The organism is Lentisalinibacter salinarum, assembly GCF_040706555.1.
Lineage (GTDB): Bacteria > Pseudomonadota > Gammaproteobacteria > Steroidobacterales > Woeseiaceae > Lentisalinibacter > Lentisalinibacter salinarum.
Map to the genome: position 1 here is coordinate 1,190,054 of NZ_JAPDRH010000002.1, position 57,318 is coordinate 1,247,371.

The window sequence follows — 57,318 nt, forward strand, 5'->3', positions numbered from 1 at the left end:
TGGGCGACGCCGGCGCACGCCAGGCCGGCGAGCTGGTGCGCAGTATCGGGCTCTGGGGCCGACAGGTGGCCGACACCCTGACCCGCAACGTCTCCGAGTACGTAACCGAGGAACGGGGCGACCTGCCCTCCCGGGGCGAGGTCGAGGCCTTCTACGCAGAGGTCGACCGGCTGCGCGACGACGTGGCGCGGCTCGACGCCCGCATCCGGGCACTTTCCGCAGACGATCGCCGATGATGCGGCCCCGACTGCTGCTTCGCCTGGTCGCCATCCAGCGGGTGCTGGTGCGCTACGGCCTGGACGAGCTGATCGTCGCCACTCACCTGCTGCGCCCCATGCGCTTCGTGTTCCGGCTGCTGCCGGGCCGGGCGGTCGTGGACGAACCGCTGGGCGTGCGCATCCGCCTGGCGCTGCAGGAGCTGGGGCCCATCTTCGTGAAGTTCGGACAGGCCATCTCCACCCGGCGGGACCTGCTGCCGGTGGAGGTCGCCGACGAGCTCGCCAAGCTGCAGGACCAGGTACCTCCCTTCTCCTCCGAGCTTGCGCTGGAGATCGTCGAGAAGGCCTACGGCAAGCCCGCCCTGGAGGTCTTCGGCAGCTTCGAGGAGCAGGCGCTCGCGGCCGCCTCCATCGCCCAGGTGCACGCCGCGACGCTGAAGGACGGCACCGAGGTGGTGGTGAAGATGCTGCGCCCGGACATGCGCGAGGTGATCGAGCGCGACCTGGAGGTGATGTACTTCATGGCCGGCCTCGCGCACCGCTATTGGCGGGAGGCGCGGCGCCTGCGCCCGGTGGAAGTGGTGCGCGAGTACGAGAAGACCATCATCGACGAGCTGGACCTCATGCGCGAGGCCGCCAACGCGGCCCAGCTGAAGCGCAACTTCGCCGGCTCGGACCTGCTGCATGTGCCGGAGATCTACTTCGACTACTGCCACGTCAACGTCATCGTGATGGAGCGCATCTACGGCATCCCCATCAGCAACATGCGGGCACTCAGGGAGGCCGGGGCGGACATCAAGCGGCTGGCCGAGAAGGGCGTGGAGATCTTCTTTACCCAGGTGTTCCGGCACAACTTTTTCCACGCCGACATGCACCCGGGCAACATCTTCATCCAGGTGCACGACCCGAAGGACCCGCAGTACGCCGCCGTCGACTTCGGCATCGTCGGCACCCTGAACCCGGTCGACCAGCGCTACCTCGCCGAGAACTTCCTCGCCTTCTTCGAGCAGGACTACCACAAGGTGGCGAGGCTGCACATCGACTCGGGCTGGGTGCCGCCGGACACCCGGGTGGACGAACTGGAATCCGCCGTGCGAACGGTCTGCGAGCCCATTTTCAGCAAGCCGCTGGACGAGATATCCTTCGCGCAGGTGCTGATGCGGCTGTTCGAGACGGCGCGGCGCTTCGACATGCAGGTGCAGCCGCAGCTGATCCTGTTGCAGAAGACGTTGCTGAACATCGAGGGGCTGGGGCGCGAACTCTACCCCCAGCTGGACCTGTGGGAGACCGCCTATCCCATCATGCGCCAGTGGATGACGGACCGGCTGGGCGGCCGCGCGATGCTGGACGATATACGCGACCATCTGCCGGAGCTGCGCGAGACGCTTCGGGAGCTGCCGCACTGGCTCAGGACCATCGCCGAACAGTCCGCCTCCGGCGATCTGCGCGTGCGCTTCGACGCGCCGGAACTGCGCGATCTGCGCGACTCGATGGCGCGCCAGCAGCGCCAGCGCTTCGCGCTGGCCGTAGCCGCGGCTGCCTTCATCGGCGGCATCGTGCTGCTGACGACGGGTCAGGCCCCGTGGCTCGGCTGGAGCGCCCTCGGCGCTGCCGCACTGGCCGGCCTGGCCGGGCGGCCGGGCGCGGGCTAGCGCGCGGCCCGATCAGTACGCGCTGGCGGCGCGGGCCTCATAGTCCTCGAGGCGGGAGCGCGCCACCGCCGCGTCCCGATGCAGCGAGGCGATCTCGGACTCCAGCTCGCCCTCGCGTCGGGACATCTCCTTGGTCTCCATCAGTAACCGCACCCGTTCCTCGGCCGTGGCCTCGCCGGCGATCAGGCGGGCGGAGTTCGCCGCCATGTCGGCCCGCAGCTCCTCCAGCTCGTTCCCGCGGGCATCGATGCGGCTCTCGATACGCGATACCTCGGAGCGCAGCTCGTAGAGTTCGCGCCCCTCGACGTAACCGGCCATAAAGTCGGGCTCGAGGTCGGGCGGGCACACGCCGCCGTAACCGCCGCCGGAGGCGCCCACCCGGTAGCCGACGCCCGGCCGGCAGTATTCGAGCAGGCCGGCCTGGCGACCGCGTTCGTAATCGTGGAAGTCCGGCGTGATGCCGGCGCTGGCGCAGGCCTTGCGGTGACGGCCGATGGTGTCGGCCGGGGCACCCCGGGCGCCGTCCTCGTAGCCGATGGCTTCCCAGTCGGCGACGAGGCATTCCTCGGCGCTCATGCTCGCGCAGCCGGCGAGCGCGATGGCGGCCGCCGCCAAGATCAGCCGTTTCAGTCCCATGATGCGTCCCTTCCCCGGTGGCAGGAAAGGTGACGGTACCGCCGCCGGAAGGGCCCGCGCCCGGACCCGGTTCACAGAACGGGGCAGTCGCAGAACCTTCTGTTTTTACATAAGATTCAGGGCTCGGCCGGATCCCGGTCCTGTGGTCGGCCACAGCTCCAGCAGACGGCAAACTGGTACTCGTTCTCCTCGCCGCAGCGGCGGCAGCGCCAGCGGGGGCCGTCGTCCGCCTCGGCCCGGCGGGCCTCGCGGATGATCTCCTCCGCCCGCGCGGCCTCGAAGTCGTTGCGCACCCAGAGTTCCGGCCAGATCTCCGCATAGGGGATCTCGCCCATGACCGAGCCCATGTTCTCGTTCTTCAGGAAGCAGTCGATGCCCTCGCCCTCGAGCAGGTTGCGGTAGTGAGCGACGGTCACCAGGGATTCGGCCGCGTAGACCTTCTTCACCGGCTCACCCGGGGCCGGCCCTCAGCGATTCCAGGAACGCCGCTGGGTCGTCGTCCCGCTCCAGCACCTCCACCAGTGCGGAGCCGACGATGACACCGTCGGCATGCCGGCCGACTTCGGCCACCTGCTCCGCCGTGCGGATGCCGAAGCCGGCGCAAACGGGCAGGTCCGAGGCGTCACGCACCCGGTCCAGGTAGGCGCTGGTGTCCGCGGGCAGGGCGGCACCGCCGCCGGTGATCCCGCGCATGGTCACGGCATAGACGAATCCCCGGCTCGCGTCGCACAGCCGGGCCAGCCTGGCCTCCGGCGTCGCCGGCGTGACCAGTTGCACCAGCGCAAGGCCCGACTCGTCCAGCGGCGCCCCGAACTCCCGGCTCTCCTCCCAGGGCAGGTCCGGCACGATGAAGCCGGCCACCCCGGCTTCGATCGAACGGCTGGCGACGCGCTCGTAGCCGTAGGCCAGCAGCGGGTTCAAGTAGGACATGAGGATGACCGGCGCATCGATGCGGTCCCTGGCCTCCTCCAGGCGGTCGAAGATCCAGGTGAGGCTGACGCCCTGTTCCAGCGCACCGCGGCTGGAGCGCTGGATGGTCATGCCGTCGGCCATCGGGTCGGAGAAGGGCACGCCCACCTCCACGACATCGCCGACGGCAGCGATCGTGGCGAGATCATCCGCGAACCGGTCGGCTTTCGGGTAGCCCGCGGTCAGGAACGGGACCAGTCCGACGCGCCCTGCCGCGGTCGCCTCCCGGAGCGCCCGGGTAATGGTCTCATGAGGCTGCATCGCGGCTTCCTCCGATCGGATACTGGGTGAGCGTGGGCATGTCCTTGTCTCCCCGACCGGAATTGCCGATCAGGATGCGGGCGCCGGGATGGCTTGCCGCCCACTTGCGGGCCGCGGCAAAGGCGTGGGCAGTCTCGAGCGCCGTGAGGATGCCTTCCGCGGCACAGAGTTCGGCCAGCGCATCCAGCGCCTCGTCGTCGCTGGCGTTTTCATATTCCACCCGGCCGATCGCCTGCAGGAAGGCGTGCTCGGGCCCCACGCCGGAGTAGTCGAGGCCCGCGGACACCGAGTGGGTCTCCTGCACCTGGCCGTTCTCGTCCTGCAGGATCATCGTGTAGCAGCCCTGCAGCACGCCGGGCCGTCCCGTGGACAGGGTGGCCGAGTTCTCGCCCAGTCCGGTGCCCTTGCCGCCGGCCTCTACGCCGATCAGCCGCACGTCCTCATCGCCGATGAAGGGATGGAACAGGCCGATGGCGTTGGAGCCGCCGCCGACGCAGGCGAAGACAGCGTCGGGGAGCCCGCCGATCTCGATCATCTGCCGGCGCGCCTCCTGGCCGATGACCGCCTGCAGCTCGCGCACCAGGTAGGGGTAAGGATGCGGCCCCACCGCGGAGCCGAGCAGGTAGTAGATGCCCTCCGGATCCGACACCCAGTGCCTGAGCGCCTCGTCGATGGCGGCGCGCAGCGTCTGGTCGCCGCTCTCCACCGGGCACACCTCGGCGCCGAGCCGGCGCATGCGATCCACATTGGGGGCCTGGCGCACGATGTCCACGGCGCCCATGTAGACGCGGCAGGGCAGCCCCACCCGGGCGCAGGCGGCGGCCGAGGCCACGCCGTGCTGCCCGGCACCGGTCTCGGCGATCACCCGTTTGGCGCCGAGGCGCTTCGCCAGCAGCGCCTGGCCGATGGCGTTGTTGATCTTGTGCGCGCCCGTGTGCGCCAGGTCTTCCCGCTTCAGCCAGACCTCGGCGCCCCAGGCCTCGCCGAGCCGGCGCGCGCCGGTCAGCGCCGTCGGCCGTCCCACCCACTCCCGCAGTTCCCGCGCGTAGTCGGCCTGGAAGTCTTCCCGGGGCAGGATATCGCGGACGCCCTGCTCCAGCCGCTCCAGCGCCGGGACGAGGGTCTCCGGCACGTATCGGCCGCCAAATGGCCCGAAACGGCCGCGATCGTCGGGTAACTCTCTGTCGAGGAGTTTCCGCAGCAGGGCGGGTGCCTCGCTCGCTGCGATCAATTCGTTCGTGGCTTCGCTCATGTGGCCTCACTCATCCTGTGTCCTCATTCTCTACCCCGGTACCCGCTGATCCCACCGACGGACACGTTCCACGAAGGCGGCGATCCGCACCGGATTCTTATACCCCGGCGCCCGCTCCACGCCGCTGGACACGTCCACGCCCCAGGGCGCGACGGCGGCCAGCGCCTCCTCCACGTTGTCCGGCGACAGCCCGCCGGCCAGCACCAGCTCGGCCCGGGCGGCCAGCGCCGCGGCCACCGACCAGTCGGCCCGCTCCCCGGTGCCGCTGCGCGCGCCCTCGAAGAGGAAACGTGTGGGCATCTTCGCCGAACCGGACGCCAGGTCCTGGTCATCGTCCCTGTACACCGGCAAACGGGCGCAGGCATCGGGCAGCTCCAGCGCGGCGAAATCCCCCGCATCGGTCTGGAGCCAGTCGGGGGCGAAGCCGTCCCGCACCGCGGCCCACTCCTCGGGACCGGGATGTCGCATCACGGCCACCCGGATCACCCGCCGGTCCAGCCCCTCGCAGAGCCGCCGGGCCTCGCCGGGCAGCACCCGCCGTGGCGATTCGGCGAACACGAAACCCACCGCGTCGGCGCCCGCCTCGGCGGCCGCCTGCACGGCCTCGCGGCTGGTCAGTCCGCAGATCTTCACCCAGGTACTCACGCTCACTCGCCCAGCGCCGCCCGCCCGGCGTCGCGCATCGTGCGTACCAGCTGGCCGGGCCGCCGGTCCTGCATGAGCGCGGTACCCACCAGCGCGAGTCGGTAGCCGGCCGTCGCCAGCCGCACCGCATCGGCCGGCACCTGCAAACCGCTCTCGGCCACCGCCGGCGCCGCGTGGGGCAGCAGAGGTGCCAGTGCTTCCAGCCGGCTGTCGTCCACCTCCAGGGTGCGCAGGTCACGGCTGTTCACGCCGATGAGCAGGCGTCCGTCGTTGCCGCGCTCGTGAAAGCGGGGCTCGTCCAGCAGTCTGCCGCAGCGCTCCAGCTCGCCGGCATCGAAGCATTCCAGCAGCACGAACAGCTGCAGGTCCTCCGCCAGGTCGAGCATGTCGGCGAGCGCCTCGTCGTCGAGCAGTGCGGCGATCAGCAGCACGCCGCCCGCACCGGCCGCCCGGGCCTCCAGCAACTGGTAGGAATCCACCAGGAAATCCTTGCGCATGGCCGGGATGCCCCGCGGCGTCAGGGCGGCGGCCACCCGCTCCAGGTGGCCGAGATCACCGCCGAAGCGGGACGGCTCCGTCAGCACGGAGACCGCCGCGGCACCGCCCTCGGCGTAGATCTCCGCGCGGGCGACGTCGTCGTGGACGGCGCCTGCCAGGTCGACACCCACATTGACACCGAGGGCGCCGTCCCGGGGCGAGCGGTGCTTGATCTCGGCGATGATGTCGAAACGGTCCAGCACCAGGCCCGGGGGCGGTTCCCCGTCGGCGATGCGCTTGCGGAGCTCGTCGGCTGGAACCTCCCGCCGCGCCGCCTCGCAGCGCAGGCGGCTCGCCGCCGCCATCTCACGCAGGAAATCTGCCATGGCTCAGCCCCCGAAGCCCCGCAGACCGCTCAGTACCCGCGCCGCGCGGCCGTCATCGAGGGCGGCGGCGGCCATGGCCACGCCCTCCTCCGGCCCGGCGGCCTCGCCCGTCACCTCCAGCACCAGCGAGGCACCGAGCAGCAGCGCGTCCCGGTGGGGACCGCGGTCCTCGCCGGAAAACACGTCGCGGATGGCGGCGGCGTTCGTTTCGGCATCGCCGCCGGCCAGGTCTTCGGGGGCACAGCGTGGGAGGCCATAGTCCTCGGGCTGCCGGCGGGTCTCGGCGATGCGGCCTGGCGTGACGTCCAGCAGCAGAAACTCCCCGCAGGGGGTGGCCTCGTCCCAGCCGGGCTCGCCATGCACCACGAAGGCGCGCTCGATCTCCATGCCGGCCAGCGTCGCAGCCATGAGCTGCGCCGCCTCCTCGCTGAAGGCGCCTATGAGGTGGTAGGGCGGGGCAGCCGGGTTGGCCAGCGGCCCGAGCAGGTTGAACACCGTGCGCACGCCCATGGCGCCGCGGATGGGGGCGATGGCCTTCATGGCCGGATGGTAGTAGGGGGCGAACAGGAAGGTGAAGCCTGTCGCCTCCAGGCACTCCACCGCGGCGGCTTCGTCCAGCGGCAGCGTGAGGCCCAGAGTCTCCAGCACGTCGGCGCTGCCGCAGCGCGAGGACACCGAGCGATTGCCGTGCTTCACCACCCGGGCGCCGCAGGCGGCGGCGAGCAGGCCGGTGCCGGTGGACAGGTTCAGGCTGCCGGAGCCGTCACCGCCGGTGCCCACCGTGTCTACGGTGGGCGCGCCGGGCGGGATGCCCGGATCCCGGGCGAGTTCGCGCATGGCGGCAGCGAAGCCCCGGATCTCCTCCGCGGTCTCGCCCTTCGCGCGCAGCCCGGCCAGCAGGGCGCCGGCGAGCGCCTGGGGATAAGCATCCTCCGCCAGCGCGTGCATCAGCCCGTGCGCCTCCTGCTCCGAGAGGTGCTCGCCTTCGAGCAGGCGCTCCAGCAATCGGCTGCCCTCGCTCAACGCTCCGCTCCCGGCCGCCGTTCGATGAAATTGCGCATGAGGTGGTCGCCCTCCGGTGTCAGCACGCTCTCGGGATGGAACTGCACGCCCTCCAGCGGCAGCTCCCGGTGGCGCACGCCCATGATCTCGTCCTGCTCGGTGCGCGCCGTCACGATCAACGCGTCGGGAACGGTCTCCGCTTCGGCGCACAGGGAATGATAGCGGCCGGCCTCGAACGGCTGGGAGAGGCCGCGGTAGACGCCCTGGCCGTCGTGGCTGACCGCCGAGGTCTTGCCGTGCATCAGACGACCCGCGCGTACGATGCGGCCGCCGAAATGCTGCACCAGGCACTGATGGCCCAGACACACGCCGAGCACGGGCACGCGGCGCTCGAAGGCGGCGATCATGGCCAGCGAGACGCCGGCATCCTCCGGTCGGCCCGGCCCCGGGGAGATCACCAGGTGAGTCGGCTCGAGCGCCAGCCCTTCCTCCACGGTGATGCAGTCGTTGCGATAGACGTGCACGTCGGCGCCCAACGCCGCGAAGGCCTGCACCAGGTTGTAGGTGAAGGAATCGTAGTTGTCTATGAGCAGGATCCTCGCCGCGGCCTGCCCGCGACTGCCGTCGGCTATGCCCCTGACCAGCATGACTAGAGCCCCTCCTTCGCCATGTCCAGTGCCCGGCGGAGGATGGCGCTCTTCGCCATCACCTCCTCGTACTCGCGCGCCGGCACGCTGTCGGCCACCAGGCCCGCGCCGGCCTGGAAGCGGTACTGGCCGTCGCGGAACACCATCGTGCGGATCGTGATGGCCTGGTCCATGTCGCCGCCGTGGCCGAAATAGCCCACCGTGCCTGCGTACAGGCCGCGGCCCACCGGCTCCATGGCGTCGATGATCTCCATGGCCCGGACCTTCGGCGCACCCACCAGCGTGCCTGCCGGGAAAGCGGCGGCGAACAGATCGAACGCATCCCGGTCCTCCGCCAGCGTTCCCTGCACGCCGCTCACGATGTGCATGACGTGGCTGTAGCGCTCGATGGAGAGGTACGGATCCACGTGTACACTGCCGGCCTCGGCGACGCGGCCGAGATCGTTACGGGCGAGGTCCACCAGCATCACGTGTTCGGCGATCTCCTTGGGGTCGGCCAGCAGCCGCTGCTCGTTGGCCCGGTCTTCGGCCGTGGTCGCTCCGCGCGGCAGGGTGCCGGCGATGGGTCGGAGAGAGGCCCGCCGCCCGTTCAGCCGCACCAGCGCCTCCGGCGAGGAGCCCACCACCTGCAGGTCGCCGAGATCCACGAAGAAGAGATAGGGAGAGGGGTTCAGCAGCCGCAGCGCGCGGTAGGCCTCGAAGGGCGAGACCGTGCTGGCGCCCGAGAAGCACACCGACAGGACGATCTGGTAGATATCGCCGGCCGCAATGTGCTCCTTGGCCTGCTCCACCGCCGCCATGTAATCCTCCGGCGAGACGCTGGCGGTGGCATCCTCCACCCGGCCGCCGGCCTCCTGGGCGTCCTGCGGCACGGCACCCCGCAGCCGGCCGATCACCTCCGTGCGCAGCGCCCGCCGCTCGGACTCGGAGCCCGCGTGCAACAGGGCGGCCCGACGGGTGAGGTGATCGAACACCAGCAGGGACTCCGGCGCCACGTAGGCGGCCAGCGGCATGCCCTCCTGGACCGGCGGACCGTCCGGCAGACGCTCGAACCAGCGCACCAGGTCGTAGCCGGAGACGCCGACCAGTCCGCCGGTGAACGGCAGCTCTTCGGCCTCCGGCGCAAGCCGGGGCACGCCGGCCAGCGCCTGGCGCAGGCCGTCGAGCAGTTCATCCCGGCCCCGGGGCAGCGGCCGCGACTCGCCGTCCACCCGGAAACCGTCGGCATCCAGCCGCACCTCGCGGCCCGGCCCGAAACCGAGGAAGGAATAGCGCGCCAGACGCTCTCCGCCCTCCACGCTCTCGAGCAGGAAACGCGGGCCGAGATCCGCCAGCTTCAGCCAGGCCGATACCGGCGTGTCCAGATCGGCGGTTATGTCGAAGGGGCCCTGCATGTCTGTCCCGGTCTCCCTTGGATTGGTCTCGTGTCAAAAAAAAACCCATCCCCACGGTGCTGCGGAGATGGGTTTTCGGTTGTCCTGTCTGGTGAACGCTAGCCGGCTACCCTCTCCCGGAGAGGCCGCCACCACCAGATGCCGATTGCGTTCGGAGCGTTCATGACCGTCGGGAGTATCCACGGCCCCCGGCGGAGGGTCAAGCGCCACGGGCTCCGCACTGGCCTCACAGGCCGTAGAGCAGCGGCAGCACCAGGGAGAAGCCGAGCCACATGATCAGCGTCAGCGGGATGCCCACCCGCAGGAAATCCGAGAACTTGTAGCCGCCGGCACTCAGGATCAGCAGGTTGGTCTGGTAGCCGATCGGCGTGGCATAGCTCATGTTGGCACCGAACAGCACCGCAAGCACGAAAGGCAGCGGATCCGCGTTCAGCTGCTGGGCGATGCTGATGGCGATGGGCGTGCCGATCACCGCCGCGGCATTGTTGCTGACCACGTTGGTCAGCACGGTCATGATCAGCATGAACGCGCTCAGGATGAACGGTATCGGCATGGCGTCGGTGATGTCCACGAACTCGTGGGCGAGGTAATAGGCCATGCCGGTCTGCATCAGCGCGCCGCCGAGCCCGAGGCTCGCGACGATGATCAGGACGACCGGGCGGCTCAGCGCATCGCTGGTGTCGCGCCAGGTGAGGCAGTTCGAGGCCAGCATCAGGCCGACGCCCGCCAGCGCGCTCACCGAGATCGGCAGCAGCCCGAACGCGGCGGTCAGTACCACGAAGGCCATGATGGCGAGCGCCCGCTTGGCCCGATGGGTGTGCGGCAGCGAGGTGGTGCCGTCCAGCACGAGCATGCTGCCGCTCGCTTTCAGCGTCTCGATCGCCTTGCGCGGGCCCTGCACCAGCAGCACGTCGCCGGCGCGCAGGCGCACCGAGCCGATGTCGGAGGTCAGCCGCGAAGCCGGCATGCGCGCCCGGTGCAGCGCCAGCGGCAGCAGGCCGCTGGACTGGGCGAAACGCGAATCCGCCAGCGTGCGGTGATGCAGCGGCGAGCCGCGGGTGACCACCACCTCGGCCAGCTGTTGTCCCTTCGAGTCGTCTCCCGTCTGCTCCTTGCCGCCCATCCCGTGCAGGGTGGCCCCCAGCTCCCGCTCGTACTCCTTCAGGTTGTCCGGCGTGTCCTTCACGAACAGCCGGTCGCCGGGCTGCAGCTTCACCGAGGGCAGCTTGGCGACGAACAGGGACTCGCTGCGCCGGATGCGGTCGACCCGCATGCGCCCGCCTGTGCGCGCCAGCACCTCCGAGAGGGTCTTGCCGGCGGCGAAGCTGTCCTCGTCCACGTGCAGCTGGGCGCTGAAGACCCGCGGCGACGTGTCCTCCAGGGGCGGCACGCGCTCCGGCACGAGCCGCGGGCCCGCCAGCCACAGGAACAGGATGCCGACGGCGCCGACGATGGCCACCGGCAGCGCGAAATCGAACATGTCCAGCCGGGCCTGGCCCAGATCGGCGGCAATGCCGACCACCAGCAGGTTGGTCGAGGTGCCGATGGTCGTGGACATGCCGCCGAGGATGGTGGCGAAGCCCATCGGCATCAGCACGCCGGACACCGGCACCTTCGAGCGCAGCGAGGCCGCCACCAGGATGGGGAGCAGCAGCACGACGATGGGCGTGTTGTTCAGGAAGGCGCTCAGCACGGCACCGGCCACCAGGGTGAGCAGCAGCGCGATCATCGGCCGGGCCTTCCAGGCCGCGGCTATCGCGCTCGCCAGCGGCTGCAGCGCGCCCGTGGTCTCCAGGCCCTTGCCCACGATCATGAGGGCGCACACCGCCACCAGCGCCTCGTTGCCGAAGGCGCCGAAGAAATCCGCCGGACCGAGCAGCCGCTCGCCGTCGGACGTGTACGGGAAGATCTGGAACAGCAGTATGAGCGCGACCAGGATGCCGAGGCTCGAGCTCTCCAGAGGAATGTTGTCGCGCGTGAACAGGATCAGCGCGATCACGGTCAGTACGAGGACCGCTATGCCGTGGGCATCGGGCGTGAGTGTTTCCAAACCGTCCTCGCAACGTCAACCAGCAATGCGGCCGCCCCGTCGGGGGATCGCCGAGTATACGGGACCGCCCCCACGGCCGGACCGGGGAGTTTCTCACATCCGCTCCGCGGGCAGGACCACCCCGCGGACGGAAGCTGACACGCGGCAGCATGGCGGCGCCGGCGGGATTTGGGCCTCGATCGGGTTTCTGCTATGGTCGCGGCGAGTCCGCCGCGGCGCATCACCGCTGCCCGGCCGGCGCCTGGCCACCCTTGCAGGGCCACCCTTGTGGCCGCCCCTTCAGGAGTCCGCCCATGAGCTTCAAGCAGCTGCTGGAAACCTGGCAGAAGACGCCCCGTGTCATCCGGACCGAGAAGGAGTATGCGGTCCGCCTGCCGCTGGAGGACGCGGCCCGGCTGCACGCCCTGGAGGAGTTGTTCGGGGGCCCCGAACTGGAGCAGATCATCACCGACCTGCTGGGTGCGGCCCTCGACGAGCTGGAGGCCGCGATGCCCTACGAGCCCGGCGAACGCGTCATCCGCGAGGACGAGCAGGGCGACCCCATCTACGAGGACGCCGGCCTGACGCCGCGCTTCATCGAACTCGCCCGCAAGCATCTGCGCGCCCTGGAGAGCGCCGGCAGCGACTGAGCCGAACGGCTCGCCCGCACCCATGTCCCGCAGCACCGACGACGCCTGGGGCGCTCCCGGCGTCGGCGTATTCCGTTACAGCCGCCGGGCGATCGAACTCGTCTGGAGCACCTCCCGCCCGCTGACCGTCTGGCTGGGGCTGGCCACCGTGGCGGCCGGCCTGCTGCCGGCGGCGGTCGCCTGGGTGGGCCAGCAGATCGTGGACTCCGTGGTGGCGGCGATGCAGTCCGGTGGCGGCTACCGCGAGGCGCTCACCTGGGTGGCAGTGGAAGGCGGGCTGCTGGTGCTCACGGCCGCCAGCCAGCGCTCCATCTCGCTCTGCCAGTCCCTGCTGCGCGCCCGACTGGCGCAGCGGGTGAACACCATGATCCTGGAGAAGGCCCTGACGCTGTCGCTGGACCAGTTCGAGGATTCCGAGTTCTACGACAAGCTCACCCGGGCCCGGCGCGAGGCCTCCAGCCGGCCGCTGAGCCTCGTGAACCGCACGTTCTCGCTGGCGCAGAACGGCATCTCCCTGGTCAGCTACGCCGTGCTGCTGGTCCAGTTCTCGCCCTGGGCGGTGTTGCTCCTGGTGCTGGCCGGACTGCCGGCGTTTGTGGCCGAGACCAAGTTCTCCGGCGACGCATTCCGCCTGTTCCGCTGGCGCTCGCCGGAGTCGCGCATGCAGATGTACCTGGAGACCGTGCTGGCCCGGGAGGACCACGCCAAGGAGGTGAAGCTGTTCCGCCTGGGCCCGCTGCTGCTCGATCGCTACCGGGACATCTTCCGGCGCTTGTACCGCGAGGACCGGCGCCTCACCATCCGCCGCGAGACCTGGGGCTTCTTCCTCGGCCTCATCGGCACGGCGGCGTTCTACGGCGCCTACGCCTGGATCGCCGTAAGCACCGTGGACGGCAGCATCACCCTCGGCCAGATGACCATGTACCTGCTGCTGTTCAAGCAGGGGCAGAGCGCGGTCGCCGCCAGCCTCACCGCCATGGGCGGCATGTACGAGGACAACCTCTACCTCTCCAACCTGTACGAGTACCTGGAGCAGCCGGGCACCGTCGCCGGGGGCGAGCGCACGGCGGGGGAGGCGCCCGGCGACGGCATCCGCCTCGAGGGCGTGGGCTTCACCTACCCCGGCAACGAGACCGCGGCGCTCACGGGCATCGACCTGCACATCGCCCCCGGGCAGAGCCTGGCCCTGGTCGGCGAGAACGGCGCCGGCAAGACGACGCTGATCAAGCTCATGACCGGCCTGTACCGGCCCACCGAGGGGCGCATCCTGCTGGACGGCACACCGCTCGCCGAGTGGGACCCGGACGCGCTTACCCGCCGCTTCGGCGTGATCTTCCAGGACTTCGCCCGTTACCAGTTCACGGTGGGCGAGAACATCGGCGCCGGCGACGTGGATCATTTCGTGGACGAAGAGCGCTGGCGCGAGGCGGCGGGCCTCGGGCTCGCCGACGCCTTCATCGAGCGGCTGCCGGCCGGCTACTCGAGCCAGCTCGGCAAGTGGTTCCGGGACGGCCAGGAACTGTCCACGGGCCAGTGGCAGAAGATCGCGCTGGCCCGGGCGTTCATGGACCGTGGCGCCGACATCCTCATCATGGACGAGCCCACCGCCTCCATGGACGCGGCCGCCGAGGCCGCCATGTTCGAGCATTTCCAGGAGCTCGCGGCCGGGCGCATCACCATACTGATCTCCCACCGTTTCTCCACGGTGCGCCGCGCGGACCGTATCCTCGTAATCCAGCACGGCCGCGTCACCGAGGCCGGCAGCCACGAAGAGCTGATGGCGCTGGGCGGGCACTACGCTACACTGTTCTCCCTGCAGGCCGAGGGCTATCTGTGAGCCGCCGCCGGCCGGAGATGACACCGTTGCACGGAGCCGAATACATGCCGAGGTTTGGGAGAGCGCTGCTGGCGGCACTGGCCCTCGCGCTGGTGGCGGGCTGCGGCGAGAAGCGCACCGACGCACCGTCCGAGCCGCCGCTCGGTGCCTGGCGTGCCTGGCTAGAGCTGCCCGGCGGCCGTGCGCCCTTCGGCCTGGAGCTGGGCCGCGACGGCGCCGGCCACCGCGCCACGCTGATCAACGGGCAGGAACGGGTGCGCGTGCCCGAGGTCGCCGTCGCCGACGGCCGGATCACGCTCACGTTCCCGGCCTACAACAACCGCATCGAGGCGGAGTGGGCAGAGGGTCGGCTGACCGGCACGCTCACCCTGGTGAAACGCTATGGCAAGGAACAGCGCATCCCCTTCGCTGCCGTGCCCGGCACCGCGGCATCCAGCCAGCCCCACGCCACGGCGGAAGTGGACGTCTCCGGGCGCTGGGAGGTGAGCTTCACAGAGCCTGACGGCAACCAGCATCCGGCCGTCGGCGAGTTCGCCCAGCGCGGCAACCGGCTGTTCGGCACGTTCCTCACCGAGACCGGCGACTACCGCTACCTGGAAGGCACGGTGCGCGGGCGCGAGGTGACCCTGTCCAAGTTCGACGGCGCCCACGCGTTCCTGTTCAAGGCAGTGGAAGAAGAGGGCCGCCTGACCGGCCGCTTCTGGTCCGGCACCGAGTGGCAGGAGACATGGTCGGCCGTGCGCAACCCGCGGGCTACGCTGGCGGACGCCCGGCGGCTCACCTTCCTGAAACCCGGCTACGAGCGCTTCACCTTTACCTTCCCGGATACGGACGGCAAGCCGGTCTCGCTGGACGACGAGCGCTTTCGCGGCAAGGTTGTGGTGGTGACGCTGGCGGGCAGCTGGTGCCCGAACTGCCACGACGAGGCCGCGTTCATGGCGCCGCTCTACAAGCGGCTGCGCGGCCAGGGTCTGGAGGTGGTCGCACTGATGTACGAGCACCTGGAGGACTTCGATGCGGCCGCAGCCCAGGTGGAGAAGTTCCGGCGGAAGTTCGGCATCGAGTACACCACGCTGATCGCGGGCATCTCGGACAAGACGGAGGCGGGCAAGACCCTGCCGGCGCTGAACCACGTGCTCGCTTTCCCCACCACCATCTTCATCGGCCGGGGCGGGCGCGTGCGCCAGATTCATACCGGCTTCCAGGGCCCGGGCACGGGCGAGCATTACGAGCAGCTGACCCGGGAGATGACCACCTTCATCGAGGACCTGCTGGCCGAGCCCGTGCCGGCAGACCGGGACGCAGCCTGAGGAGGGCCACATGCCATCGTTCGACGTCGTCTCCGAAGTGGACATGCACGAGGTTACCAACGCGGTGGACCAGGCCAACCGGGAGGTCGCCAACCGCTTCGACTTCAAGGGCACCGGCGCGAAGTTCGAGCAGGAGGAGTCGGCCATCCGCCTGCGCGCGCAGGTGGAATTCCAGCTGCAGCAGATGATGGACATCCTGCGCCAGAAACTCGCCAGGCGCGGTATCGACGTCGCCTGCCTGGAGGCGGGCGAGGTCGAGGAGAGCGGCAGCGAGGCGCGCCAGACCGTGACGCTGCGCCAGGGCATCGACTCGGCGCTGGCGAAGAAGATCGTCCGGCTCATCAAGGACTCGAAGATGAAAGTGCAGGCCTCCCTCCAGGGGGATAAGGTCCGCATCAACGGCAAGAAGAGAGACGACCTGCAGGCGGCGATCGCGCTGCTGAAGGAGGCCGACATCGACCTGCCGCTCCAGTACGAGAACTTCCGCGACTGACCCGCCCGTGAGCGAACCAGCCGACAGCGGCAAGGGGGGGCTGCGCCGCAGCGAGATCGTCTTCGCCCGCAAGGACCGGGCGCTGCGCGACGACGTGCGTACCCTCGGCCGGCTGATCGGCGAACTGCTCCGCGAGCAGGGCGGTGAGTCGCTGTACGAGCTGGTGGAGAGCGCCCGGCGCATCTCCATCCGCCGCCGCGAGGGCGACCGGGAAGCCGCCGCCGAACTCACGGACCTGGTGCAGGCGCTGCCGCCGGACACCGCACGGGACGTGATCCGCGCCTTCTCCACCTACTTCGAGCTGGTCAACACCGCGGAAAAGGTGCACCGCATCCGGCGACGCCGGGACTACCTGCGCGACGAGGACACCTTCCAGCCCGGCGGCCTGGAGTATGCCCTGCGGGATCTGCACGACGCCGGCGTCAGCAACGCGGATCTCGACACGCTGCTGCATCGTCTGCGCATCCAGCCGGTGTTCACGGCCCACCCCACCGAGCCCACCCGGCGTACCATCCTGCGCAAGGAGCAGAACATCGTCCGCCATCTGGTGGACATGCTGAACCCCACGCTGACGCCCCAGGAGGAGCGCACCGCGCTCGCCTCGATCCGCGCCGAGGTCACCACCATCTGGCAGACCGAGGAGCACCCCTCCGAGAGCATGACCGTCGCCGACGAGCTGGAGCACGTGCTGTTCTTCCTCACCGACGTGCTCTACCGAGTGCTGCCGCCGTTCTACGAGAGCCTGGAGGACGCCATCGGCGCCGTCTACGGGCAGGAGACGCTCGACAACGTCGAGATACCGGATCTCATTTCCTTCGCCTCCTGGGTCGGCGGCGACATGGACGGCAATCCCAACGTGGGCGCGAAGACCATCCGCGATACGCTGACCCGGCAGCGCTCCCTGATACTGGACCTCTACTACCGGGAGTGCGGCCGCCTGTCCGGCAAGCTCAGCCAGACGGTGTCCCGCGTGGGCGTGGCGCCCGCCATCCTGGAACGCATCGAGGTCTACCGGGGGCACTTCCCGCACGCCTGGCACGCAGTGCCCGCCCGCCACCGGGAGATGCCCTACCGGATGTATCTCCGCCTCGTCCAGGAACGGCTGCAGTCCACCTACGACGACAGCGCCTTCCCCTACGAATCTGCGCAGGAGTTCGAGGCGGACATCCGCCTGATCGCGACCAGCCTGCGCGCGAACCGGGGCCGCCATGCCGGGCTGTTCGCGACACGCCGGCTGCTCCGGCGCATCCGCACCTTCGGTTTCCACCTGCTGACCCTGGACGTTCGCCAGGACGCGCTGGTACACCGGGAGGTGGTGGGCCGCTGCCTGGACATCGAGGACTGGCTGGAGTGGACGCCGGAGGCGCGCGCGGACCGGATCCGCGAGGCGCTGCAGGACCGGGAGCTGCCGAAGGCCGATAGCACCGACACCCGCATCCGCAAGACCCTGGCCGTGTTCCAGGCCATCTCATTCTGCCGGCGCAAGTACGGCAGGCGGGCCATCGGTCCGTTCATCGTCAGCATGACCCAGGGCGCCGACGATGTGTTGTCCGTGCTGCTGCTGGCCCGCTGGGGCGATCTGGCGTCGAAGGGCGGCAAGGTGCCGCTGGACGTGGCACCACTGTTCGAGACCGTCGACGATCTCAGGAACGGCACCCGCATCATGCAGGAACTGCTGGCCGACGAGGTCTACCGCAAGCACCTCGCCCACCGCGGCGACGAGCAGATGATCATGGTCGGCTATTCGGACAGCAACAAGGACTCGGGCCTCGCCTCGGCGCGCTGGGCACTCTACGAGGCCCAGGCGGACCTCGTGCGCGAACTCGACAGCGAGGATTGCGACATCACGCTCTTCCACGGGCGCGGCGGCACCACGAGCCGGGGCGGCGGCAAGACTCACGCGGCTGTACTGGGCGCGCCGGCGGACACCATCCGCGGCCGCCTGCGTGTCACCGAGCAGGGCGAGATCATCAACGAGAAATACGGCCTTCGTGGCATCGCGCTACGGACGCTGGAGCAGCTGATGGCCTCGGTCTCCATCGCCACCGCCAACCCGGAGCGCACCACGCCGGAACCGGACGAGTGGCGGCAGATGATGGACACGGTGGCCGTCGAGAGCCGCAAAGTCTACCGCGGGCTCGTCTACGAGCGGCCCGGGTTCTTCGACTACTTCCGTTGCGCCACTCCCATCGACGTCATCGAGCGCATGCGCATCGGCTCGCGGCCGTCGTCGCGGCGCAAGCAGCGGGGCATCCAGGACCTGCGCGCCATCCCCTGGGTATTCGCCTGGACCCAGAGCCGGCACATCCTGCCGGGCTGGTTCGGCTTCGGGAGCGGGCTGCGGGCGGCCATCGAGATTCACGGCGAAGAGGCCTTCACCGCCATGACCGGGCAATGGTTCTACCTGCAGTCGCTGCTCGCCGACGTGGAGATGGTGCTGGCGAAATCCGACATGACCATCGCCTCGCGCTACTCGGAGCTCGCCGGCACGCTGCACGAAAAATTCTTCCCCGTGATCCGCGAGGAATTCGATTTGACCCGGGAGATGGTGCTGAAACTCACGGGCAACGCGAACCTGCTGGAGAAGGACAAGACCATGCAGCGGGCCATCATGCTGCGCAATCCCTACGTAGACCCCATGAGCCTGCTGCAAGTGGATCTCCTGGCCCGCTGGCGCGCGAAGGAGCGGGGCGACGACGAATTGTTCGCGGCGCTGCTGGCCAGCGTGAACGGCATCGCGCAAGGGCTGCAGAACACGGGGTGATCCCCGTTCTTTCCTGGCCGCCCTGCGGGGGTATCCATCTTGCTCCCGACAAAAGGTCGCGGCGATGGATACCCCCGCATGACGGCCGCCTCGCGGTGGCGTGAAGGCGCTGCCAGTCAGCAACGCCTTCTGACTGGTGCCAGGCCTACCGGCTACGGGCCCGTCAGCGGGTCGGTAAGGGTTGCGGGGTCTTCCTGTATGCGGCACGGCTTCGATGGGCATGTAGGAGGGGCTTCAGCCCCGATCAGCGCTCGGCTATCACAGGCGAATGTCGGGGCTGAAGCCCCTCCCACAGTGAGCGTCCCCGCGAGCCTTATCCACCCGATGGCGGGCCAGCGACAAAAGAAACCGGGTCGGGCCTGAAGGCCCTCCTACACGTCGTTGTAGGTGACGAACTCTTCCAGCTTCTTGCGGCGGATGTCCGGCACTCGGGCGTCCTTGCCGGGGTAGCCGGTCACCAGCAGCAGGAACGGCCGCTCGCGCTTCGGGCGCTCCAGGATCTCGTTCAGGAAGCCCATCGGGCTGGGCGTGTGCGTGAGCGTGGCCAGGCCGGCGTGGTGCAACGCCGTGATCAGCATGCCGGTGGCGAGACCCACGGACTCCTGGGGGTAGTAGTGCTTCACCCTGGTGCCGTCCTCCAGGTGACCGTATTTCTGCACGAAGACGGCGATCAGGTAGGGCGCTTTCTCGAGAAAAGGCTTCTCTGCATCGGTGCCCAGCGGCGCCAGTGCCTGCAGCCACTCCTCTGGCGCGCGGCGCTGGTAGAACTCCCGCTCCTCGGCCTCCGCGGCCTCGCGGATGCGGCGCTTGGTCTGCGGGCCGCTGACGACGACGAAGTGCCAGGGCTGGCGGTTGGCGCCGCTGGGCGCGGTGCCGGCGGCACGCAGGCAGTCGTCGATGATCTGCCGCGGGACGGCCCGGGACGAGAAATCCCGCACGCTGCGCCGTCGCTCGAGTTCCTCGTGGAAGCGCCGCGCCCGGTCGCGCATGTCGGCGACGGGGAACTCCCGGTAGGCGGGCAGCGGGATGAATCGGGCATCGGCCATCGCTGTCTCCTCGCGCCGCCTGCGGCGCCCGTCAGGGCCCGGACCCGCCGGGCAGGGGGATCATGTCGCACTCCGGATCCGGCTCGCCGTGCTCGTTCTCGGACACGGCCCAGGCACGCACGGAGATGCCGGCCTCGTGGACGGTCTCCGGATCGCCGCTGACCAGCGGATGCCACCAGGCGAGGCCGTGGCCCTCGCTGATGCGCCGATACGCGCACGACCGGGGCAGCCAGGCCATCCCGTCCAGCGAATCCGGGCTCATCACGAGACAGTCGGGCACGCGCTCGGAGCGGTTCGCGTAGTCCGAGCAGCGGCAGTTGCCGAGTTCCAGCAGCCGGCAGGCCACCCGGGTGTAGCGCACCTCGCCGGTGTCGATGTCCTCCAGCTTGTGCAGGCAGCAGCGCCCGCAGCCGTCGCATAGCGACTCCCACTGTTCGCGGGTCATCGCCGCCAGCGGCGTCGTCTCCCAGAACGGTTTCACGCCCGTGCCCGTCCCGGCCGACCCGGAAGTACCGCTACCGCTGTCAGTGCTCCGTCCAATTCCCTGTGCCACTGGCTCCGCCTCTCGCTGGCCTCGGATCGGGCCACGGTTGCTAAACTAATCGTTTTCGCCCGGCCATCACAATGAGCAATAGCCCCAAAGCCGACGCCGTATTCCTCGACCTGGACACGATGGGTGCCGGCGACCTGGACATCGCCCCGCTGGCGGACGCGGTCGGCGGCAGCCTGGAGGTCCACGGCGCCACCGAGCCCGAAGAGGTCGGCCGCCGCATTGCAGACGCCAGACTGGTCTTCCTGAACAAGGTGAAGCTGGGCCGTGCCGAGATCGAGAGCGCGAACCGGCTGGGCTTCGTGGGTCTCACCGCCACGGGCGTGGACAACATCGACCTCGAGGCGGCTGGCGAGCGGGGCGTCGTCGTCGCGAACATCCGCGACTACTGCACCCAGTCCGTGGTGCAGCACGTCATGGGCGTCATGCTCTCGCTCACCCACCGGCTCGCCGAGTACACGGCGCTGGTCGCCGCCGGCGATTGGCAGCAGGCGGGCAATTTCTGCCTGCTCGACTATTCCATCCGGGAACTGGCCGGCAGGCGTCTCGGCATCGTCGGCTACGGCGCGCTCGGCCGCGGCGTAGCCCGCATGGGCGAGGCGCTGGGGATGGAGGTGCTGATCAGCGAACGCCCGGGCGCGGACTCCCTGCGGCGGGGCCGCCGGCCTTTCGAGGAGGTGCTCACGGAGGCCGACGTGCTCAGCCTGCATTGCCCGCTCACGGAAGATAACCGGGGAATGATCGGCGCCGGCGAACTGGACCGCATGAAGCCGGATGCGGTGCTGATCAACACCGCCCGCGGCGCGCTGGTGGACACCGGCGCACTGGCGGCGGCACTCGCCGACGGGCGCATCGCGGGCGCCGGCATCGACGTGCTGCCCCAGGAGCCGCCGGTGGACGGCGACCCGCTGCTCGACTACCGGGGCGACAACCTGATCCTCACCCCCCACATTGCCTGGGCGGCCCGGGAGTCCCGGCAGCGCGCCATCGAGGAACTCGCCGCCAACGCCCGTGCCTGGCTGGCCGGCGAATCCCGCAACCGGGTGAACTGAGTGTCGGCCGGCACTGCGCTCGTCTGGTTCCGCCGGGACCTGAGGCTTTCGGACAACCCGGCCCTTCGCCGCGCGGTGGACGAGAACGAAACCGTCGTCCCCGTCTTCATCCACGACGATGACGAGGGCGAGTGGGCGCACGGCGCCGCCTCGCGCTGGTGGCTGCATCACAGCCTGACCGCGCTGGACGAAGCGCTGCGTCGGAAGGGCAGCCGGCTGGTCATCCGCCGCGGCGAACCGCTGGCCGTGCTGCGCAAACTCGCCGGCGACACCGGAGCCGACGCGGTGTACTGGAACCGCCTCTATGACCCCCACCTCGTAGAGCGGGACAGCCGTGTGAAGGAGGGGCTGGCCGAGTCCGGCATCCGCGCCCGCAGCGAGAAGGCGGCGCTGTTGCTGGAGCCCTGGGAGATCGCCACCGGCAGCGGCGACCCCTACCGTGTATTCACGCCCTTCTGGCGGCGGGCCCGGCAGGAGCTGCCGCCGCCGGAGGCGCTGGAGGCGCCGCACACTGCGCGGCCGCCGGATTCCTGGCCCGGCTCGCTGGACCTCGCCGAACTCGGCTATCTGCCGCGCATCGACTGGGCGGGAGGCTTCCGCGAGCACTGGACTCCGGGCGAGGCCGGCGGCCGACGGCGCCTGGAGACCTTCGCCGACGGCGCGCTGCGCGACTATGACGAGACCCGGGACATCCCGGCCGTGGACGGCGTCTCCCGGCTCTCACCCCACTTCCACTTCGGCGAGATTTCCCCCCGCCATGCCTGGCACCGCATCGCGGCCCGGGCGGAGGATTATCCCGACGGCACCGAGGCCTGGCTGCGCGAACTCGGCTGGCGGGAGTTCGCCCACCACGTGCTCTACCATTTCCCGCGCACGACCAACGAGCCACTGTACGAGAAGTACCGGGACTTCCCCTGGCGGCAGGATGGCGAGGACATGCTGGAGGCCTGGCAGCGGGGCCGCACCGGCATACCCGTCGTCGATGCCGGCATGCGGGAGCTGTGGCACACCGGCTGGATGCACAACCGGGTGCGTATGATCGTCGCTTCGCTGCTGGTGAAGAACATACGCCTGCACTGGCTGGAGGGCGCACGCTGGTTCTGGGACACGCTGGTGGATGCCGATCTGGCCAACAACACCATGGGCTGGCAATGGTCGGCGGGCTGCGGCGCCGACGCCGCGCCCTATTTCCGCATCTTCAACCCGGTACGCCAGGGCGAGCGCTTCGACGGCAACGGCAGCTACGTGCGCCGCTGGGTCCCGGAACTGGAGAACCTGCCTGACCGCTACGTCCACGAGCCCTGGAAGCTGCCGGCTGACGAGGCCCGCCGCATCGGTTTCAAGCCTGGCGAAGACTACCCCCGGCCGATCGTGGACCTGAAGCAGTCCCGCAAGGAAGCCCTCGAGGCCCTCAAATCGGTGTAAGCCATGTAGGAGGGCCTTCAGGCCCGATCCCGCCTTCTTTTGACGTTGGCCCGGCATCGGGTGGACCAGAGTCGCGACCTTTTGTCGGGAGCAAGATGGATACCCCCGCAGGGCGGCCAGGAAAGAAAGAGTAATCAGGCGCGGCGCAGCGTGTTGACCGGCGGCGCGTTCACCGCACCGCGGGCGGCCAGCGTGCCGCTGATGCCCACCAGCAGCATGCCGGCGACCATCCCGGCCACCCACAGCACCGGATCCACGGTGTAGTCCAGGTCGAACAGCCGTTTTGCCGCGAGCATGCCGAGGACCGTCGCGCCGGCCGCTGCGAATATGCCGGCGAGCAGGCCGAGCGCCAGGAACTCCGAGGCGAGACCCGCCATCACCGTCCGGCGCTTCGCGCCGAAGGTGCGCAGCAGAGCGCTCTCGTAGCGGCGTTCGTCCAGGGTGGCCTGGACCGCAGCGAACAGCACGACCAGCCCGGCCAGCAGGGTGAACAGGAAGACGTACTGCACCGCCAGTGCCGCCTTGTCGATGACGCCCCGCACCTGTGCGATGAGCGCCTGGATGTCGATGACCGAGATACTGGGATGGCTGCGCACCAGCTCCAGCAGCACGCCCTTGCTGTCCGGGTCGATGTAGAAGCTGGAGATATAGGTCTTCGGGTAGCCCTCCAGCGCCCCCGGCGAGAGCACCATGAAGAAGTTGGGCTCGAAGGAATCCCACTGGATCTCGCGAATACTCGCCACTTCGGCGGTGAGGGGCTCGCCCGCCACCAGGTAGGACAGCTCGTCGCCGAGCCCCACGCCCAGCTCCTCGGCGGCATCCGCTTCCATGGACACCAGCGGCGGACCGTCGTAGCCGGGCGGCCACCAGCTGCCCGCCACCACCCGGTTGCTGGCGGAGAGCTCGCCGGTGAACGACAGGTTCTGCTCCCGCTCCGACATGCCCCGGCCCCGCTCGTCCTCGAAACTAATCTCGCCGATGGGCGTACCGTTGATGGCCGTCAGCCGGGCGCGCACCAGCGGCACGAACTCCGGCTCCTCGATGCCGGCGCCGCGGAGGATGTCGGCTACGCTCGCCCGGTCGTCCGGCTGGGTGTTGATCAGGAAGTGGTTCGGCGCGTCCTCGTCCAGGGTGGCGCGCCAGCCGGCCAGCAGGTCGTTGCGCACGAGGGTCAACAGCAGCAGGACCATCAGCCCGAGGCCGAATGCCACCACCTGTACCGCGCTGTCGCCGCCGCGGCGGGCGACGTTCGCGAGTCCGTAGCGCCAGGCGACGCCCACCCGGCCCCGCATCCGCGACAGGGCGAGCACCAGCAGACGCCCGGCCAGATAGAGCACGGCGGCTATGACCGCCGTACCGCCGAGTACCAGCACCAGCAAGGCGACGTCGCGCACCGCCCAGTAGACCAGCCCCGTCAGCGCACCGAGCGCGGCCAGCGTGGTGAGCCAGGCGGCGGGGGGCGGCGGCGTCATGTCCCGGCGCAGCACGCGCAGCGGCGGCGTGCTCTTCAGGCGCATCAGCGAAGGCAACGCGAAGCCGAGCAGCAATATCAGCGACGTACCCACCCCGAGCGCCACCGGCGTCAGCGAGGGCGCCGGCAGGTCGCTGCCGATGAGGCCGGCGAGCAGCCGCGACAGCCCGCTTTCGGCCACGAAACCTATGCCCGCGCCGACCAGGCCGGCGGCCAGCCCGATCATCAGAAGCTGCAACAGCGAGACCCGGAATATGAACGACTGGGACGCGCCCAGGCTCTTCATCAGGGCCACCGAATCCAGCCGCCGTTCCGCATAGCGCCGACCGGACATGGCCACGGCGACGGCCGACAACAGCAGGCTCACCAGCGAGGCCAGCGAGAGGAATCGCCCGGCCCGCTCGACTGCCGCGTTCAGCTCCTCGCCCGCATCGCCCCGGTCCTCGAGCCGCACCGTGTCGGGCAGCCGGTCCAGCCACTCCGCGACGAAGCGGCGCACCGCCTCCCGGTCGCCGGCGAACAGCTGCGCGTGGCTCACCCGGCTGCCGGTCTGCACCAGGCCGGTCGCGGGCACCTCGTCGAGGTTCATCAGCAGGCTGGGCGCGAGGCCGGCGAAGCCGGGCGTCTGGTCGGGGCGGTAGGTCAGCACGGCATCCACCGTCAGCGTGGACGCGCCCACCTCAACCCGGTCGCCTACCCGGGCGCCGATGCGGGCGAGCAGCGCGTCGTCGGCCCACACGGTGCCCGGCGGCGGCAGGCCGTCGACGGTGCGCTCGGCGCCGAAGATCTCGTCGGCGATGCGCACGGCGCCGCGCAGGGGATAGCCCGGCCCGACGGCCTTGATGGTCGCCAGCGCATTACGCTCGCCGGCGAACACCACGCTCGGAAAGGTCAGCGTCTCGGCCGTCTCCAGCCCCAGTTCCCGGGCGGAGGCGAGGGGTGCCTCGTCCATCTCCCGGGCCGAGCGCAGCCGGATGTCGGCGGCAAGTACCTCGGCGGCCTGCAGGGACACCGCCTGGGCGATGCGGTCGGTGAGGAACCCGATCGCCGTGAGGGAGGTCACCGCGATGGCCAGCGCGGCAGCCAGCACGATCAGCTCGCCGGAGCGCGCCTCGCGCCGGAGCGCCGTGAACGCAAACGCGACAGTCTTCATCACTGCCCGACCAGGCGTCCCGCCTCCAGCGACAGGCGGCGGTCGCAGCGCCCGGCCAGCGGCTCGTCGTGGGTGACGAGCACCAGCGTCGCCTCCGACTCGCTGTTCAGACGGAACAGCAGGTCGATGATGCGCTCGCCGGTGGCCGCGTCCAGGTTGCCGGTGGGCTCGTCGGCGAACAGTACGGCCGGATTCGTAGCGAAGGCGCGGGCGATGGCCACCCGCTGCTTCTCCCCGCCCGAGAGCTGATTCGGGTAATGGCCCTTGCGGGCGGCCAGGCCCACCTCGGCGAGGATGGCTGCGGCCCGCTCCCGGGCATCCTCGGCCCCGTCGAGCTCCATCGGCAGCATCACGTTCTCGATGGCCGTGAGCGAGGGCACCAGGTGGAACGACTGGAAGACGAAGCCCACGCGGGCGGCGCGCACCGCGGCGCGGCCGTCCTCGTCCAGCGCCGAGAGCTCCCGGCCCTCCAGCCACACCCGGCCGGACGTGGGCGTGTCCAGACCGGCGAGCAGGGCCAGCAGCGTGGACTTGCCGGCGCCCGACGGACCGACGATCGCCACCGACTCCGCACGGCCGATGGCGAAACTGACGTCGTCCAGAATGGTCAGACTTCCTTCCGGACTGGTAACCTTTTTGCTGAGATGCTCGGCGACGAGCGCCGCATTCGAATCCACTGACATGAAGAAGCTCTTCCTGACCCTGCTGCTGGTATTCGGCGTACCGGCCATTGCGGATGTTTCCCTCGCGGATATCGCCCTGGCGGACACTGCCCGGAGCCATATCGCAGACGCGCCGCCGCCCACCGTTCTGGTGCTGGGCGACAGCCTCAGCGCCGGCTACGGCCTCACGGTGGAGGAATCCTGGGTGTCGCTGCTGGCCTCGCGGCTCGCGCAGGAAGGGTACGGGCATCGGGTCGTCAACGCCAGCGTGAGCGGCGACACCACCTCCGGCGGACTGGCGCGCCTCGGCCCGGCGCTCACGCGCCACGAGCCGGAGCTGGTGATCATCGAGCTCGGCGGCAACGACGGGCTGCGCGGGCTGCCCCTGGACGTGGTGCGATCCAACTTCGAGGCCATGATCGAGCAGAGCCGGGAGGCCGGCGCCGAGGTGGTGCTGCTCGGCATGCGCATCCCGGTCAACTACGGGCCCCGCTACGCCGAGAGCTTCCATGCCCTGTACGGCGAGCTGGCCGAGACCTACGACCTGGAATGGGTGGAGTTCTTCCTGGACGGCGTTGCCCTGGATGACGGGCTCATGCAGGCCGACGGCATCCACCCCAACGCCGAGGCCCAGCCGCTGATGCTGGATAACGCCTGGCCGGCGGTCTCGGCGGCGCTGGCGGAGTGATGGCGGGCCGAAGCCCGGCACCCGCTTGCCCGCCTGTCCGGCCCCGTGTATAGGTAGTCCAATGACACATTCTCCCCGGCGCCCGCGGTGCGCCGGCCACACGAGGGGGATTCCGTGGAGAAATTCTGGCTGAAGGAGTACGCGCCGGGCGTGCCGGCGGAAGTGGACAACGGTGGCTTCCGCTCGCTCCGGGACCTGATCGAGACGAGTTTCAAGGAGTACGGCGGCCGGCCCGCCTACACCTGCATGGACGTCACCCTGAGCTACACGGACCTGGACCGCCTGTCCCGGCACATGGCGGCCTGGCTGCAGGAGCGGGCGGGACTGTCGAAGGGCGATCGCATCGCGATCATGCTGCCGAACATCCTGCAGTACCCCGTGATGCTCTGCGCGGCACTCAGGGCCGGGCTGGTGATCGTCAACGTGAACCCGCTCTACACCCCGCGGGAACTGGAGCACCAGCTCAGGGACTCCGGCGCACGGGCCATAGTGATACTGGAGAATTTCGCCACGACCCTCGAGAAGGTAATCGGCGAGACCCCCGTCGAGACGGTGGTCACGACCTCGATCGGCGACCTGTTCGGCACGCCGAAACGCCATATCGTCAATTTCGTGGTGAAACGGATCAAGAAGCAGGTACCGCCCTACGACCTGCCCGATGCCGTGTCCTTCCGCGACGCCCTCTACGGCGGCGGCAGCCTGGTTTTCCAGCCGCCGGACATCGACCTCGGCGATCTCGCCTTCCTGCAGTACACGGGCGGGACGACGGGTGTGGCCAAGGGCGCGATGCTGAGCCACCGCAACCTGGTCTACAACGTGGAGCAGTCCACCGCCTGGCTGGGCGCAAAGCTGGACCCGGACCAGGACGTCGTCGCCATTACGGCACTGCCGCTCTATCACATCTTCTCGCTGGAGGGTAACTGCCTCGGCATCATGAAACTGGGCGGCCACAACATCCTGATTCCGAACCCGCGCGACTTCCAGGGTTTCGTGAAGGAGCTGGGCAAATATCCCTTCACCTATTTCACCGGCGTCAACACCCTGTTCAGCGCGCTCCTGAACACCCCGGGCTTCGCCGAGCTCGACTTCAGCAGCCTGCAGATCACGGTGGGCGGCGGCATGGCCGTGCAGGAACCGGTGGCCCGGCGCTGGAAGGAGGTGACAGGCAATACGCTGACCCAGGCCTACGGGCTCACCGAGACGTCCCCGGCCGCGGTCATCAACCCCATCACCGACGACGCCGCGTTCAACGGCTCCATCGGCCTGCCCATCTCCTCCACGGAGGTCAGCATCCGCGACGACAAGGGCGACGAGGTACCCACCGGCGAGGTCGGCGAGATCTGCATCCGCGGGCCGCAGGTGATGGAAGGCTACTGGAACCACCCGGAGGAGACCGAGAAGGTGATGCTCGACGGAGGCTGGTTCCGGACGGGCGACATGGGCCGCATTGACGACCGCGGCTACGTCTATATCGAAGACCGCAAGAAGGACATGATCCTGGTCTCCGGCTTCAACGTGTACCCGAACGAGATCGAAGAGGTGATCGCCGACATGGACGGCGTGCTGGAGGTGGCGGCCGTCGGCCAGCCCGACGAGCGCGCCGGCGAGGTGGTGAAGGTGTTCGTGGTGCGCAAGGACCCGGCGCTGACCGAGAAGGCCATCATCGCCCACTGCCGCGAGAACCTCACGGGCTACAAGGTGCCGAAGGTAGTCGAGTTCCGTAACGAGCTGCCGAAGACCAACGTGGGCAAGATACTCCGGCGCGCGCTCCGCGACGAGGAGCACGAAGCCTAGCTCGAGACGCCGCCGGCGGCTCGGTTTTCAGCTGACGAACTGCCAGAGCGTGTAGAGGGTCAGCCCGACGAGTCCGCCCACCAGCGTGCCGTTGATGCGGATGAACTGCAGGTCGCGCCCGACGTGCAGTTCGATGCGCCGGGCGGTGGCTTCGGCGTCCCAGCCGGAGATGGTCTCGCTGATGATCGAGGAGATGTTGGTCCGGTAGCGGGTCACCATGTAGAGCATGGTGTCCCGGAACCAGCTGTCCAGCTCCTGGCGCAGCCCCGGGTTGGCCGCCAGGGTGTCTCCCGCGCCGGCCAGCGATTCGGCGATGCGCCGGCGCATGCCCGACTCCGGATCGGCCGCCTCCTCCTCCAGGAACCGGTTCACGTCGGCCACCACGCCCGAGAGATAGCGCTTCAGCGACGGGTGTTTCAGCAGCCGGTGCTTTATCTCCTCGCCGCGCTCGATCAGCGCCTCGTCGGTCTTCAGCGAGGCCACCAGCTCCTCCAGGGTACGCCGCAGACGCTGGCGGGCCTCGGTATCCGTGTCGCTGGCGGTGATGCCGGTTAGCACTTCCTCGATCTCGGCGACCATGCGGCGGTAGATCTGCTCGTCGACGAAATTTGGCAGCCACCAGGGCGTGCGCTCGCCGATGTGCTGGCGCAGCTGGAGCCGGTTCTCGTCGAGCTGGGTGCGGGCGAGGCCGACCAGGCCGTTTATCACCGTCTGGTCCGGGTCCTGCAGGAGCAGCAGATCGAGGAGCTGGCCGACCGTCGGCGTCAGCCGGGTCTCGCTGAGGGCGCGCTGGAGGTTCGACTTCACCAGGTCGCGCAGCAGCCGGTTGTCGGTGCTGGCGAGTACCCGGCCGAGGATCACCGACAGGTCCTGGGTGAGCCGGTCGGCGTTGCCGGGGGTGGCGAGCCAGCGGCCCATGCCCTGGGCGAAGTCCGCCTTCTCGAGCCGCGGTGCCAGCGCCTCGGCGGTCAGGAAATGGGTCTCCACGAAGCCGGCCAGGCTTGCGCCGATGTCGTCCTTGCGCCGGGAGATGATCGCCGTGTGAGGGATTGGAAGGCCGAGCGGATGGCGGAACAGCGCCGTGACCGCGAACCAGTCGGCCAGGGCGCCGACGGTCGCCGCCTCGGCGAAGGCTCGCACGTAGCCCAGCCACGGGTAGTGCTCTTCGCCGAAACCGGTGACGACATAAAGGACGACCATGGCCACCAGCAGGCCGGCGGCCACCCGCTTCATGCGGCGAAGGCGCTCAGCGCGCAGCGCGTCGAGACCGTCTGACAGCGTCGCTTCCATGGCTCTTCTGCGCCCGGGTGCGGGGCCGCGGTATCCCTGCCGCGGCGGCGCTCCCGTCAGGATTCCGCGTTCAGCGGAGCGGGTTCAATGGGACTCGTTCAATGGTATTGGGGACTCAGCCTGTGCACGGCCTCGAGCATGGCACTGACGTGCTCCGGATCGATGTCCGGGTGGATGCCGTGGCCCAGGTTGAACACGTGGCCGGGGCCCTTGCCGTAGCTGGCGAGGACGCCGGCGACTGCCTCGGCGATCGCCTCTGGCCCGGCGTAGAGGATGGACGGATCCAGGTTGCCCTGCAGCGCCACCTTGTCGCCGGTATAGCGGCGCGCATCGGCGAGGTCCGTGGTCCAGTCCACGCCGAGGCCGTCGCAGCCGGTCTCCGCCATGTCGGCGAGCAGCGGGCCGGCGTTCTTCGTGAACAGCACAACGGGAACGCGGCGGCCATCCTGCTCGCGCTCGAGCCCGTCCATCACCCGCTGCATCGCCGCCAGCGAGAAACGCCGGTAGGTATCCGGCGTCAGCACGCCGCCCCAGGTATCGAAGATCATCACCGCCTGGGCACCGGCCCGGATCTGGGCATTCAGGTAGTCCCGGGTGGTGTCGGCCAGTTTGTTCAGCAGCAGCTCCGTCAGGTCGGGACGGTCGTAGAGCAGGCCCTTGATGCGGGCGAAGTTCTTGCTGCTGCCGCCCTCGACCATGTAGGTGGCCACCGTCCAGGGGCTGCCGGAGAAACCGATCAGCGGCACCCGGCCGGCCAGTTCCCGGCGGATCACCCGGACGGCGTCGATGACGTAGCCGAGTTTCTCCTCGACGTCGGGCACCGCCAGCTGCTCGATCTGGGCCGGCGTGCGCACCGGGTGCTCGAACTTCGGTCCCTCGCCGGCTTCGAAGTACAGGCCGCAGCCCATCGCGTCCGGTACCGTGAGGATGTCGGAGAACAGGATGGCGGCATCCAGCGGGTAGCGCTCCAGCGGCTGCAGCGTCACCTCGCAGGCAAGCTCCGGGTTTGAGCACAGGGCCATGAAATCCCCGGCCTGCGCCCGGGTGGCGCGGTATTCGGGCAGGTAACGGCCCGCCTGGCGCATCATCCACACCGGCGTGCGCGGCACGGGCTCGCGCAGCAGGGCGCGCAGCAACAGATCGTTCTCGAGTTCGCTCATCAATCTACTCCGCCGGGAACAGGCCGGCGATGGTGGTCTGTATGGCTTCCGCGGCAGCCCGCGGGGAATCGGCGTCCCGGATGGGACGGCCGACGACGATGTGATCGGCGCCGTTGGCGAAGGCCTGCTCGACGCTGACCACCCGCTTCTGGTCGTCCGCGGGGCGGTTGTCGACCGGCCGGATGCCGGGCGTCACCACCAGCAGCCGATTGTCCACGTGTTCGCGCAGGCGCGGCACCTCCAGCCCGGAGGAGATCACCCCGTCGCAGCCGGCCTCGAAGGCGCGCCGGGCCCGGGACAGCACCAGCTCCTCCACGTCGCAGTCGAAGCCGAGATCGTCCAGGTCGCCGCGGTCCAGACTGGTCAGCACCGTCACCGCCAGTACCTTCAGGGAGCCCTTGTTCTCGGCCGCGGCCTCCATGATGGACTGGTTGCCGTGCACCGTGGCGAAGGTGGCGCCGCGGGCCGCGAGGTTGCGCACCGCCGCCCCCACCGTCGCCGGCACGTCGAACAGCTTCACGTCGAGGAAGACCTTCTTGTCCCGCTCGATCAGCCAGTCGGCCAGCTCGAAGTAGCCGCCGCTCATGGCGAGTTCGAGGCCGATCTTGTAGAACGAGACACTGTCGCCGAGTTCTTCCGCGAGCCGCCGGGCGGCGCCGACGTCCGGCACATCGAGTGCGAATATCAGTCTGTCCCTGGCTGCCATGTTTACGATGCTCTGCTCGGTCACGGTGTCCCCTCGGCTGCGGGCGTGCATTCTATCACCGCTCCGAGCGGCCGGGGACGCGGCTCAGGTATTGCCGACGGCGGGGTCGGTGAGCCGCTCGTGCTCCGCGATGGCGTAGCGGTCGGTCATGCCGGCGACGTAGTCCGCCACCACCCGGGCGCGGGCGGCGTCGCCATGCTCCCGGCCGGCGCAGCGCGCCGCAGTGGCGAACTCGGCGGGCATGAGCCGCGGCTCGTCCATGTAGGCGGCGAACAGGGCCTCGACGACCCGTCGTGCCTTCAGCGTCATGCCCAGCACCCGGTGATGGCGGTACAGGTTCGCGTGCAGGAATCGCTTCAGCGACAGGTGCTGCTCCCGGATCTCGTCGCCGAAGGCCACCAGCGGCCCCTCGTGGTTGCGCACCTCGTCGATGGAGCGGGGGTTCGCGGAACGCAGCCGCCCGGCGGTCTCCCGGATGAGGTCGGTGACCACCCGGTTGATCATGCGCCGGATCACCTCGTGGATCAGGCGCCGGCCGTCCAGACCGGGATAGCGTGCCAGCACTTCGTCATGCTGCGCGGCGAACAGCGGCTCCGCCCGCAGCATGTCCACGCCCAGCAGGCCGGCGCGCAGGCCGTCGTCCACGTCGTGGTTGTTATAGGCGATCTCGTCGGCGAGATTCGCGAGCTGGGCTTCCAGGCCCGGCTGACGGCGCTCCAGGAAGCGCCGCCCGAGTTCCCCGAGGTCCCGGGCGTGGCGGGCGGAGCAGTGCTTCAGTATGCCCTCCCGCGTCTCGTACATGAGGTTCAGGCCGGCGAACTCCGCGTACTTCTCCTCCAGTTCATCGACCACGCGCAGCGACTGCAGATTGTGCTCGAAACCGCCGTAGTCGCGCATGCACTCGTTCAGCGCATCCTGCCCCGCGTGGCCGAATGGCGTGTGGCCGAGATCGTGGGCCAGGCAGATGGCCTCGGCCAGGGTCTCGTTGAGCCCGAGCGTATGAGCCACGCTGCGGGCGATCTGGGCGACCTCCAGCGAGTGGGTGAGCCGCGTGCGGTACAGGTCCCCCTCGTGGTTTACGAACACCTGGGTCTTGTAGACCAGGCGGCGGAAGGCGCTGGCATGGATGATGCGGTCGCGGTCGCGCTGGTACTCGCCGCGGTAGACCGGTGGCGGCTCGTCGTGGCGGCGGCCCGGGCTCTCCGACTCGCGCGCTGCCCCCGGCAGCAGGCCGTCGTCTGCCCGCTCCATGTCCACGTATTCCATCGTGCCGGACATGCCCTCAGCCTCCCTCTGTGTCGGCGGGCGCCAGCGCTTCGACCAGCGCCTGACCGGAGAAGTCCGCGGTCACGTACGCCTCGCCGATACGGCGCAGCAGCACCAGCCGCAGCCGTCCGGCCTGCACCTTCTTGTCGAGCTGCATCGCCTCGCGCAGACGCGCGGCACCCACCGGCGGCGGCGCCACTGGCAGCCCGGCCGCCGCGATCAGATCGCCGATGCGGTCGAGATCGGCCCCGGCCAGGCCGCTGGCGCGGGCCGCCATCGCCATGCCCGCCGCCACCGCCTCGCCGTGCAGCCACTCGCCGTAACCGGTGACCGATTCTATGGCGTGGCCGAAAGTATGGCCCAGATTCAGGAGCGCCCGCTGGCCCGCCTCGCGCTCGTCCGCCGCCACGATGGCGGCCTTCATCTCGCAGCAGCGGCGCACCGCCTGCTGCAGCGCCCTTTTGTCGCGGCGCCGTAGCGCCGCCATATTGTCCTCGAGCCAGCCGAAGAAGGTAGCGTCGCCCAGCAGGCCGTATTTGATGACCTCGGCGAGGCCGGCGGCCAGCTCCCGGTCCGGCAGGGTATCCAGGGTGGTGAGGTCGATCAGCACGAAGGTCGGCTGATGGAAAGCGCCGATCAGGTTCTTGCCCCGGGGGTGGTTGACGCCGGTCTTGCCGCCCACCGACGAATCCACCTGGGCCAGCAGCGTGGTCGGCACCTGGATGAAGTCCACGCCCCGCTGATAGCAGGCCGCCGCGAAACCGGCCATGTCGCCCACGACGCCGCCGCCCAGCGCCACCACGGTCGTATCCCGGTTGGCGCCCGCATCCACCATCGTGTCGATGATCGAGGCGACCTGGCCCAGATCCTTGTGCGCTTCGCCGTCCGGCAGCACGTGCACGGCGGCCAGCCGATCCCCGAGGGCGCGCCGCGCGGCATCCAGGTACAGCGGGCTCACCACGTCGTTGGTCACCACCACCGCATCCGGCCCGCGCAAGCGGGCGGCGAGCACACCGGGATCATCGAGCAGGCCCTGGCCGACGACGATCGGGTAGCTTCTGGCGCCCAGCTGCACAGTGAGCGTCTCGGGGTCTGTCACGGAAGGCGGCTCCTGATGCCGGCAGAGCGCCTAAGTTGCCGGGCGCCGGCGGCAGAATCAAGCGCCGTCGGGGCCGGTCACAGCCGGCTGCGGATGTCCGCGACCACGTGGTGGACCCGGCGGCCGTCGGTCTCGATCACCAGGTCGGCGATCTCCCGGTACAGGGGGTCGCGTTCGGCGAACAGCCGGCCGAGTGTCTCTTCCGGATCGCCTGCGGCCAGCATGGGCCGCTCGCGGCCCCGGCGGGTGCGCTCCAGTTGCTGCGCCACCGTGGCGTGGAGGTAGACCACCGTGCCCCGCGCAGCCAGATGCCGGCGGTTGTCCGGGTCTCCTACCACGCCGCCGCCGGTGGCCAGCACCAGGTCCGGCCGCGCGGTGAGTTCGTCGACGACCGCCGCTTCGCGCTTGCGGAAACCCGCCTCGCCCTCCTTCTCGAAGATGAAGGGGATGTCGACACCGGTGCGCCGCTCGATCTCGTCGTCGGTGTCCACGAATTCGAGCTTCAGGGCCCGGGCCAGCGCGCGGCCGACCGCAGACTTCCCCGCGCCCATGGGGCCTACGAGAAATATCCTGGTGCCGTCACTCAAGATTGCCGCCCGGAAAGAAGAAAGCCGGCCCGAAGGCCGGCTTTTTCGATGACTCGGTCAGAGCGTATCGGCGCAGCTGTTCGACTGGCCGAACGGGCTGGGGTTGCCCGGCGGGTTTGTGTTCTGGTCGGTCACGTCGCTCGCCGCGATCGGCAGCCGGAACTTCGACGTCTCCGTGGTCTCCGTCCCCTGGACCGTCGCCTGGGCGGTGAGGGTCACATCCACCCAGCGGGCGAACTCCTGGGGATAGATCACGTCGACAATCCCGAAGCCATTCTGATCCGTGGAGAAGGTGCCATTGCCGGTGCTCTGGGCCGCCACCGTCGCGATGTTACCCGCCTCCAGGGTACCGTTGCCGTTGTTGTCCTCACCCGGATCGAGCACGCCGTTGCGGTTGACGTCCTCGTCGGCGCAGGGCCCGGCGGTGATGACCTGGACCCACTGGCTGGCAACGCTGTCGTACTGCCAGAAGCCCTTGTAGTAGGCGTCCGACTGGATGCGCATCTGCACGGTCACGTCGGCCACGCCGGCGCCCTGCGAGTCGGTCACCTGAACCGCGTATTCCTTGCGGTACTGGGCCTGGTTCGGCTCGTTGATCTCGTTGCCGGTACCCAGCGTGATGAACACCTCCAGCTGCGCGACGGTCAGGTTGACCGATCCGCTGACCGCCGGGGTGTCCCGCACGGTGGCGGTAATGGTGACGCCGTTGCTGGCACTGGTGCTGGAGCCGGCCGTATAGGAAACGGTGGCCCGGCCCTGGGTGTTGGTGGTCGCCGAGCCGGCGGACAGCGAGCCGCCGGTGACGTCGTCGAGGCCGAAATCCACGACCTTGTTGGCCACGAGGTTGCCGGCGGCGTCCCGCACGATCGCGGTAATCGAACTCTGCTCGCTGGGCGCCACGGTGAACGGGCTCGCCTGCACCTCGATGCTGTCGGCCGTGGTGGCGACGAACTGGATCTGCACCGTCGTCTCGGTGCCGTCCGGGTTGGTGGCCGTGATCACCGCGGGACCGGCATTCGACGCCTGCAGGTCGACCGAGGCGTCGCCGTTGGCATCGGTCGTGGCCGACGCCGCGGAGAGCGTGCCGCGGGTGGTGGAGAACGTGATGCTCTCTCCGGCCTGAGCCACACCGCCGACGGTCCAGTTGACCGTGACCGTGACCGGCGTGTTCAGCGGCACCTGGGTGCCCGAGGCCGGTGCCGTGATGACGAAGGAATCGTCTGAGACGGTGAGCGTCACTTCGTCGGTGATGCCGAGCGCCGTCGCCGACAAGGTATCCGCGCCGGCGGCCGAGGCGGTGACCTGCACCTGGGCCTGGCCGAGGTTGTCCGTGACCAGCGAGTTGGAGGCCAGGGTATTGCCGTTCGAGGAGGCCACGTCCACGGTCTGGCCGGCGATGCCGTCGCCGTTGGAATCGGCCAGCACGACGCTGTAGGTGGCGCTGTCGCCCTGGGCCAGGCTGGCCGGGCCCTGCAGCGTGATGGTCGTGCCCACCACGTTCACGTCGACGCTGCCCGTCAGGCCGTTCACGTCGGCCGACACGCTGATGGTGCGGTTGGTGGGGTCACCCGCCGTACCCAGCGAGGCCGTCGCCGTGCCATTCTCCAGCGTGGTGACCTCGTTGACCGTCAGGATGCCCGAGGTGGAGGAGAACACGACCGGCTGGTCCGCCATCACCCGGTTGTCCGCGTCGCGGACCAGCGCGGTGATGGTCACCTCCGAACCGCCCGCCGAAGGCAGCTGGGGGCTGCTGGTCAGCACCGTGACGGTGGCCGGCTGCGGCGCATCCGGTCCGGCGCCGCCACCTCCGGTGCCGCCACCGCCGCCGGTGAAGGAACTGTCGGTGCCGCCGCTGGAGCAGGCGCCGAGTGCGAGCCCCATGATTGCGACCGCCAGAGCAGGCAAAGCGGGCAGAGTCGAGAGTTTTCTCATCGGTTCGATTCCCAAGCTTGAGGGCGGACGTGCGCCATCAGTAAACCACTGCGTTCTCTTCGAGGATCTTCGGCGTGACGAAGATCAGCAGTTCCGACTTGTTCGCCACGTTCTGGGTGGATCGGAACAGCGCGCCCACGCCGGGGATGTCGCCCAGCAGCGGGACCTTGTTGGCCACTTCTCGTCGCTCTGTCTCGTAGATTCCTCCGAGCACGACGGTCTGACCGTCGCGCACGAGCACCTGGGTGCGGATCTCGCGGGTGTCGATACTCGGCACGAAGCCGCCGGTGGCGCTCGCCACGAGTTCGCCGACACTGTCCGAGTTCACCTGCAGATCCATGATGATGTTGTCGTCCGGCGTGATCTGCGGGGTCACCGTCAGGCTCAGCACCGCCTTTTTGAACTGGGTGGTGGTCGCACCGCTGGAGGAGGATTCCTGGAACGGGATCTCCACGCCCTGCTCGATCAGCGCCTCTTTCTGGTTGGCGGTGATCACGCGCGGCGTCGAGACGATCTCGCCCCGGCCTTCGGCCTGCAGGGCGGAGAGTTCGAGGTCCACGATGTAATCGGAGTCCAGGATCGCCAGCGCGATCTGGCCTGCCGGGTTGCTCACCGGCAGGTTCACGTTATAGCGGTTGTTGACGCTGGGGGCTTCCACCGGGAAGGGCTGACCCGTGTCGGCCAGGTTCTCCAGTGCCGAGGCCGTGATCACGTCCGAGCCCGCGCTGGTACCTGTGACCGAGAACAGGCCGTCGCTGGAGTTCTCCTGCACGGCGGTGAGGCCGAGGCGCACGCCGAGCTCGCGGCTGAAGTCATCGTTCACGACCACGATGCGCGACTCGATCAGCACCTGGCGCACCGGGATGTCCAGCGTCTGCACCAGGCGGCGCACGTCGCGCAGACGGTCCACGGTGTCCTGCACCAGCAGCGTGTTGGTACGCTCGTCGATGGCCACCGAGCCGCGGTCGGAGAGCAGCGAATTCTCGCCCTCCTTGATCAGCGCGGCGAGATCGCTGGCCTTGGCGTAATTTACCTGCAGGAATTCGGAGAACAGCGGCTCCAGTTCCTGGATGGCCTGTTTGGCTTCGAGGTCGGCCTTCTCGCGCGCGGCGATCTCTTCCGCCGGCGCCACGATGATCACGTTGCCGTTCTGGCGCATGTCCAGACCCTTGGTGGTCAGAACGATGTCGAGCGCCTGATCCCACGGCACGCTGTTCAGTCGCAGAGTGACGTTGCCCTGGACGGTGTCGGACACCACGATGTTGCGGCCGCTGATCTCGGCCAGCAGCTGCAGCACGGCGCGGGTCTCGATGTCCTGGAAATTCAGCGTGACGCGCTCGCCCTCGTAATCCTTGTCTTCGGCGAACAGGCTGGAGACCTGCTCGTCCTCTTCGGCCACCGGATTGATCTCGATGGTGAAGACGTCGTCCGACTGATAGGCAAGCTGCTCGTAGTCGCCGTCGGCGGAGATCAGCACGCGGGCATCGGCGTTGACGCGTACCGCGTCGATGGTGGTGACGGGCGTGGCGAAGTCCTGCACATCCAGGCGGCGGATGAGCTCGCCCGGCAGTTCCGTGCCCTTGAACACGGCGACCACGCGGCCGCCTTCCTGGCGGATGTCGACCGGCGTGGACGGGTCGGTGAGGTCGATGATGACGCGGCCGCCGCCTTCACGGGTGCGGCGGAAGTCGACGTTCTCGATGGCGCGCGGCCCGCTCGCAGCCGCGGAAGAGGCCGACGGCGCACCGCTGAACGTAGTGGTCTCTGCCACCATGTCGCCGCCCTCGCCCAGGGTCAGGATGACGGTATTGCCGGACACACGGGTTTCGTAAGGCACCATGCTGTCCAGATTCAGCACCACGCGGGTGCGGCCGTTGGCTTCCGCGGTCAGCACGGTATCCAGCATGCGCAGATCCACGTCACGGCGACGGGAGCTGAGGCCGAGGGCGGTGTCGGGCAGGTCGAGCGCGATGCGCGCCGGGTTCTCGATGGTGAAGGAGAGCGGCTCCGGAGCAGGCCCCGAGAGAATCAGCCGCAGTTCCACCTGCTGCCCCGGCAGCGACTGCACCTGGATGTCCTGCAGGGTGTTACCCGGCGCGTCCTGTGCGTGGGTGCCCGCTGAGGCGAACAGCAGCACGAGGGCGGCGAGCCAGCCGAGAGGATTCCTGAGGACGTCCAGCCCGTGATTGTTTGCCGGCAGCGGCTTCGTTGTGCGAGTCATTCCAGTTTCTCCCAGTGCCATCTGCTTGGCCTCAGTCCGAAATACTGATGGTGGCATCTCTCTCCAGATACCCGCCTATGCCGTCGGAGACGATCTCTTTGACGCGGATCTCCGACTCGTTTATCTCGATGATGCGGCCGTCGTTCTGGCCCACGTAATTGCCGACGGTTACCCGGTTGATGAGTCCGTCGGCGGTCTGCACGAGGCCGTAGGTCGTGCTGCCCTGCTGCAGCGTGCCGACCATGTCGAGTGAATCCAGCGGGAACTGCTCGAGGTATTCCCGGCTGCGGTTGACGTCCGGTCTGAGACCGCCGCCGCCCGCGGAGCGCGTATCCGCCACCGGCGAATCCGGCACGAAGGGCGAGCGCAGCCCGTCCACGTCGGCCGTGTAGACATAGCTCTCGTAGGTCTGGATCTCGGGCAGCGGGTCCGGCCGGTCGCCGGGCCTCGCCTTCACCTCGTCGATGTAGGCGTTGAGGTCACCCATGCCGCCGCCGCAGCCGGCCGCGAAAGGCAGCACGATTGCCGCCAGCACGGCGAAGAGGCCGGTGGGGCGCCGCCTGTAGCCATTTACCTGGAAGCGAGGTTCCTGCCTCATCACTGGGTCTCCTCTTCCAGATAACGATAGGTCTTGGCCGTCACGTCCAGCGACAGCTGATCGAACTGCTCGTCGGTGGCCGGCTGGATCTGGATGTCGTGCAGCGTCACGATCCGCGGCAGCGCGGCCACGCTGCTGGCGAAATTCGCGAGCTCGTGATAGCTGCCTGCCAGCTGGATCTTGATGGGCTTCTCGGCATAGAAGTCTTTGCGGAGCTCGCCCTGGGGCTCGAACAGCTTCTCCTCCAGCCCCGCCGCCAGACCGGTCTGGGAGATGTCCACGATCAGGTTCGGTATCTCGGTCTCGCCGGGCAGCTGGCGCAGCATGGTGCCGAAGGACTGCTGCATCTGCGCGAGCTGGGCACGGTAGGCGTCGAAGTTGGCCGCCTTGCTCTGCTTGGTCTCGAAGGTCTGTCTGAGCTCCTGCTCGCGCGCCTCGGCGCGCTCCAGCAGCGGCACCTTGTTCTTCACCACCGTCATGTAGATGCCGAACACGGTGACCGCGACGAAAACGATGACGATGGCGCCGACGCGGAAGGCGAGAGGCCAGCGGCCGACGTCGTTGGTATCGAGATTGCGCAGTTCCTCGATGACGTTCATGCGGCCTCCTCCTCATCCTCGTCCAGCACCTTCACCTGCTTCGCCTTCAGCGTGAAGTTGAAGCGCTCGGCCTGGCCCGAGTCCACGGTGCGGATCTGCTCGAGGTCCGGGTCGGTGAGCCACTCGGAGGCGTCGATGTTGCGCATGAAGGCGGACACCCGGGTGCTCGATTGCGCGGTGCCGGTGATCTGGATCTCCCGGCCGGTCTGCTTGACGCCGGTGAGATAGACTCCCTCCGGCAGCGTGCGCACCAGTTCGTCGAACAGGTGCACGACCATCGGGCGACTGGTCTGCAATTGCTCGATGATCTCCATGCGGGCCAACAGGCGTTCCTTCTGCCGCTCCAGGCCCTCGATCTCCTTGATGGCCTTGTTCAGCTCGGCGATCTCGGTCTCGAGCCGCTGGTTGCGATCTTCCTGGTAGTCGATGCGGCTCTGGTAGAACATGTTGCCCAGCCAGATCACGAGGCCGGCCAGCAGCACCGACAGCACGATGGCGATGCCGAATTGTTGCTGGCGTTGCTTGCGCTGCTCTTCGCGCCAAGGCAGTAGGTTGATACGCGGCATCAGTCGAAGCTCCTCAATGCGAGCCCGCAGGCGATCAGCAGCGCCGTGGAATCCTTGGTGACGCCCTGGGATTTGGCTTTCGATGCGACCTTCATCTGGCCGAGCGGGTCACCGATCTCCGTCGGGATGCCCACCCGGCTCGAGATGACGTCGGCGATACCCGGTATGTTGGCGCAGCCGCCGCAGACCAGGATCATGTCGGGCTGCTCCCGGCCGCCGCCGGAGGCCAGGTAGAACTGCAGCGAGCGACTGACCTGCTGGGTCATGTCGTCGATGAAGGGGTCGAGCACCTCGGGCTGGTAGTTGCTGGGCAGACCGCCTTCCTTCTTCGCCCGGCCCGCGTCCTCCATGGACAGTCCGTAGGTCCGCATGATCTCTTCGGTGAGCTGCACGCCGCCGAAGGCGAAGTCGCGCGTGTAGATGACCTTCAGGTCGTCCAGCACACTGAACGTGGTGGCGCTGGCGCCGATGTCGACCACGGCGACCGACTGGCCGACGCCGCCGTTCGGCATCTGGTGGGTGAGGAGTTGGCAGGCGTTCTCCAGGGCGAAGGCCTCGACGTCGACCACCCGGGCAGAGAGGCCGGCGGCATCCACGGCCGCCTGGCGCTGGTCCACGTTGTCCGTCCGCGTGGCCACCAGCAGCACATCGTTCATGTCCGGGTCGTTCTCGTTCGGCCCGATCACCTCGAAATCGAAGCTGACCTCTTCCATGGGGAACGGAATGTACTGGTCGGCCTGGATCTCCACCTGCCCCTCGAGATCCTTGTCGGCCAGAGACGCCGGCATCTGGATCACCTTGGTGATGGCGGCATCGCCGCTGATGGCGATGGCCACGTCCTTGCACTTGGTGGCGGCCCGCTTCACCGCCCGCCGGATGGCACCGCCCACGGCCTGGGCGTCGACGATGTTTTTCTCGTTGATGGAATTGGGCGGGGTCGGCTCGGCCGCGTACGATTCGACGCGGTAGCGTTTGCCGCTCTGGGACAGCTCGATGAGTTTGACCGACGATGTCGTTATGTCAAGCCCCAGGAGCGGACGATTTTTCTTGCCGAATTGCACCTGTTTTCCCTTCCAAGTCCGTAGGTTACGCTGGATAAGTGGTGGGGCGCCTGAAGAAACCGAGTTAACTATATATCAACGAAATGTTAAATAAAACGACGCTGATCCCCTGCTGAATGCCCGCGTATAGTAAGGCAGGCCCCGCCGCCTATTCTGTGAACTGTGTACCGGTAGTGAGCCAGGCCCGAAAGTGGCGGGTGCAGGGAGTTTTGCTGCAACGACACGAGGCTGGCCGGGTGCGGCCTGCCGGGTATGGTTGTAGACTGTCGCCGCGAAGCATTGCGGTCTGGCCCCCCGCTGACGGTATGATCCGGTCTTCGCCCTGACCCGGACCGCCCCATGCCCCCTTGTTTAACAAGGAACGGTCCGCTTCGGCCGCAGTCACTATGCAGTAAGCCCCTGACGCTGGCAAGGACCGGAAAGCGCTTTGGCAACAAGATCTTTCACTCGCATCCTCGCCGGACTGGCCGGCACGGTGGCCATACTCGCCCTGTCGCTGACGGCGGGTGTCGTCGGTGCGTACCACTACACGCTGGCAGGCCTGCCCGAGGCGGCAACCATCCGGGACATCCCCCTGCAGATTCCGCTCAGGGTCTACAGCCGGGACGGGAGGCTGATCGCCGAGATCGGTGAGCAGCGCCGCATACCGGTGGAATACGACGAGATTCCCGGGCACGTGGTGCAGGCTTTCCTGGCCGCCGAGGACGACCGCTTTTTCGAACATCCGGGCATCGACTATCAGGGCGTGCTGCGCGCCGGCATCAATTTCCTGCTGACCGGCTCGCGCAGCCAGGGCGGCAGCACGATCACCCAGCAGCTGGCCCGGGACTACTTCCTCACCCGCGAGCGGCTGTTCACCCGCAAGATCCGCGAGGCGTTCCTGGCCTGGAAGATCGAGAAGGAATTCAGCAAGGAGGAGATCCTTGCCATGTTCCTGAACAAGATGTTCTTCGGCCAGCGGGCCTACGGCGTGGCCGCCGCCTCCCGGGTGTACTTCAACAAAACCCTCGAGGAGATCAACGCCGCGGAAGCCGCGACCCTGGCCGGCCTGCTGCAGGCGCCTTCGGCCTACAACCCGGTGCGCAGCCCGGAGAAGGCCACCTCGCGGCGGAGCTACGTGCTGCGCCGCATGCACGAGCTGGACTACCTCACCGAAGCCGAGTACGAGGCGGCCATGGAGTACCCCATGGAGTCCCGCCTGTACGGGCCGGCGGTCGAGCTGACCGCCCCCTACCTGGCCGAGATGGTGCGTCGGGAGATGCTGGAGCGCTATGGCCCCGAGATCTACTCCGGGGGCTATCGGGTGACCACCACGCTCGACTCCTCGCTGCAGACGGCCGCCGTGTACGCGGTGCGCAACGGCCTGCTGGAATACGACCGGCGCCATGGCTACCGCGGGCCGCTGGCGAGGCTCGAGCTGCCCGTGCCGGCCGGCGGCGACGGCGGCACTAATGGCCGGGGCAACGGCCAGGGCAGTGGCGGCGACGGCAGCTATTCGGGCAGCGGCTATCCGGCGCTCCCGCCGGACGTGCTGCAGACCCTGGAGGACTATCCGGAGCCCGGCGGCCTGCGCGTGGGCGTTGTGGTCGGCCTCGGCGAGGACAACAGCGCGGCCGTGGCCCTGCGGCGCGATCGCATCGTGCGGGTGCCCTGGTCGGGCATCAGCTGGGCCAAGCGCTACATCGACGACGACCGCGTGGGCTCGCCGCCGGATTCCGTCGGCGAGGTACTGGCCGTGGGCGACGTCATCCACGTGATGCCGACGGTCTCGGACAGATGGGCCCTGGCCCAGGTACCGGCCGCCCAGGGCGCGCTGGTGTCGGTGGACCCGGACGACGGCGCGGTGGTAGGCCTCGTCGGCGGTTTCGATTACGCGGCCAGCAAGTTCAACCGGGCGGTGCAGATCCGGCGCCAGCCCGGCTCCGCCTTCAAGCCGTTCATCTACTCCGCGGCGCTGGAGAACGGGTTCACCGCGGCTACCATCGTCAACGACACGCCGGTGGTATTCGAGTCCGAGGAACTGGAAGGGCCGTGGAAGCCAATCAACTACACGGGGAAGTTCTACGGGCCTGTGCGCCTGCGCGAGGCCCTTTACCGCTCGCTGAACCTGGCTTCGGTGCGGGTGCTGATCGGCACCGGGCTCGGCGACGCGGTGCCGCACATCCGCAGCTTCGGCTTCGCGAACGAGGCCGTGCCCTACAACTACTCTCTGGCGCTGGGCAGCGGTGCCGTCTCCCCGCTGGACATGGCGCTGGGCTATGCCGTGTTCGCGAACGGCGGCTACCGGGTGGAGCCCTACTTCATCGACCGCATCGAAGACAGCGAAGGCAATGTGCTGCATCGGGCCGACCCGCCGCTCGTGTGCCCGGAGTGCGAATACAGCGAGGAACTGGCGGAGACCGATGACGACCCCTTCGCCGACCCCCTCACTCGCGTCGAGCAACTGGAGGGCCGGACCCTCGACTGGCGGCCCACGGCGAACGAGGATCCCAGGCTCTACGCCGGCATCCGACTCGCCGACCGGGTGATCACGAGGGAGAATGCGTTCCTGGTGGCCGACATGATGCGCGACGTCATCCGCCGCGGCACCGGGCGGCGGGCCCGCTCGCTGGGCCGGGACGATCTGTACGGCAAGACCGGCACCTCCAACGATCGCCGCGACGCCTGGTTCGGCGGCTTCAACGCCGACCTGGTGGCCGTCACCTGGGTGGGCTTCGACGAGGACAAGCCGCTGGGGGCGGGCGAGGAGGGTTCGCGCACGGCGCTGCCCGTCTGGATCCACTTCATGGAGCGGGCGCTCGACGGCGCGCCGACCGCTCGCGTCGAGGAGCCGGAGGGCCTCGTCACGGTGCGCGTCTCGCCGGAGACCGGCCGCCCCGTGAGCTCGGACGACGGCAATTTCATCTTCGAGAAATTCCGCGTCGGCAACGAGCCGGAAGCTGGTACGATCGGCGGCGCGGACGAGATCTACAACGATACCGGCTCGAGCGGCGACATCGAGGATCCCATCTTCTGACAGCCGCCGGGTGCCGGCCCGATCGCAGGAGAGCGCCATGCCGAAGCATGACGAGTTGTGCCGGACCCGCCAGCTGCTGGCACGCGAAGCGGCCCGCATCATCGCCGACCACGGCATCGAGAACTACCGTCAGGCCAAGGTGAAGGCCGCGGAGCGGCTGGGCTTCCGCGAACGGGGCGCGCTGCCGAGCAACACCGAGATCGAATCGGCGCTGATCGAGCACCACCGGCTGTTCGGCGCCTCGGACCATTCCGAACTGCTGGACCGCCTGCGGCGCATCGCGCTGGAGGTGATGCACCGCTTCGCCGATTTCCGCCCACGCCTTGTCGGTCCCGTGCTGGCCGGCACGGCGGCTTCCCATTCCGCCATCAACCTGCATCTGTTCGCGGACTCGCCGGAGGAGGTGGCCTGGCAGCTGGAAGGCGAGCAGACCGCCTACCAGCTCTACGAACGGCGGCTGAAGAGCCGCCAGGACCGGCTGGATACCTACCCCGGTTATCGTTTCCGTTGCGCCGAGGCCACGGTGGAGGCGACGGTATTCCCCGAGAAAGGGCTCAGGCAGGCACCGATCAGCCCGGTGGACGGCCGGCCGATGCGCCGGGCGGACAAACGCAAGCTGGAGAAGCTGCTGGCCGAGGCGCCGGCCCCTATAGTCTGAACGACAGTCTGACCGGTAGTCCGACCGATAGCCCGGGCCTGCCGTCCGCGCGCCCCGCCCGGGCGCGCGGAATCAGCGCTGGTCCAGGGGCAGGTAGTCCCTGACGCCGGGGCCGGTGTAGAGCTGGCGCGGCCGGCTGATGCGCCGTCCGGGCTCGGTGATCATCTCCCGCCAGTGAGCCACCCAGCCGACCGTGCGGCCGATGGCGAACATGACCGTGAACATCGACGTGGGGATGCCGAGCGCCCGGTAGATGATGCCCGAGTAGAAGTCCACGTTCGGGTACAGATTCTTCTCGACGAAGTACTCGTCCTTCAGCGCGACCTGCTCCAGCTCTAGGGCCAGCTCGAACAGCGGGTTGTCGTCGTTGCCGAGCTTCTTCAGCACCTTGTGGCACATCTCGCGGATAATCTTCGCCCGGGGATCGAAATTCTTGTAGACCCGGTGGCCGAAGCCCATCAGACGGAAAGGATCGTCCTTGTCCTTGGCCTTGGCGACGTATTTCGGGATGTTCTTCACGTCGCCGATCTCCTCGAGCATCTCCAGCACCGCCTCGTTGGCGCCGCCGTGGGCCGGGCCCCAGAGTGCCGAGATGCCGGCCGCGACGGCCGAGTAGGGGTTCGCGCCGGAGCTGCCGGCCATGCGCACCGTGGAGGTGGAGCAGTTCTGCTCGTGGTCGGCATGCAGGATGAACAGCAGGTCCAGGGCCTCGGCGGCGACCGGGTCCACGTGATAGGGCTCGGCCGGCACCGCGAAGAACATGTTCAGCAGGTTCGAGCAGTAGTCCAGGTCGTTGCGCGGATAGATGAACGGCTGGCCGATGGAGTGCTTGTAGGCCGCGGCGGCGATGGTGGGCAGCTTGGCGATGATGCGGTGGGCGAAGATATCGCGCTGGCGCTCGTCGTGGATATTCATGGTGTCGTGGTAGAACGCCGACATGGAGCCGACGACGGCCGACAGCATCGCCATGGGGTGAGCGTCGTAACGGAAGCCCATGAAGAAGCGGGACACCGACTCGTTGAGCATGGTGTGCCGGCGGATGATCGACTCGAAGTTCTCCAGTTCGTCCTTGGTGGGCAGGTCGCCGTAGAGGAGCAGGTAGCACACCTCGATGAAGGAGGAATGCTCGGCGAGCTGCTCGACCGGATAACCGCGATAGAGCAGCACGCCCTCGGCGCCGTCGATGAACGTGATGGTGCTCTCGCAGCTGGCCGTGGAGACGAAGCCGGGGTCATAGGTGAAGACGCCGCGCTCCCCGTACAGCCTGGAGATATCGACCACGTCCGGGCCGAGGGTGCCCTCGAGTACGGGCAGCTCTGTGCCGTCGCCCTCGGGGCTGGTCAGCGTGAAGTGCTTCTTGCTCATCTTTGATTCCTGGCTGATATCGGATCGCACAAGCGGACGGACGCCGTCACGCGGCGCCCGGCGCGATCCTCATTCTTTGTGATCCCGGGTCCGTGCGGTGGGCAGGACCTGCCGCGAGATACTTGTATGGTGCCGCAGACGGAGCCGGGCCGGCAAGCGCCCGGCGCACCCGGGAAGGCGTCCCAGGAACGGACGCCGGATCCCTCAGGACATGCCGTACTTGCGGCGGAAACGGTCGACGCGGCCGCCCGAGTCCATGATCTTCTGCTTGCCCGTGTAGAACGGGTGGCAGGCGGAGCAGACTTCAACGTGCAGCTCCTCGCCGGCCGTCGAGCGGGTCACGAACTCGTTCCCGCAGCTGCAGATCACCTTGATCTCGTCGTAGCGGGGATGGATATCGGCTTTCATCGTCATTCTCCGGTCGTCTGCCCGCCGGGCGGACAGCGAAAAGGGGCGCGGAGCATACAGCGCCGGAGGGCCGCTGGCAAGTCCGCGCCGGGCCTCCGCGAAGGGCCGTCCGTTATCCACAAATCCTGTGGATAACTCTGTGGAAGGATTTTGGCTAAACGCCGCAAGCCCACGATTTTCAAGCCTCCCCGTTAGAATGTCTATTTTCTGTTCACAATAATAACGCTAATTATTTCAAAGCCTTATGGAACTCTTACAAAGTCGGGTTTCAGCTGATCGCGACTCTACAAGACAAATATAGGGATAGTCCCGACATTGTGCATAACGGTCGCCGGCCGGACCGCCGCGGAGTCACCCGGCGGCCGCCCCGGAAGAGGGCAGGAACAGGGCCTGGAGGTCGTTCAGAAAGCGCATGCCGAGGGCGCTCGGGCGCAGTCCGCCGGCGCCGTCGGCCTCCACCAGACCCCGGCGGCGCGCGGCCGCCAGCCCGGGCTCCAGAGCCTCCGCGGCGAGACCGGTGCGGGCCACGAAGTCGGGCGTCGTGAAGCCCCGGGTGAGGCGCAGCGCATTCAGCATGTACTCGAAGACGAGGTCTTCGGCGGCGACGGCAGCCGCCGCCTCCCCCGTACCTCCGGCCAGCGCGGCCTCCATCCAGGCCCGGGGGCTCGCCGGCTTCGCGTAGCGGCGCACGGTGCCGCCGGCATCCGTAATCTTGCCGTGCGCGCCGGCTCCCGCCGCCAGATAGTCGCCGAATTCCCAGTAGTTCAGGTTGTGCCGGCATTCCCTTCCCGGGCGCGCGAACGCCGACACCTCGTAGCGCCGGTAGCCGGCTGCCTCCAGCGCCTCATGGCAGCGCTCCTGCATCTCCCACGCGGTATCGGCGTCCGGCAGCGGCGGCGGGGAATGGTAGAAGCGTGTGTTCGGCTCCAGCGTCAGCTGGTAATGGGAGACGTGCGCCGGCGCCAGGGCGAGTGCCGCCGAGACGTCCGCCAGCGCGCCCTCCACGCTCTGCTGCGGGAGCGCGAACATGACGTCCAGATTCAGGTTGTCGATGCCCGCACGCCGTGCCTCGTCGACCGCAGCGCGGGTCTCGGCCGCGGTATGGATGCGTCCGAGCGCGGCGAGGGAGGCATCGTCGAAGCTCTGCGCGCCCAGCGATACCCGGTTGACCCCGGCGGCCCGGTACGCCGCGAAACTGCCCCGCTCGACCGTGCCCGGGTTGGCCTCCAGCGTGATCTCGGCGTCGGCGGCCAGCGCGAAGCGGTCCGCTACGGCGTCGAGCAGCCGGCCGATCTGCCCGCCGCTGAACAGCGAAGGCGTACCGCCGCCGATGAAAACCGCCTCGAGCGGCCGGCCGGCGGCGCGGAGCGCCTCCGCCTCGAGGTCGGCGACGAGCGCGTCGACGTAGCGCTCGCGGGGAGGATCGTCGCCGGCGCGGTGGGAATTGAAGTCGCAGTAGGGGCATTTCCGCACGCACCAGGGCAGGTGCAGGTAGAGGGTGAGGGGAATGGCCGCGCCAGCAGTGGCTGCCCTGTCCGCCCTGGGGCCGGCGCTCATCCCCCTTCTCCCGCCGCCAGGCGACGGGCCAGCTCCCGGAGCGCCCGGGCCCGGTGGCTGACGCGGTTCTTCTCGCCGGCCGGCAATTCGGCCGCACTCCTGCCGAGCTCCGGATCGTGGAAAACGGGGTCGTAGCCGAAGCCGCCCTCGCCCCGGCGCCCGGTCAGGATGCGTCCGCGCCAGACACCCTCTGCAATCACGGGTGCGGGGTCTTCGGCGTGACGCAGGAACACCATGACGCAACGGAAGGCGGCGGTGCGGTCCTCCGTGCCTTCCAGCGCGGCGAGCAGCCGGTCGATGTTCGCGGCGTCATCGGCGGGCTCGCCGGCGTAACGGGCCGAGCGGATGCCGGGGGCGCCGCCCAGCGCGTCCACCTCCAGGCCGGAATCGTCGGCGATGGCCGGCCGTCCTGCGTGCGAGGCCGCGTTGCGGGCCTTCAGGAGGGCGTTCTCCACGAAGGTAAGGCCGGTCTCCTCGACCTCGCCGATGCCGAGTTCGCCCTGGGAGACCACCTCCACCCGGAACTCCTGCAGGATGGCCCGGATCTCGGCAAGCTTGCCCCGGTTGCCCGTGGCCACCACGATACTCGAGCCCGCCTGCAGCACGGCTCCCTCCTCAGGCGGCGGCCAGCGCCTGGTTCTGCGCGGCCACCAGCTGACCGATGCCGGCGCCGGCGAGATCCAGCAGACGCTCGAGCTCGTCGCGGCGAAAGGCATGTCCCTCGGCGGTGCCCTGCACTTCGATGAAGGCGCCCGCATCGTTCATCACGATGTTCATGTCGGTCTCGGCGTCGGAATCTTCTGCATAGTCCAGGTCGAGCACGGGTTCGCCCCGGTAGATGCCCACCGAGACGGCGGCCACCTGGCCGTGCAGCGGATTCTTTGCCAGGGCGCCCTTCTTCTTCAGCCGCTCCATGGCCAGCGCCAGGGCCACGTAGCCGCCGGTGATCGAGGCGGTGCGGGTGCCCCCGTCCGCCTGCAGCACGTCGCAGTCCACGGTGACGGTGCGTTCGCCCAGCGCCGAGAGATCCGCCACGGCGCGCAGCGAGCGGCCGATCAGCCGCTGTATCTCCTGGGTGCGCCCGCCCTGCCGGCCGCGGGCGGCCTCCCTGGCCGTGCGCGTGTGCGTGGCGCGCGGCAGCATGCCGTATTCGGCGGTGATCCAGCCCCGCTGGCGGCCCCTGAGCCAGGGCGGCACGCGGTCCTCGACGCTGGCCGTGCACAGGACGCGGGTGTGGCCGCACTCGATGAGGACGGCGCCCTCGGCGTGGCGGGTGTAATCGGGGATGAATGCCACCGGACGCAGTTCATCCGGTCGGCGGCCGCTTGGTCGCATATCGCTCCTGCCTTTTCCTGATCCGGAGACTTCCGTTCCGGCGGGTTCTGTTCCGGCGCGGGGCCGGCCCGGTCAGCCGAGCCAGCGGATGGAGGCCGCCGTCGTGTTGTCGCTGTGGGGACCGTTGGCGCGGACTGCGCGCTCGCCCAGCTCGCGCAGATTCTCCACCACCGTATGGTCGGCACGGCTGGCTATCCTGGCGATGTCGCGCTCGCCGAGCCCCGACCACAGCCCGTCGGTGCAAGCTATCAGCACATCCCCGCTTTGCAAAGGCTTCTTGCGGGTGACGGTAATGCCGGGCAGGGCGTGATCGCCGCCCAGGCAGGACTCGACGAAATTGCGCATCGGGTGTTCGCGGGCCTCGCGCTCGTCGATCACGCCTTCGCGCAGCAGCACCTCCACGTGGCTGTGGTCGCGGGTGCGGCCGCGGATACGCCCGCCCCGTACCTGATAGATGCGGCTGTCGCCGACGTGCGCCCACCAGGAGGCCTGATCCTGCACCAGGCAGACCGCGCCGGTGGCGCGGGGACGGTGATCCACGTCGGTCTGCGCGCCCACCGCCACCACGGCGTCGTGGGCACGGCCCATGGCGGCATAGAGGAAACCCTGGGGATCGAAGACCGGGTGCTCCGCGGCGGCGAAGTCCTTCTGCACCGATTCCAGCGCCACCTCGGCGGCCAGCGCGCCGTCCGAGTGGCCGCCCATGCCGTCGAACACCAGCAGCATCGCGGCCCGCTCGCTCACGGCGACGGCGACCCGGTCCTGGTTGTCCCGGCGATCGCCGGTCAGCGAGATTTTCGCGTATTCGATGCGCACGTGTTCCCGGGCGGGCGCAGCGCCCGCAAGCAGCACGACTCCTGAAGAACGGTGACGGAGGGTATACCACTTGCGCCGCCCCGGGGAGGGCACGGGTCGCAGATTCGCAGATACCCCCTGTGGCAACGAGCGGTGGCAGCGCGCGCCGGGGCGCGCTTACAATGCCGGCCCTCCGTCACCGCACCCCGAGTGGAGACACCGATGTTACGCAGCATGACAGGGTTCGCCCGCAGCGAGCGCCAGACAGAGTTCGGCGATCTCGCCTGGGAGGTGCGCTCGGTCAATCATCGCTACCTGGATCTGCAGTTCCGGCTGCCGGACGTGCTGCGGGGCGCCGAGGCGGAATTCCGCCGCGCCGCCGGCGACCGGCTGGGGCGCGGCAAGGTGGACCTGAGCCTGACGCTGCGGCGCGGCGGCGGCACCCGGCGGGAGCTCGCCATCGACGCGGCGCTGGTCGGACGGATCGCCGAGGGCGTCGCGGTGGTGCGCGAGCGGTTCGGCGAGACCGGCCCGGTGGACCCCATGGAAGTGCTGCGCTGGCCCGGTGTCATCGAGGAGCCGGCGGTGGAGCAGGATGCGCTGCTCGCCGAGAGCCTGTCCCTGCTGGACGAGGCGCTGGCGACCCTGGACGAAATGCGCCGCGCGGAAGGCGCCCGGCTGGCCGAGACGCTGCGCAGCCGCACGGAAGACGTGGCCCGCATCGCCGCCGCCGTGCGGACCCGGCGCCCGGAGGTGCTGGCCGGCATCGAGCAGAAGCTGCGGGAGCGCCTCGCCCGCCTGGACGTGGAGGCCGAGCCCGGCCGCCTGGAGACGGAACTGGCCATCATCGCCCAGAAGATGGACGTAGACGAGGAGCTGGACCGGCTGGACAGCCACGTCGAGGAGATGCGCAGCGCCCTCGAACGGGACGAACCCGTGGGACGGCGGCTCGATTTCCTGATGCAGGAATTCAACCGGGAGGCCAACACGCTCGGCTCGAAGTCCGGCGACCCCGAAACCACCCGGGCCTCGGTCGAGCTCAAGGTGCTCATCGAGCAGATGCGTGAGCAGATCCAGAACATCGAGTAGGGCCATGGCGACAAGCAGACCCGGCACAGGAGCGAGGGGAAGACTCATCGTCATCGCCGCGCCGTCCGGCGCGGGCAAGACGACGCTGGTGCACGCGCTGATCGAGCGCAACCCGGACTTCGTCTTCTCGGTGTCTTACACCACCCGGCCGAAGCGGCCGAACGAGGAGCACGGCCGGGACTACTTCTTCGTCAGCGAGGAGGAATTCCGGCGCCTGGACCGGCAGGGAGAGTTCCTGGAGAGTGCCCGGGTGTTCGACAACTACTACGGCACCAGCCGCAGCCAGGTGGAGAGCGAACTCGCGAAGGGCCGCAACGTGGTGCTGGAGATCGACTGGCAGGGTGCCCGGCAGGTGCGCGCGGCCATGCCCGAGTGCCGCAGCATCTTCATCCTGCCGCCCTCGGTGGAGGCGCTGGAGCAGCGGCTGCGCAGCCGCCGCACCGACTCCGAGGACGTGATCCGGCGGCGTCTCCGGGACTCCCTCAGCGACCTGTCCCACTGGGACGAGTTCGACTACGTGGTGATCAACGACGACCTGGAGCGCGCCATCGACGAGCTGGAGGGCATCGCCACCGGGCGTTACCGCCGCAATCGGGTGGGCGCCGAGACCACCCGGAAAAAGCTCGCCCACCTACTGGTTTAGGAGCGGCTCCTTACAGTACACTGACGGGTCCGGAGCCTGATTCTTCCCGCGGTCCGCACCGTTCAACATTATCGTTCAGTATTATTCGAGAGGGGCTTGAGTAGCCAATGGCCAGAATTACCGTCGAGGACTGCCTCGAGAACATCGACAACATTTTCGAACTCGTGCTGGTCGCGTCCAAGCGCGCCCGGCGCATCGCCAACGGCGCCGATCCCTACGTGGAGCTGGAGAACGACAAGCCCACGGTGGTCGCTCTGCGCGAGATCGCCGAGGGCCACGTGACCCCGGCAATACTCGACGAGGCGGACCAGCCCGCGGAGGATCTGCTGCGCGCCGAATCCGGCTCCGAGGACCTCATGCCCATGCGAGGGCTGTCGCTCGGCGAGTAAGCGCTGACAATACCGGTGCCGCCCGCCGGCACCGACCGGTTCACCCCCATGGATTACGCCGCCTCGATCCGCTCCAAACTGCCGAAGACGCGGCGCTCCACGGGTCTCAAGCAGCTCCTCCAGAAACTCGAGAACTACATGACGGACGACCAGATCGCGCTGGTCGTCAAGGCGTACGAGTTCGGGGCCGAGGCCCACGCCGGGCAGCTGCGCCAGTCCGGTGAGCCCTACATCTCCCACCCGGTCGCCGTCGCCGGCATCCTGGCGGACATGCGCATGGACGCCAAGGGCATCGCCGCGGCGATCCTGCACGACGTGATCGAGGACACGCCGGCGGCAAAGGAGCAGCTGGACAGCGAGTTCGGCACGGATATCGCCGCCCTCGTCGACGGCGTCACCAAGCTGGACCAGCTGCAGTTCCGCAGCCGTCTGGAGGCCCAGGCCGAGAGCTTCCGTAAGATGCTGCTGGCGATGGTCGAGGACATCCGGGTCATCCTGGTGAAGCTCGCCGACCGCCTGCACAACATGCGCACGCTGGACTCCCTGCCCCGGGAGAAGCAGACCCGCATCGCGCGGGAGACGCTGGAGATCTACGCCCCCATCGCCAACCGGCTGGGCATCAATACGCTGAAGGTCGAGCTGGAGGACCTGGGCTTTCGCTACACGCGGCCCTACCGCTACCGGGTGCTGGAGCGGGCGCTGAAGAAGGCCCAGGGCAACCAGCGCCAGATCGTGAAGAAGATCAGCGACACCCTCGAGAAGGAGCTGGCGCGCCACGAGGTCGCGGCCAGCGTCGCCGGGCGGCAGAAGCATCTCTATTCCATCTACCGCAAGATGCTGGTGAAGGGGCGCACGCTCGGCGAGATCGTGGACGTCTACGGCTTCCGCATCGTCGTCGAGGACGTCGATGACTGCTACCGGGCGCTCGGCCTGGTGCACAAGGTCTACAAGCCGATGCCGGGCCGCTTCAAGGACTACGTCGCCATACCGAGAGTGAACGGCTATCAGTCCCTGCACACCACCTGCTTCGGCCCGCGCGGCCTGCCGCTGGAGGTGCAGATCCGCACCCGGGAGATGGATCTGGTGGCGGAGAGCGGTATCGCCTCGCACTGGCGCTACAAGGCCGAGGACAAGTCCGCCGCGTCGCCCCAGCTGAGGGCACGTGAGTGGCTCTCGAACCTGGTGGAGCTGCAGCAGGACGACAGCTCGGAGGAGTTCCTGGAGAGCGTGAAGGTGGACCTGTTTCCCGACAAGGTCTACGTATTCACGCCCAAGGGCGACATCCGCCGGCTGCCCCGGGGCGCCACCGCGGTGGACTTCGCCTACGCCGTGCACACGGACATCGGCAACCGCTGCGTCGCCGCCAAGATCGACCGGCGCCTGGTGCCGCTGAGGACGCCGCTGTCCAACGGCCAGACCGTAGAGATCATCACCAACAAGGGCGCCCGGCCGAACCCGAACTGGGTCAACTTCGTGGTCACCGCGAAGGCGCGTTCCGCCATCCGCCACTACCTGAAGAACCTGCGCCGGGGCGAGGCCGCGGAGCTCGGCAAGCGCCTGCTCGAGCAGGCGCTGAAGGAACAGAAGAGCTCGCTGCGCAAAGTGGACAAGAAGGCGATGACCGAGGTGCTGGAAGCCTTCGGCCTGAACAACAAGATAGAGCTCTACGAGCAGCTTGGCCTCGGCGAGCGGCTGTCGCCGATCGTCGCCCGTCTGCTGCTGGGCGTGGACGCCGGCGAGGTGCAGCCGGCGGTGCGCGAGAGCACTTCGCTCACCATCACCGGCACCGAGGGCATGGTGGTGACCTACGCGCGCTGCTGCCACCCGATCCCGGGCGATGCCATCATGGGCCACCTGTCCAGCGGCCGCGGCGTCGTCATCCACCGCAACGTCTGTCACAACCTGGCGAATTTCCGCAAACACCCGGAGAAGTGGGTGACCGTGAACTGGCGCAGCGACATCGACCAGGACTTCACGGCCCAGGTGACGCTGATCGCCGTCAACCGCATGGGAGTGCTGGCGGAGGTGGCGGCCACGATCTCGGCGGCCCAGTCCAATATCGAGCAGGTCACGGTCCGGGAAGGCGATGACGACGTCTCCGTAATGACCTTCCTGCTGCAGATCCGGGACCGCCAGCACCTGGCCGCCGTGCTGCGCAGCATCCGCAAGATGCCGAGCGTCATCAAAGTCACCCGCGACTGCGCCTGACCGGAGGAAGCATGCAGAAGAAGCACGTGGTCACACCGGCCGCACCCGCCGCCATCGGCACCTACTCGCAGGCCGTCGAGACGGGCGGCGTGGTCTATGTCTCGGGCCAGATCCCGCTGGACCCCGCCACCATGGAGCTCGTGGAGGGGGAGTTCGCCGACCGGGTGCGGCAGGTGTTCCGGAATCTGGCGGCCATCGCGGAAGCGGCGGGCGGCAGCCTCGCCGATGCCGTGAAGCTCACCATCTACCTCACCGACATGGCCAACTTCGCCACCGTGAACGAAGTGATGGCCGAGTTCTTCGACGAGCCTTACCCCGCCCGGGCCGCCGTCGGCGTGGCCGCGCTGCCGAAGGGGGCCGACGTAGAGGCGGACGCCATCCTTATTCACGGCACCGGCATGCCGTGAACCGGGATTCCGGCGTCTCCGGGAGCCCGGGCCTCGGCTCGCCGCTGACGGCGCTGAAGGGTGTCGGCCCGGCGCTGGCGGAGAAACTCGCCCGCCTCGGCGCGGATACGATCGAGGATCTCCTGTTCCTGCTGCCCCTGCGCTACGAGGACCGCACGCGGGTGACCCGCATCGGCTCGGCCAGGCACGGGGAGCGGGTGCTGGTGGCCGGCGACATCCTGCTGTCGGAGACCGTCTACCGGGGCCGTCGGTCCCTGCTGGTGCGCATCACCGACGGCAGCGGCCAGCTCACGCTGCGTTTCTTTCATTTCTCCCGCTCGCAGCAGGCGCGCCTCGCGCGCGGCTCGCGCATCGCCTGTTACGGGGAGGTCCGCCCCGGCCCGGCGGGCAAGGAGATGGTGCATCCCGAGTACCGGCTGCTGGGCGCGGAGGAACCGGTACCGGTGGAGGACCGGCTGACGCCGGTGTACCCGACCACCGAGGGCGTGCAGCAGGGCCGCCTGCGGCGCCTCGTCGCGGAGGCACTGGACCTGATGCGCCGCGAGGCGCCAACGGAGCTGATTCCGCGCCGGGTGCTGGAACGCACGGACCTGCCGACGCTGACGGAGGCGGTGGAGTACCTGCACCGGCCGCCGCGGGGCGTGGACCTGGCGGAACTCGCCGGCGGCGGCCATCCCTGCCAGCAGCGCCTGGCTTTCGAGGAGCTGCTGGCTCACCACCTGAGCCTGAGGCGGCTGCGCCATCGCATCCGCGACGAGCTGGCGCCGGCGCTGACGGACGGCGACGGCCTGGCGCGGCGGTTCCTGGACAGCCTGCCGTTCCGCCTGACCGCCGCCCAGGAACGAGTGCTGGCAGAGATATCGGCAGACATCGCCCGGCCCCACCCCATGCTGCGCCTGGTGCAGGGCGACGTCGGCTCGGGCAAGACGGTGGTCGCAGCCGCTGCCTGCCTGAAGGCCATCGCGGCCGGATGCCAGGCGGCGCTCATGGCGCCGACGGAGCTGCTCGCCGAGCAGCACTACAAGAGCTTCAGCGCCTGGCTCGAGCCGCTGGGCATCCGGCCGGTCTGGCTCACCGGCAGCCTCCGTTCCGCGGTGCGGCGCGAGGCGCTGGCCGTCATCGCCGATGGCAGCGCTGCAATGGTCATCGGCACCCATGCCCTGTTCCAGGAATCGGTCGCCTTCGACAATCTCGCACTGGTGGTGATCGACGAACAGCACCGCTTCGGCGTGCACCAGCGGCTCGCGCTGCGGCAGAAGGGCGAGCAGGGAGTGACCCGTCCGCACCAGCTGGTGATGACGGCCACGCCCATCCCGCGGACGCTCGCCATGACCGCGTACGCCGATCTCGACACCTCCGTCATCGACGAGCTGCCACCGGGCCGCCGGCCCGTGACCACCGTGGTGCTGCCGGAAACGCGTCGCGAGGAAGTCATCGAGCGGGTGCGGCGTGCCTGTGCCGAGGGCCGCCAGGCTTACTGGGTCTGCCCGCTGGTGGAGGAGAGCGAGCAGCTCGATTACCAGGCGGCCGAGGCCAGTTACCGGATGCTGGGCGAGGCGCTGCCCGACATACCCGTGGGTCTGGTGCACGGCCGCATGAAGCCGGCCGAAAAGGAGGCGGCAATGCAGGCGTTCAAGGCCGGCGAACTCAGGCTGCTGGTGGCCACCACCGTGATCGAGGTGGGCGTGGACGTGCCGAACGCCAGTCTGATGATCGTGGAGAACGCCGAACGCATGGGCCTGTCCCAGCTCCACCAGCTGCGAGGGCGGGTCGGACGGGGCAGTCGCGAGAGCACCTGCCTGCTTATGTACAGGCCGCCGCTGTCGGAGATGGCGCGCCGGCGCCTGGCCGTGCTGCGCGAGACCGGCGACGGCTTCGTCGTGGCCGAGGAAGACCTGAA

Annotated in this window: 51 protein-coding genes (2 of these 51 only partly in view); 19 read left to right on the top strand and 32 right to left on the bottom strand. The window is 68.8% G+C overall.

Annotation, left to right across the window (positions count from 1 at the left end; translation table 11 throughout):
- Both ACJMKZ_RS08535 and ubiB read left to right on the top strand, forming a co-directional pair.
- Window positions 1-236, top strand: partial view of a ubiquinone biosynthesis accessory factor UbiJ gene (locus tag ACJMKZ_RS08535; protein ID WP_405232764.1) — the 3' portion only. 376 nt of this gene lie to the left of the window's left edge; 236 of the gene's 612 nt are visible here — the last part of the coding sequence; its start codon lies beyond the left edge, outside the window; it ends in the stop codon at window positions 234-236.
- Window positions 233-1,870 (top strand): ubiquinone biosynthesis regulatory protein kinase UbiB, encoded by a 1,638-nt coding sequence (gene ubiB / locus ACJMKZ_RS08540; protein WP_405232765.1) that lies wholly within the window; start codon window positions 233-235, stop codon window positions 1,868-1,870. Before ACJMKZ_RS08535 ends, ubiB begins: the two co-directional genes overlap by 4 nt.
- Window positions 1,871-1,882: 12 nt before the next feature.
- Here ubiB and ACJMKZ_RS08545 read toward each other — a convergent pair whose 3' ends face one another.
- From ACJMKZ_RS08545 to ACJMKZ_RS08590, 10 genes are all read right to left on the bottom strand, one after another.
- Complete coding sequence (locus ACJMKZ_RS08545) at window positions 1,883-2,506, bottom strand: DUF2799 domain-containing protein (protein WP_405232766.1); 624 nt, start codon at window positions 2,504-2,506, stop codon at window positions 1,883-1,885.
- Between the two features lie 116 nt (window positions 2,507-2,622).
- Window positions 2,623-2,952, bottom strand: a complete 330-nt coding sequence (locus ACJMKZ_RS08550) for a putative signal transducing protein (RefSeq protein WP_405232767.1) — start codon at window positions 2,950-2,952, stop codon at window positions 2,623-2,625.
- Between the two features lie 4 nt (window positions 2,953-2,956).
- Window positions 2,957-3,736 carry a tryptophan synthase subunit alpha gene (trpA, locus tag ACJMKZ_RS08555; RefSeq protein ID WP_405232768.1) on the bottom strand — a complete coding sequence of 260 codons (780 nt, stop codon included), beginning with the start codon at window positions 3,734-3,736 and terminating at the stop codon, window positions 2,957-2,959.
- Complete coding sequence (trpB, locus tag ACJMKZ_RS08560; RefSeq protein ID WP_405232769.1) at window positions 3,723-4,988, bottom strand: tryptophan synthase subunit beta; 1,266 nt, start codon at window positions 4,986-4,988, stop codon at window positions 3,723-3,725. The genes trpA and trpB overlap by 14 nt, the downstream gene beginning before the upstream one ends.
- 30 nt (window positions 4,989-5,018) lie before the next feature.
- Window positions 5,019-5,639: a phosphoribosylanthranilate isomerase gene (locus ACJMKZ_RS08565; protein ID WP_405232770.1), complete on the bottom strand. Its 621-nt coding sequence runs from the start codon at window positions 5,637-5,639 to the stop codon at window positions 5,019-5,021.
- Complete coding sequence (locus tag ACJMKZ_RS08570) at window positions 5,636-6,496, bottom strand: indole-3-glycerol phosphate synthase TrpC (protein ID WP_405232771.1); 861 nt, start codon at window positions 6,494-6,496, stop codon at window positions 5,636-5,638. The genes ACJMKZ_RS08565 and ACJMKZ_RS08570 overlap by 4 nt, the downstream gene beginning before the upstream one ends.
- Before the next feature lie 3 nt (window positions 6,497-6,499).
- The gene (trpD, locus tag ACJMKZ_RS08575; protein ID WP_405232772.1) at window positions 6,500-7,519 is read right to left on the bottom strand and encodes an anthranilate phosphoribosyltransferase; all 1,020 of its coding nucleotides are present in this window, start codon (window positions 7,517-7,519) and stop codon (window positions 6,500-6,502) included.
- On the bottom strand, window positions 7,516-8,145 hold the full coding sequence (locus ACJMKZ_RS08580; protein WP_405232773.1) for an anthranilate synthase component II: 630 nt from the start codon (window positions 8,143-8,145) through the stop codon (window positions 7,516-7,518). Before ACJMKZ_RS08580 ends, trpD begins: the two co-directional genes overlap by 4 nt.
- A gap of 2 nt (window positions 8,146-8,147) precedes the next feature.
- Window positions 8,148-9,539, bottom strand: a complete 1,392-nt coding sequence (locus ACJMKZ_RS08585; RefSeq protein WP_405232774.1) for an anthranilate synthase component I family protein — start codon at window positions 9,537-9,539, stop codon at window positions 8,148-8,150.
- 226 nt (window positions 9,540-9,765) lie between these two features.
- Window positions 9,766-11,589 (bottom strand): SLC13 family permease, encoded by a 1,824-nt coding sequence (locus ACJMKZ_RS08590; RefSeq protein WP_405232775.1) that lies wholly within the window; start codon window positions 11,587-11,589, stop codon window positions 9,766-9,768.
- A gap of 293 nt (window positions 11,590-11,882) precedes the next feature.
- Between ACJMKZ_RS08590 and ACJMKZ_RS08595 the strand changes: the two genes are divergently transcribed.
- The 5 genes from ACJMKZ_RS08595 to ppc are packed head-to-tail and all read left to right on the top strand — an operon-like array spanning window position 11,883 to window position 18,622.
- On the top strand, window positions 11,883-12,218 hold the full coding sequence (locus ACJMKZ_RS08595; RefSeq protein WP_405232776.1) for a type 1 pili tip component: 336 nt from the start codon (window positions 11,883-11,885) through the stop codon (window positions 12,216-12,218).
- 22 nt (window positions 12,219-12,240) lie between these two features.
- Window positions 12,241-14,055, top strand: a complete 1,815-nt coding sequence (locus tag ACJMKZ_RS08600) for an ABC transporter ATP-binding protein (RefSeq protein ID WP_405232777.1) — start codon at window positions 12,241-12,243, stop codon at window positions 14,053-14,055.
- A gap of 44 nt (window positions 14,056-14,099) precedes the next feature.
- A complete protein-coding gene (locus tag ACJMKZ_RS08605; RefSeq protein WP_405232778.1) occupies window positions 14,100-15,365 on the top strand; it encodes a TlpA disulfide reductase family protein in 1,266 nt (421 codons plus the stop codon).
- Window positions 15,366-15,375: 10 nt separating this feature from the next.
- A complete protein-coding gene (locus ACJMKZ_RS08610) occupies window positions 15,376-15,858 on the top strand; it encodes a YajQ family cyclic di-GMP-binding protein (RefSeq protein ID WP_405232779.1) in 483 nt (160 codons plus the stop codon).
- Between the two features lie 7 nt (window positions 15,859-15,865).
- Complete coding sequence (gene ppc / locus ACJMKZ_RS08615; protein ID WP_405232780.1) at window positions 15,866-18,622, top strand: phosphoenolpyruvate carboxylase; 2,757 nt, start codon at window positions 15,866-15,868, stop codon at window positions 18,620-18,622.
- Window positions 18,623-18,993: 371 nt separating this feature from the next.
- Here the strand turns inward: ppc and ACJMKZ_RS08620 are convergent, their stop codons facing one another.
- Both ACJMKZ_RS08620 and ACJMKZ_RS08625 read right to left on the bottom strand, forming a co-directional pair.
- A complete protein-coding gene (locus tag ACJMKZ_RS08620; RefSeq protein WP_405232781.1) occupies window positions 18,994-19,668 on the bottom strand; it encodes a nitroreductase family protein in 675 nt (224 codons plus the stop codon).
- Window positions 19,669-19,699: 31 nt separating this feature from the next.
- Window positions 19,700-20,149 carry a YcgN family cysteine cluster protein gene (locus ACJMKZ_RS08625; RefSeq protein WP_405232782.1) on the bottom strand — a complete coding sequence of 150 codons (450 nt, stop codon included), beginning with the start codon at window positions 20,147-20,149 and terminating at the stop codon, window positions 19,700-19,702.
- Between the two features lie 143 nt (window positions 20,150-20,292).
- Between ACJMKZ_RS08625 and ACJMKZ_RS08630 the strand changes: the two genes are divergently transcribed.
- On the top strand, window positions 20,293-21,270 hold the full coding sequence (locus ACJMKZ_RS08630) for a D-2-hydroxyacid dehydrogenase (RefSeq protein WP_405232783.1): 978 nt from the start codon (window positions 20,293-20,295) through the stop codon (window positions 21,268-21,270).
- On the top strand, window positions 21,271-22,695 hold the full coding sequence (locus ACJMKZ_RS08635; protein WP_405232784.1) for a cryptochrome/photolyase family protein: 1,425 nt from the start codon (window positions 21,271-21,273) through the stop codon (window positions 22,693-22,695).
- A 134-nt stretch (window positions 22,696-22,829) separates the two neighbouring features.
- Here ACJMKZ_RS08635 and ACJMKZ_RS08640 read toward each other — a convergent pair whose 3' ends face one another.
- A complete protein-coding gene (locus tag ACJMKZ_RS08640) occupies window positions 22,830-25,319 on the bottom strand; it encodes an ABC transporter permease (protein WP_405232785.1) in 2,490 nt (829 codons plus the stop codon).
- Window positions 25,319-26,002 carry an ABC transporter ATP-binding protein gene (locus ACJMKZ_RS08645; protein ID WP_405232786.1) on the bottom strand — a complete coding sequence of 228 codons (684 nt, stop codon included), beginning with the start codon at window positions 26,000-26,002 and terminating at the stop codon, window positions 25,319-25,321. Before ACJMKZ_RS08645 ends, ACJMKZ_RS08640 begins: the two co-directional genes overlap by 1 nt.
- On the opposite strand from ACJMKZ_RS08645, the gene ACJMKZ_RS08650 reads away from it, so the two are divergent.
- Window positions 26,001-26,669, top strand: a complete 669-nt coding sequence (locus ACJMKZ_RS08650; protein WP_405232787.1) for an arylesterase — start codon at window positions 26,001-26,003, stop codon at window positions 26,667-26,669. The genes ACJMKZ_RS08645 and ACJMKZ_RS08650 overlap by 2 nt on opposite strands.
- Window positions 26,670-26,783: 114 nt before the next feature.
- Window positions 26,784-28,463, top strand: coding sequence for an AMP-binding protein (locus ACJMKZ_RS08655; protein ID WP_405232788.1), 1,680 nt, complete (start codon window positions 26,784-26,786; stop codon window positions 28,461-28,463).
- Window positions 28,464-28,490: 27 nt separating this feature from the next.
- Here the strand turns inward: ACJMKZ_RS08655 and ACJMKZ_RS08660 are convergent, their stop codons facing one another.
- The 12 genes from ACJMKZ_RS08660 to ACJMKZ_RS08715 form a co-directional block, all read right to left on the bottom strand.
- Window positions 28,491-29,753, bottom strand: coding sequence for a DUF445 domain-containing protein (locus ACJMKZ_RS08660; protein ID WP_405232789.1), 1,263 nt, complete (start codon window positions 29,751-29,753; stop codon window positions 28,491-28,493).
- Between the two features lie 98 nt (window positions 29,754-29,851).
- Window positions 29,852-30,913: a uroporphyrinogen decarboxylase gene (gene hemE, locus ACJMKZ_RS08665; protein WP_405232790.1), complete on the bottom strand. Its 1,062-nt coding sequence runs from the start codon at window positions 30,911-30,913 to the stop codon at window positions 29,852-29,854.
- Window positions 30,914-30,917: 4 nt separating this feature from the next.
- Window positions 30,918-31,619, bottom strand: coding sequence for an orotidine-5'-phosphate decarboxylase (gene pyrF / locus ACJMKZ_RS08670; protein WP_405233160.1), 702 nt, complete (start codon window positions 31,617-31,619; stop codon window positions 30,918-30,920).
- An 84-nt stretch (window positions 31,620-31,703) separates the two neighbouring features.
- On the bottom strand, window positions 31,704-32,897 hold the full coding sequence (locus ACJMKZ_RS08675; protein WP_405232791.1) for a deoxyguanosinetriphosphate triphosphohydrolase: 1,194 nt from the start codon (window positions 32,895-32,897) through the stop codon (window positions 31,704-31,706).
- 4 nt (window positions 32,898-32,901) lie between these two features.
- Window positions 32,902-33,984, bottom strand: coding sequence for a 3-dehydroquinate synthase (gene aroB / locus ACJMKZ_RS08680; protein WP_405232792.1), 1,083 nt, complete (start codon window positions 33,982-33,984; stop codon window positions 32,902-32,904).
- 77 nt (window positions 33,985-34,061) lie between these two features.
- Window positions 34,062-34,571, bottom strand: a complete 510-nt coding sequence (aroK, locus tag ACJMKZ_RS08685; RefSeq protein ID WP_405232793.1) for a shikimate kinase AroK — start codon at window positions 34,569-34,571, stop codon at window positions 34,062-34,064.
- Window positions 34,572-34,628: 57 nt separating this feature from the next.
- Window positions 34,629-36,452, bottom strand: a complete 1,824-nt coding sequence (locus tag ACJMKZ_RS08690) for an Ig-like domain-containing protein (protein WP_405232794.1) — start codon at window positions 36,450-36,452, stop codon at window positions 34,629-34,631.
- Between the two features lie 88 nt (window positions 36,453-36,540).
- Complete coding sequence (pilQ, locus tag ACJMKZ_RS08695; RefSeq protein WP_405232795.1) at window positions 36,541-38,724, bottom strand: type IV pilus secretin PilQ; 2,184 nt, start codon at window positions 38,722-38,724, stop codon at window positions 36,541-36,543.
- Window positions 38,725-38,755: 31 nt separating this feature from the next.
- Window positions 38,756-39,322, bottom strand: coding sequence for a pilus assembly protein PilP (locus ACJMKZ_RS08700; RefSeq protein WP_405232796.1), 567 nt, complete (start codon window positions 39,320-39,322; stop codon window positions 38,756-38,758).
- Window positions 39,322-39,921, bottom strand: coding sequence for a type IV pilus inner membrane component PilO (gene pilO / locus ACJMKZ_RS08705; protein WP_405232797.1), 600 nt, complete (start codon window positions 39,919-39,921; stop codon window positions 39,322-39,324). Before pilO ends, ACJMKZ_RS08700 begins: the two co-directional genes overlap by 1 nt.
- Complete coding sequence (locus tag ACJMKZ_RS08710) at window positions 39,918-40,487, bottom strand: PilN domain-containing protein (protein WP_405232798.1); 570 nt, start codon at window positions 40,485-40,487, stop codon at window positions 39,918-39,920. The genes pilO and ACJMKZ_RS08710 overlap by 4 nt, the downstream gene beginning before the upstream one ends.
- Complete coding sequence (locus ACJMKZ_RS08715) at window positions 40,487-41,548, bottom strand: pilus assembly protein PilM (protein ID WP_405232799.1); 1,062 nt, start codon at window positions 41,546-41,548, stop codon at window positions 40,487-40,489. The genes ACJMKZ_RS08710 and ACJMKZ_RS08715 overlap by 1 nt, the downstream gene beginning before the upstream one ends.
- A 427-nt stretch (window positions 41,549-41,975) precedes the next feature.
- Here ACJMKZ_RS08715 and ACJMKZ_RS08720 point away from each other — a divergent pair, with 427 nt between their 5' ends.
- Both ACJMKZ_RS08720 and ACJMKZ_RS08725 read left to right on the top strand, forming a co-directional pair.
- Entirely contained in the window at window positions 41,976-44,564 is a 2,589-nt protein-coding gene (locus ACJMKZ_RS08720) for a penicillin-binding protein 1A (protein ID WP_405232800.1), read from the top strand.
- Between the two features lie 37 nt (window positions 44,565-44,601).
- Window positions 44,602-45,222, top strand: coding sequence for a hypothetical protein (locus tag ACJMKZ_RS08725; RefSeq protein ID WP_405232801.1), 621 nt, complete (start codon window positions 44,602-44,604; stop codon window positions 45,220-45,222).
- Between the two features lie 72 nt (window positions 45,223-45,294).
- Here ACJMKZ_RS08725 and ACJMKZ_RS08730 read toward each other — a convergent pair whose 3' ends face one another.
- The 6 genes from ACJMKZ_RS08730 to ACJMKZ_RS08755 form a co-directional block, all read right to left on the bottom strand.
- Window positions 45,295-46,587, bottom strand: coding sequence for a citrate synthase (locus tag ACJMKZ_RS08730; protein ID WP_405232802.1), 1,293 nt, complete (start codon window positions 46,585-46,587; stop codon window positions 45,295-45,297).
- A 204-nt stretch (window positions 46,588-46,791) separates the two neighbouring features.
- Window positions 46,792-46,995: a 50S ribosomal protein L31 gene (gene rpmE, locus ACJMKZ_RS08735; protein ID WP_405225093.1), complete on the bottom strand. Its 204-nt coding sequence runs from the start codon at window positions 46,993-46,995 to the stop codon at window positions 46,792-46,794.
- Between the two features lie 351 nt (window positions 46,996-47,346).
- Window positions 47,347-48,552: a radical SAM family heme chaperone HemW gene (gene hemW / locus ACJMKZ_RS08740; protein WP_405232803.1), complete on the bottom strand. Its 1,206-nt coding sequence runs from the start codon at window positions 48,550-48,552 to the stop codon at window positions 47,347-47,349.
- The gene (gene rdgB, locus ACJMKZ_RS08745; RefSeq protein ID WP_405232804.1) at window positions 48,549-49,157 is read right to left on the bottom strand and encodes an RdgB/HAM1 family non-canonical purine NTP pyrophosphatase; all 609 of its coding nucleotides are present in this window, start codon (window positions 49,155-49,157) and stop codon (window positions 48,549-48,551) included. The genes hemW and rdgB overlap by 4 nt, the downstream gene beginning before the upstream one ends.
- Window positions 49,158-49,167: 10 nt before the next feature.
- Window positions 49,168-49,887, bottom strand: coding sequence for a ribonuclease PH (gene rph, locus ACJMKZ_RS08750; RefSeq protein WP_405232805.1), 720 nt, complete (start codon window positions 49,885-49,887; stop codon window positions 49,168-49,170).
- Window positions 49,888-49,959: 72 nt separating this feature from the next.
- Window positions 49,960-50,739: a PP2C family protein-serine/threonine phosphatase gene (locus ACJMKZ_RS08755; protein WP_405232806.1), complete on the bottom strand. Its 780-nt coding sequence runs from the start codon at window positions 50,737-50,739 to the stop codon at window positions 49,960-49,962.
- A gap of 177 nt (window positions 50,740-50,916) precedes the next feature.
- Here ACJMKZ_RS08755 and ACJMKZ_RS08760 point away from each other — a divergent pair, with 177 nt between their 5' ends.
- From ACJMKZ_RS08760 to recG, 6 genes are all read left to right on the top strand, one after another.
- Window positions 50,917-51,771, top strand: coding sequence for a YicC/YloC family endoribonuclease (locus ACJMKZ_RS08760; RefSeq protein ID WP_405232807.1), 855 nt, complete (start codon window positions 50,917-50,919; stop codon window positions 51,769-51,771).
- Between the two features lie 4 nt (window positions 51,772-51,775).
- Window positions 51,776-52,414: a guanylate kinase gene (gmk, locus tag ACJMKZ_RS08765; RefSeq protein WP_405232808.1), complete on the top strand. Its 639-nt coding sequence runs from the start codon at window positions 51,776-51,778 to the stop codon at window positions 52,412-52,414.
- A 107-nt stretch (window positions 52,415-52,521) separates the two neighbouring features.
- A complete protein-coding gene (gene rpoZ, locus ACJMKZ_RS08770; protein ID WP_405232809.1) occupies window positions 52,522-52,803 on the top strand; it encodes a DNA-directed RNA polymerase subunit omega in 282 nt (93 codons plus the stop codon).
- Between the two features lie 48 nt (window positions 52,804-52,851).
- On the top strand, window positions 52,852-55,011 hold the full coding sequence (locus ACJMKZ_RS08775; RefSeq protein WP_405232810.1) for a RelA/SpoT family protein: 2,160 nt from the start codon (window positions 52,852-52,854) through the stop codon (window positions 55,009-55,011).
- Window positions 55,012-55,022: 11 nt separating this feature from the next.
- Window positions 55,023-55,418 (top strand): RidA family protein, encoded by a 396-nt coding sequence (locus ACJMKZ_RS08780; protein WP_405232811.1) that lies wholly within the window; start codon window positions 55,023-55,025, stop codon window positions 55,416-55,418.
- Window positions 55,415-57,318, top strand: partial view of an ATP-dependent DNA helicase RecG gene (gene recG / locus ACJMKZ_RS08785; RefSeq protein ID WP_405232812.1) — the 5' portion only. It continues 190 nt past the right edge of the window; 1,904 of the gene's 2,094 nt are visible here — the first part of the coding sequence; its start codon is at window positions 55,415-55,417; its stop codon lies off the right edge, out of view. The genes ACJMKZ_RS08780 and recG overlap by 4 nt, the downstream gene beginning before the upstream one ends.

Bases quoted from the DNA above. Each gene is read 5' to 3' on its own strand.
- ubiB (WP_405232765.1), top strand. From the start codon at position 233: ATGATGCGGCCCCGACTGCTGCTTCGCCTGGTCGCCATCCAGCGGGTG.
- ACJMKZ_RS08545 (WP_405232766.1), bottom strand. From the start codon at position 2,506: ATGGGACTGAAACGGCTGATCTTGGCGGCGGCCGCCATCGCGCTCGCC.
- trpA (WP_405232768.1), bottom strand. From the start codon at position 3,736: ATGCAGCCTCATGAGACCATTACCCGGGCGCTCCGGGAGGCGACCGCG.
- trpB (WP_405232769.1), bottom strand. From the start codon at position 4,988: ATGAGCGAAGCCACGAACGAATTGATCGCAGCGAGCGAGGCACCCGCC.
- ACJMKZ_RS08570 (WP_405232771.1), bottom strand. From the start codon at position 6,496: ATGGCAGATTTCCTGCGTGAGATGGCGGCGGCGAGCCGCCTGCGCTGC.
- ACJMKZ_RS08580 (WP_405232773.1), bottom strand. From the start codon at position 8,145: ATGCTGGTCAGGGGCATAGCCGACGGCAGTCGCGGGCAGGCCGCGGCG.
- ACJMKZ_RS08585 (WP_405232774.1), bottom strand. From the start codon at position 9,539: ATGCAGGGCCCCTTCGACATAACCGCCGATCTGGACACGCCGGTATCG.
- ACJMKZ_RS08595 (WP_405232776.1), top strand. From the start codon at position 11,883: ATGAGCTTCAAGCAGCTGCTGGAAACCTGGCAGAAGACGCCCCGTGTC.
- ACJMKZ_RS08600 (WP_405232777.1), top strand. From the start codon at position 12,241: ATGTCCCGCAGCACCGACGACGCCTGGGGCGCTCCCGGCGTCGGCGTA.
- ACJMKZ_RS08605 (WP_405232778.1), top strand. From the start codon at position 14,100: ATGCCGAGGTTTGGGAGAGCGCTGCTGGCGGCACTGGCCCTCGCGCTG.
- ACJMKZ_RS08610 (WP_405232779.1), top strand. From the start codon at position 15,376: ATGCCATCGTTCGACGTCGTCTCCGAAGTGGACATGCACGAGGTTACC.
- ACJMKZ_RS08620 (WP_405232781.1), bottom strand. From the start codon at position 19,668: ATGGCCGATGCCCGATTCATCCCGCTGCCCGCCTACCGGGAGTTCCCC.
- ACJMKZ_RS08630 (WP_405232783.1), top strand. From the start codon at position 20,293: ATGAGCAATAGCCCCAAAGCCGACGCCGTATTCCTCGACCTGGACACG.
- ACJMKZ_RS08640 (WP_405232785.1), bottom strand. From the start codon at position 25,319: ATGAAGACTGTCGCGTTTGCGTTCACGGCGCTCCGGCGCGAGGCGCGC.
- ACJMKZ_RS08650 (WP_405232787.1), top strand. From the start codon at position 26,001: ATGAAGAAGCTCTTCCTGACCCTGCTGCTGGTATTCGGCGTACCGGCC.
- ACJMKZ_RS08645 (WP_405232786.1), bottom strand. From the start codon at position 26,002: ATGTCAGTGGATTCGAATGCGGCGCTCGTCGCCGAGCATCTCAGCAAA.
- ACJMKZ_RS08660 (WP_405232789.1), bottom strand. From the start codon at position 29,753: ATGGAAGCGACGCTGTCAGACGGTCTCGACGCGCTGCGCGCTGAGCGC.
- hemE (WP_405232790.1), bottom strand. From the start codon at position 30,913: ATGAGCGAACTCGAGAACGATCTGTTGCTGCGCGCCCTGCTGCGCGAG.
- pyrF (WP_405233160.1), bottom strand. From the start codon at position 31,619: ATGGCAGCCAGGGACAGACTGATATTCGCACTCGATGTGCCGGACGTC.
- ACJMKZ_RS08675 (WP_405232791.1), bottom strand. From the start codon at position 32,897: ATGTCCGGCACGATGGAATACGTGGACATGGAGCGGGCAGACGACGGC.
- ACJMKZ_RS08690 (WP_405232794.1), bottom strand. From the start codon at position 36,452: ATGGGGCTCGCACTCGGCGCCTGCTCCAGCGGCGGCACCGACAGTTCC.
- pilQ (WP_405232795.1), bottom strand. From the start codon at position 38,724: ATGACTCGCACAACGAAGCCGCTGCCGGCAAACAATCACGGGCTGGAC.
- ACJMKZ_RS08700 (WP_405232796.1), bottom strand. From the start codon at position 39,322: ATGAGGCAGGAACCTCGCTTCCAGGTAAATGGCTACAGGCGGCGCCCC.
- pilO (WP_405232797.1), bottom strand. From the start codon at position 39,921: ATGAACGTCATCGAGGAACTGCGCAATCTCGATACCAACGACGTCGGC.
- ACJMKZ_RS08710 (WP_405232798.1), bottom strand. From the start codon at position 40,487: ATGCCGCGTATCAACCTACTGCCTTGGCGCGAAGAGCAGCGCAAGCAA.
- ACJMKZ_RS08725 (WP_405232801.1), top strand. From the start codon at position 44,602: ATGCCGAAGCATGACGAGTTGTGCCGGACCCGCCAGCTGCTGGCACGC.
- ACJMKZ_RS08730 (WP_405232802.1), bottom strand. From the start codon at position 46,587: ATGAGCAAGAAGCACTTCACGCTGACCAGCCCCGAGGGCGACGGCACA.
- rpmE (WP_405225093.1), bottom strand. From the start codon at position 46,995: ATGAAAGCCGATATCCATCCCCGCTACGACGAGATCAAGGTGATCTGC.
- hemW (WP_405232803.1), bottom strand. From the start codon at position 48,552: ATGAGCGCCGGCCCCAGGGCGGACAGGGCAGCCACTGCTGGCGCGGCC.
- rph (WP_405232805.1), bottom strand. From the start codon at position 49,887: ATGCGACCAAGCGGCCGCCGACCGGATGAACTGCGTCCGGTGGCATTC.
- ACJMKZ_RS08760 (WP_405232807.1), top strand. From the start codon at position 50,917: ATGACAGGGTTCGCCCGCAGCGAGCGCCAGACAGAGTTCGGCGATCTC.
- gmk (WP_405232808.1), top strand. From the start codon at position 51,776: ATGGCGACAAGCAGACCCGGCACAGGAGCGAGGGGAAGACTCATCGTC.
- rpoZ (WP_405232809.1), top strand. From the start codon at position 52,522: ATGGCCAGAATTACCGTCGAGGACTGCCTCGAGAACATCGACAACATT.
- ACJMKZ_RS08775 (WP_405232810.1), top strand. From the start codon at position 52,852: ATGGATTACGCCGCCTCGATCCGCTCCAAACTGCCGAAGACGCGGCGC.
- ACJMKZ_RS08780 (WP_405232811.1), top strand. From the start codon at position 55,023: ATGCAGAAGAAGCACGTGGTCACACCGGCCGCACCCGCCGCCATCGGC.